Below are 56,158 nucleotides of genomic sequence, written 5' to 3' on the forward strand. Positions count from 1 at the left end.
CGACCGATGCGCGCGCCGGGGCGGCCGGCGACGGCGCTGCCTGCACGACGGGCTGCGGCGCAACGGGCTGCGGCGCAACGGCGCTGGCGGAAGCCGGCGCGGCTTTGCTGGCTACCGGTGCAGCGGCGGCTGCACGGGCGGGCGGTGCGCCATGGGCTGCCTGGCCTGTGGCTGCCGATGCACCGGGACGCTCGTCGGCGCCACCCATGCCGGGACGGAACGCCAGCATGCGCAGCAGCGTCATGCTGAAGCCGGCATAGTCGTCCGGCGCGAGGCTGAGTTCGTGGCGGCCGTGCACGGCGATCTGGTAGAAAAGCTGGATCTCTTCGGGCGTGAACGCGTTGGCGAGGCGCAGGATGTCTTCCCGCTCGGGCACGTCTTCGGGGACGGCCGCCGGCACGGTCTGCGCCAGCGCGATCCGGTGCAGCAAGGTGCCGAGATCCTGCAAGGCGGCGTTATAGGACAGGCTGCGCGCCGCCATGTCGTCGGCGACCGCCAGCATGGCTTGGCCGTCCTTGACCGCGAGGCCGTCGAGGATGCGGATCAGGTAGGACTGGTCGAGCGCGCCGAGCATGCCCTGCACCGCTTCCAGCGTGACCTTGCCGGCCGCGTAGGCGATGGCCTGGTCCGTCAGCGACAGCGCGTCGCGCATGGAACCATGGGCGCCTTGCGCCAGCAGGCGCAGGGCCGGCGGGTCGTAGGAAATGCTTTCCTGGCCGAGGATGTTCTCGAGATGGCCGACGATATGCCCCGGCGGCATCTGCTTGAGGTTGAATTGCAGGCAGCGCGACAGTACGGTGACCGGAATCTTTTGCGGGTCCGTGGTCGCGAGGATGAACTTCACGTGTTCAGGCGGTTCTTCCAGCGTCTTCAGCATGGCGTTGAAGGCGTGGTTGGTCAGCATGTGGACTTCGTCGATCATGTAGACCTTGAAGCGGGCGTTGGACGGCGCGTAGATCGCCTGTTCCAGCAACTGGGCCATCTCGTCGACGCCGCGGTTGGAAGCGGCGTCCATCTCGATGTAGTCGACGAAGCGGCCGGCATCGATCGCGGTGCAGGCTTCGCACTGGCCGCAAGGCGTGGCGGTGATGCCGGTCTCGCAGTTCAATGACTTGGCGAGGATGCGCGACAGCGTGGTCTTGCCCACGCCACGCGTCCCGGTGAACAGGTAGGCATGATGCAGGCGCTGCTGGTCGAGCGCATGCGTCAGGGCCCGCACGACGTGCTCCTGGCCCACCAGCGTATCGAAACGCTTGGGGCGGTACTTGCGGGCAAGAACTTGGTAGGACATAGAGACGCTGCCTGTTTTCCGGACGATTTTTCGTAACCGGCATTTTACCTGACCTGATGCAAGTTATCGCCTGCGGCAGGGGCAGATGTCGGGAAATCCGCATGCGCCGGAATCGGCAGGCAAGGGAATGACGGAGAACCTGGAAATGAAGTGGAAAAAACGCGTCGCGCGGTTTCCGATGGGAATGCAATGGAGAAGAAGAAGGGGCGAGCCTTGTCTACGGCACTTGCGGGAAGTGGCTGTGGCTGCTTCGTTCCCGACCTGACCAGGTTGACCACGCCGCAATGCGCAGGGGCCCGCCGACACACATTCTAGCAGCAAAGGCCGGCCGGCGTCCGGCTTTCGTCAGGGGCAGGAGCAAATGTTTCCCCTGCCCAAACCAGAGGACGCACGGCAATGCGGATCAGATTCCCAACGTTTCCCAGAGCGCGTCGACGCGCGCCTTGACCTCGTCCGGCATGACGATGGTCCTGCCCCATTCGCGACTGGTTTCGCCGGGCCACTTGTTGGTCGCGTCGATGCCCATCTTGCTGCCAAGGCCGCTGACCGGCGAAGCGAAATCCAGGTAATCGATCGGCGTGTTGTCGACCAGCGTGGTGTCGCGCGACGGATCGACGCGAGTGGTGATCGCCCAGATGACTTCCTTCCAATCGCGGATGTTCACGTCTTCGTCGACCACCACGATGAACTTGGTGTACATGAATTGCCGCAGGAAACTCCAGACGCCGAACATCACCCGCTTCGCATGGCCCGGGTAGGATTTCTTCATCTGCACGATGGCCATGCGGTAGCTGCATCCTTCGGGCGGCAGGTAGAAATCGGTGATCTCGGTGAATTGCTTCTGCAGCAGCGGCACGAACACTTCGTTGAGCGCCACGCCGAGTACGGCGGGTTCGTCGGGCGGCTTGCCGGTGTAGGTCGAGTGGTAGATCGGATCGCGCCGCATCGTGATGCGGTCGATCGTGAATACCGGGAACCAGTCCTGCTCGTTGTAATAACCGGTATGGTCGCCATACGGCCCTTCCAGCGCATGCTCGTAGCCGCTCGGGTGGGAAGCATCGGGGTAGATATGGCCTTCGAGCACGATTTCCGCCGAGGCCGGCACCCGCAATTCACTGCCGATCGCCTTGACGAGTTCGGTGCGCTTGCCGCGCAGCAGGCCGGCGAACTGGTATTCCGAGAGGGTGTCCGGCACCGGCGTCACCGCGCCGAGGATCGTCGCCGGGTCGGCGCCGAGCGCCACGGCGATCGGATAGGGCTTGCCCTTGCTGACGATGGCATGTTCGCGGAAATCGAGGGCGCCGCCGCGATGCGCCAGCCAGCGCATGATGACCTTGTTCCGGCCGAGAACCTGCTGGCGGTAGATGCCGAGGTTCTGGCGTTTCTTGTGCGGACCCTTGGTAATGACCAGGCCCCAGGTGATCAGCGGCGCCACGTCGCCCGGCCAGCAGTGCTGGATCGGCAGGCGGCCCAGGTCGACGTCATTTCCCTCCCACACCACGTCCTGGCAAGGCGCGGACCGCTTCTCGTTCGGTGCCATGTCCCACAGGGCCTTCACCATCGAACCCAGGCCCATCACGTCGCGCAATCCCTTCGGCGGCTCGGGGTCCTTCAGCGTGGCCAGCAGATGTCCTACTCTGCGCAGGTCGGACAGGTCGCTGGCGCCCATGCCGAGTGCCACGCGGCGGGGCGTACCGAACAGGTTGCCCAGAACCGGGATGTCATGGCCTTGCGGCTTCTCGAACAGCAGCGCCGGACCGCCCGCACGCAGGGTCCGGTCGCAGATTTCCGTCATCTCGAGATAGGGGGAAACGGGCACCTGGACACGCTTGAGCTCGCCTTGTTCTTGTAATTGGGATATGAAATCGCGCAGATCCGTGTATGTCATGATTTTTCACAAATCTTGAGTCCTTGATCTATTTTTAGAATGCAAGGCCAAGTGATTGATTTTGTTTGAGTTTTGCTGCAACGCCGCAGAGCGTTAATACCGGAAAGTAATAAAAGCTTTGGTTGATAGTATTGACTCGATATAAACAGCCCCCTAAAATTCGCTCATCTGATGAGTTTGCCTTTCCTGCTTTTGCAATCGGCATTACTTGAAGCTCATCATTCACGGGGATCGGGACCCCACATGACATTTTAAGGAGTGTTTTCAAAGGGCGTCTGCCCTAACCCGAAAAAAGTTGACTGTCCAACCGGCGCTCTCGCCGATCGACCCGGACAGCGACTCCGACGTTTGCAGCATGCGCCGCGCGCAGCTTGAAACGATGTACTGATTCACGGCCAGCATCGGAACCGTCAGGTTCCCGGGAGGCGTTCGCTTCTCCGCTTGCCGCGACGATTCAGGAGGATCAATGATTCAGCGTTATCTCCGGGCGTCCGTCGATGGCCCCCGGCACCATGCAGCCCAGTCGACCGCATGGGCGGTGTTCGTCCGCGACACGTTCAGCGGATTCGTCACGACCGCGCATTACACCTTGATGTTCCTCGGCATGGCCGCCATCACCGCGCTGGTGACGATGTTCGTGAAGCCGGATTTCGCCGACCAGCTGCTTGCCCTGTCGCCCTTCCATGACACCGTCGTCGAAGAAGTGGAAGACGCACCCAAGGTTGCCGCGGCAGCGCAACCCCAGCCGGCCGGCAGCGCCAAGCTGGCGCTCAACGACGAACAGGCGAAGCATCCCGGAAACGACAAGCAGCAGCAGGCCGTCACCAACTGGCTCTCCAAGCGTTACCGCGTCGCCAGCGATGCGGCCAACATGCTGGTGTCCGCAACTTACTTGACCGCCAAGGAAATCAAGCTTGACCCGCTGCTCATCCTGTCGGTCATGGCGATCGAATCGGGCTTCAATCCCTTCGCGGAAAGCCCCGTCGGCGCGCAAGGCCTGATGCAGGTGATGTCCAAGGTCCACCACGACAAGTTCGCTGAACTCGGCGGCGTGAAGGCGGCGCTCAATCCGGTGGCCAACATCAAGGTCGGGTCGCTCATCCTGAAGGACTACGTGACGCGCGGCGGTTCGGTGGAAGCCGGCCTCAAGATGTACGTCGGCGCGGGCGCGTCGGATTCCGACGCGGGTTACGGCGCCAAGGTGCTGGCCGAATACCGCAAGCTGAAGGATGTCGCCATGGGCAAGAAGGTGCCCGTGACCGCGCCGAACGTGGTGCCGGCGCCGCAGCCGAAACGCATCGAAGCCAAGCAGGCCGAACCGCAGGCGGACACGCCGATCGAGGCTGCGTCGGTCAATCCGAAATCGCAGGGCAAGGAACAGGTCGCCGCCCTTTGAGCTTGAATTTTGAGCGCAACGAGACGCCAGTACGAAATGGAGCCACACGGCTCCATTTTTTTCGTCTAGGCAGATCTGTGGAAGTTTTTTGACAAGAGCGAATGCTCCCAAACCACCGCTATCATCCCTGCCTGCGCGGGGATGACAGGGCACGATCAATGGTGTTGAAGTTAATTCACAGAACCTTCAAGTACCCGCCTAGCCGAAGAATGCCTTCAGGCGGACGACCGCTTCCTTGAGGTTGTCCAGCGACGTCGCGTACGACAGCCGGATGTAGTTGCGTGCGGTATGCGGACCGAAATCCAGTCCGGGGACCAGCACGACGCCGGCCTGGTGCAGCATGTCGATGGTGAGCCGGTCCGCGTCGTCCGACAGGCCGGAGCAGTCAGCATAGACGTAGAAGGCGCCGTCGGGCGTCACCGGCACCTTGAATCCGAGCTCCCGCAATGCCGGCACGATGAAGTCACGGCGGCGGCGGAATTCTTCCTTGCGCGCTTCGTAGATCGCCAGCGACTCCGGCGAAAAGCAGGCCACCCCGGCATGCTGGGCCACGCTGGACGCACAGATGAACAGGTTCTGCGCCAGCTTCTCCACCTGGGAAACCAGTCTCTCCGGCACGACCATCCACCCCAGCCGCCAGCCGGTCATGTTGAAGTATTTCGAAAAGCTGTTGATGACGACGATGTCTTCGCCGAGCGACAGCGCGGAGAACGGCGCGTCGTCGTAGCTCAGCCCCTGGTAGATTTCATCGACGATGGTGAAGCCGCCGCGTTCCCTTACGGCGCCGACTATGCGCGCCAGTTCATCGTGGCGGATCGAGGTTCCGGTCGGATTGGACGGCGACGCCAGCAGCACGCCCCTGGTCCGCGGCCCCCAGTGCGTCCGCACGTCGCCTTCGGACAGCTGGAAGCGCTGTTCCGGTCCGCTGGGAATCAGCTTGGCCTGCCCGTCGAACGCGACAACGAAGTGCCGGTTGCAGGGATAGGACGGATCGGGCATGAGCACCTCGGCTCCCTTGTCCACCAGGGTGGCGCAGGCCAGGAGCAAGGCGGCGGAGGCGCCGGCCGTGATGATGATGCGCGACGGCGCGACGTCGATGCCGTACACCTTGGCGTAGTGCGCGGAAATCGCCTCCCGCAGGGACGCGATGCCGACCGCGCCGGTGTATTGCAGGCGGCCGTCCGTCATTGCCCTGGCGGCTGCCTCGACGACGGGCGGCGCGGCGGTGAAGTCAGGCTCGCCGATGCCCATGTTGATGATGTGGCGTCCTTGCGCTTCCAGTCCGGCGGCAATCTTGGCCAGTTCCATGACATGGAAAGGAGCGATGTTCGCGAGCCGGGCGGCGAGCGGGAAGTCGGGAGTGGAAGGATTCATGGCGGTGGCGGTCGGCCAGCGAAAGTCCGGGGAAAAAGCGACGGGAAAAAGCTACGGGAAAAAAGCCGTGGGGAAAGGTCGCGGGGGAAATGCAACGCCGGCCGCTCGGTCCGGCGCCGCTGGCAAGCCGGATCAGTGCTTGCGGGCGTTGTCGACCTCGACCTGCCGCGCCTTGGCGGCGAATTTGTCGAGCACGCCATTCACGTACTTGTGCCCATCGATTCCGCCGAAGGACTTGGTCAGTTCGACGGCTTCGTTGATCACGACCTTGTAGGGAATCTCGATGTGATTGGCAAGCTCGTAGGCGCCGATCAGGATGGCCGCGTGTTCCACCGGCGACAACTGGTCGATGGGACGATCGATCATGGGCGTAAGCTGTTCGCGCAGGGTCGACGCCTCGCGGATCGCCCCGTGCAGCAGCACGTCGAAATGCTCGGCATCGGCCTTTTCGAAGCCATGCGCTTCGCGGATGTGGGCATCGATGGCGCCGGCATCTTCATGGTTGAGCAGCCACTGGTACAAGCCCTGCAGCGCGAATTCACGCGCCCGGTGGCGCGGCGTGCGGTTCTTGTTCGGGTTGGCGTGGGCGGTCTTCTGCGTCATTGCTCATTCTTCCTCGGTGGCTTCGGCGAGTTCTTCGAGGGCAATCGAAAGGTTCGCCATTTCAATCGCGACGCGGGCGGCGTCCGCGCCCTTCTCCGCCATGCGCGCTTCCGCCTGTTCGTCGGTGTCGGTGGTCAGCACGGCATTGGCGATGGGAATGCCGAAATCCAGCCCCACGCGGGTAATGCCGGCGCCCGATTCATTGGACACCAGTTCGAAGTGATAGGTCTCGCCGCGGATCACCGCGCCGATGGCGATCAGGGCGTCGAACTGCTGGGTCTCGGCCATTTTCTGCAAGGCAAGGGGAATTTCCAGGGCACCCGGCACGGTGACCCGCAGCACGTCTTCGTCGGCGACGCCGAGATGCTTGAGTTCGGCCAGGCAGGAGGACAGCAATCCATGGCACACATCCTCGTTGAAACGGGCTTGCACGATGCCCACACGGACACCCTGGCCGCTCAGGTTCGGTTCGTATGTTCCTACTGTCATCTTGATTCCTTCCACGCCATGCGGCGTTCCGTGAAATGTTGCCCCCGGAAAGCCGATCGGGCGCCTTCCGGGCGGGGTTGCAGTCTTTGAAAATGCCGGGCCGCTTCCGTTCGCGGAAGCTGCGCCGATGTTGCGCGGCGTCGCTTATTCGGGCTTGGCCTGGTAGCCGGTCACCTCGAGATCGAAACCTGCCATCGACGGCATCTTGCGCTGGTTCGCAAGCAGTTTCATCTTGCCGACGTTCAAGTCCTTCAGGATCTGGGCACCGATGCCGTAGGTGCGCAGGTCCATGCGGGATTCGCGCGGCTGCGGCTTGCTTTCCGGCGCGTTGAGCGCGGCGAACTGGGCGAACATCTGGTCGGCCGATTCTTCGCAATTGAGCAGCACCATGACGCCGCGTTCCGACGCCTGGATGGCCCGCATCGCGCTGGCCATGTTCCAGGAATGGGTCGTGGACTTGGTTTCGAGCAGGTCGAGGATGGACACCGGCTGGTGCACCCGCACCAGGGTTTCATGTTCGGTGGCGATGTCGCCGTGCACGAGCGCAAGGTGCGCGCCGCGGCTCGGGGTATCGCGGTAGGCGATTGCCTTGAACGTGCCGAAGGCGGTATGCATCTCGCGTTCCGCGACGCGTTCGACGATGCTTTCGTTGCGGCTGCGGTAATGGATGAGATCGGCGATGGTGCCGATTTTCAGGCCGTGTTCCTGCGCGAATTCGATGAGATCGGGAAGGCGCGCCATGGTGCCGTCATCTTTCATGATCTCGCAGATGACGGCAGCCGGCGTCAGGCCGGCGAGGTCCGCCAGGTCGCAGCCGGCCTCGGTATGGCCGGCGCGCATCAGCACGCCGCCCCGCTGGGCCTTCAGCGGAAAGATGTGGCCGGGCTGGACAATGTCGCTCGGCTGGGCATTGCGCGCCACTGCGACCTGCACGGTGCGGGCGCGGTCGGCGGCGGAAATGCCGGTGGTCACGCCCTCGGCGGCTTCGATGGAAACCGTGAAGTTCGTGCCGTAGGAGGTGCCGTTGCGCGTGGTCATCATCGGCAATTGGAGCTGGTTGCAGCGCTCCTCGGTCAAGGTTAGGCAGATCAGCCCGCGACCGTACTTGGCCATGAAGTTGATGGCTTCCGGCGTCACGAATTCGGCCGCCATGAGCAGGTCGCCTTCGTTTTCGCGATCCTCCTCGTCTACCAGAATCACCATGCGCCCGGCGCGCAGTTCCGCCACAATTTCCTGAGTTGTCGAAATAACCATGTCATTCATCCTGTCGAGCCCGCTATTTTAAAGGATTTACCCTCGCGAGGCCTTTCATCGCTGCAACTCTGGCAAAAAAACCGTCGTCCCGGGCCGTCAATTCTTGAGACTGAGCATGCGCTCGACGTAGCGCGCGATGAGGTCGATCTCGAGATTGACGCTGGTGCCGGCCGCCAGGTGCTTCAGGGTCGTGACCTCGACGGTATGCGGAATGAGGTTGATGGAAAATTCGCAGCCGCCGGCGGTGTCCGCCACCCGGTTCACCGTCAGCGATACGCCGTTGACGACGATGGAACCTTTGTAGGCCAGGTAGCGCGCCAGTTCCCGGGGCGCTTCGATCACGAGTTCCATGGATTCGCCGACCGGGGTGAAGCTGCGGACCGTGCCGATGCCATCCACGTGGCCGGACACCAGGTGGCCGCCGAGGCGTTCCGACAGGGTCAGGGCCTTCTCGAGATTGACTTCGCCGGGCGCATCCAGGCCCACGGTGCGCTTGAGGCTTTCGCGGGACACGTCCACTTCGAACCCGTTCGGCGTCTTGTTCACGACGGTCATGCAGGCGCCGTTGAGGGCGATCGAGTCCCCCAGGACGACGTCACCCATGGGAAGCGGCCCCGCGTCGATGTGCAGGCGCACGCCGGCGTCAGCCTGGTTGCCGAGTGGTTGGATGGAAGTGATTTTGCCGACGGCGGCGACGATTCCGGTGAACATGGGGCAATCCGATCAAACGAAACGAGCAAGGATACGCAAATCCGGACCGATCTGCTGGACCTGGTGGAAGGCCAGCTTGACCTTTTCATCGAGGCTGTCCAGGGCGGCGAGGTTGAACAGGCCCTGGGCATCGCCGATCAGGCTGGGCGCGAGATAAAGCAGCAGTTCGTCGACGCAGCCCTCCCGCACCAGCGAGCCGTTGAGCTTGAATCCGGCCTCGACGTGCAATTCATTGACTTGGCGCCGGCCGAGTTCGAGCATGAGGGCGGGCAGGTCGACCTTGCCATGGGCATTGGGGAGCACCAGGACATCGGCGCCGCGATCGCGCAGCGCGGCTTCCTGTTCCGGATTGGGGCGCGCGGCCACGATTAGGGTACCGCCACCTTGCAGTACCCTGGCCTGCGGGGAAATCTGCAGTTCGCTGTCGACCACGATACGCCAGGGCTGGCGCGGCGTCTCGACCGCCCTGACGTTGAGTTGCGGGTCGTCTTCCTGCACCGTGCCGATGCCGGTCAGGATGGCACAGGCGCGGGCCCGCCACCAGTGGCCGTCGTCGCGCGCGGCGGACGAGGTGATCCATTGGCTGACGCCGTTGTGCAGGGCCGTCTTGCCGTCCAGGCTGGCGGCCGCCTTGAGCCTGACCCAGGGTTTGCCGCGGCGCATGCGCGAGAGGAAGCCGATGTTGATCTCGGTGGCTTCGCTTTCCATGACGCCGCAATGCACTGCGATGCCGGCGGCCTTCAGCTTGGCCAGGCCCTGGCCCGCCACCAGCGGATTGGGATCGGCGATAGCGGCCACCACCCGGGCGACGCCGGCACGCACCAGGGCGTCCGCGCAGGGCGGCGTGCGGCCGTAGTGGCTGCAGGGCTCCAGCGTCACGTAGACGGTGGCGCCGCGCACGTCATTGCCCCGCCGCGCCGCATCGGCGAGGGCTTGCACCTCGGCATGGGCTTGGCCGGGAGGCTGGGTAAAGCCTTCGCCGAGGATGCGTCCCTCTTTGGAAATCACGCAGCCCACGCGGGGATTCGGCGACGTCGTGAACAGCCCCTGCTGCGCGAGTTCCAGGGCGCGGGCGATGCCTTGTTGGTCGGTATGAATTTCCACGTCGTGTCCGGTCGAATCAGCCATGCTGTGTTGGGATCATTTGCTATTTTACGTCAGGGCCGGGGGCTTCCGGCTTGTCTCGCCGATGCGGCGGCAATGAGGCGGCGAGTCGGGCCGTCAACAGGTCGCCGGCTCGGCAGCCGGGTCGCAGATGCGCGCCCTGCCCTGGAAATTGAGCTTGATCTTCCGGATACGGCCATCGAGCGCGAAGCTGATGCTGCCGGCCTGCGGCTGCTGGACGCTGGCATCGGTACGCGTGCGGCCATTGGCGGCGAAAGCGAGGTAGGGATGGGCGGCATCGGTGAAGGTCGATGCGATGCGAAGCCGGGTTGGCAACGGGGGACCGCGAAAGACCAGTGCATCCTCCGCGCCTGGCATGCGGTTTCCGCTGCGGTTGACGAAGATCGTCCATCCCGCGCTCCAGTCGCTGCCATCGGCCGGCACGAGGTCGACACGCTCGCCGCGCCGGACGGCCTCGGCCCGGGCCAGATGGATGGCGGCAAGAAAATCGTTCACAGTGACGGTCAGGCGCTGCGCCTGCACCATGACCATCATCGATGGCGCGCCAATGCAGAGCAACACGGCCGCGATGGCAAGGGCGATCATGAGTTCGAGCGAGGTCAGGCCGTCTTGGCAAACGGCCGGTCGGCTACCAGCAATCGTTGCCATCGGCTTCCCGCGTTCCATTGCTTTCCAGCTTGAGCGTGCCGCATGCCGGGTCGCTGAAGCGCTTGCCGACCCGCTCCGTGCCGGGCCGCGCCAGAAGCCGGACGCATTGCCGCAGGTCCTCGGACTGGCATGCTTCGGCGCTGAGTTCATAGGCACTGTCTGCCGGCGTGGCGCCGGAATACCACTTGAAGCCGCGCCCCTCCTCGTCGGTCGAATCGACGGAGAAAAGCACATAGCGCTGGCGCTGGATGAAGAATTGCTCCTGCTGCTGCAAGATGCGCAGCAAGGCCGCGCGCCCCTCGGTCCGGCGCGATTTGCGCAAGGCATCGCGGTAGGAAGCGGCCGCCAGCGCCGCGAGGATGGAAACGACGAGGAGGACGATCGCCAGCTCGACGAGGCTGAAACCGTCATGCCGACTGGCTGCCGGCTTGATCGGATTGGCTGGTTCGATTTCTTTGTCATGGAATCGGAGTGTCATTGGATGCCGGCAGCCCGGTGGCGCATTCGTTTTTTCGGTGGGCGATGTTTCAATTTTTCAGCAACGGGATCTCGCGCCATGCCAGGCGTCCTGCCGTCGTGCTCGCCCGAAACCGCATGTCGCCGGAGCCTCTTGCGGCATTGGACGCGTCGGAAGCGCCCGTATCGCTGCCGGACGAAAGGCCCGGCGCGATGATGACGAACTCCTGTGCCACCCTGCGCCGGCCAAGCGCATCGCGCGGCCCGACTTTCGGCGGGTCGGCGGCGATGGCGATGCTCGATGCCGGCACTTCGTTCAGGATGGGACCGGCCGCGGAAGGCATGCCGTCCACCGCAAGCCCGGTCAGCGCGTCCAGCACATAAACGCGGCTCGCCGCCGCCTGGACCGTGCTGAGGCGGGCCAACGACGTGACCACGACGAGCTTGCCGTCGATCAGCATTGGAGAACCCACGACCTGTTCGCCGCCGCTGGCCGTGACCGGAAGATCGATGACCCAGCCGTCCCGCCCCGGTCCTGCGGCGTCAGCCGCGGCCCCGTTCGCTGGTGCTGGCGCAAGGATCGCCAAGCCCCCCTGCCCTACGTCGGCGGTCTTGCGGCGCGCGAGCTGCTGACGTTCGAGCACAGCGCCGCCGCCCATCATCGCGTCACGCACGGCGTAGACCGATTGCCCGGCGGATTGGCTAATTGTGCCGGCCGATTCACCCCCGGTGCCAAACACGACGAGATAAGCGCCTGGGACATTCAGCACGCGCGGCGTTGCGCTGATCGCCTGGCGCACGCCCTGCGCGCTGCGGGCAACGAAGAACGGCTTGTCCGGCGTGGCGCCATGCCACGGCGGCCTACCGGCGAAATCGAACTTCCACAGATTGCCTTGCGAGTCGCCTGCATAAGCCTGGCGCACCTCGCCGGCCGCGCCGTACACCAGCGCCGGCATGCTCAGGCCCGCCGGCCCGGCGCTTGCTCCACTGTCGCGGGGGACGCAAAACTTGTAGTAGTTCTCTCCCAGCCGCCAGGGCGATCCGCCGGGTTTGTCGAGGGAGAGCAGGAACAGGCAGGCGCCGCCTGTCGATGCATTGTTGCCGCTGGCGGCCACCAGGAAAGCACGCGACTCCGACGTGCCGGCTTGCGACACCGCGAACCTGGCAAGCTGCGGCGGCGCGGACAGATTGCCCATGTCGGGATCGGTTGCGTCGGTGAATTCGAACAGCGCGCTGGAACCCGCTCCAAAGTGCTCGGGATCGCTGATGTCCAGTGCCAGCACGCCGCGCGCTCCGCCGCCGAAGCTGGCGCCAAGCACGGTGCGCCACTGGCCGCCCACGAGGATGTCGGACACCGTCAATCCGCCGTCGACATAGGCTTGCATGCGATAGGCCGGTTCCGCCAGCAGGGGAAGCCGCCCGATCAAGGCATTCGGCACGTAGGCCAGGACTTCGGTGCCGCGTTCCGCATGAAAACCATGGATCATGCCGTCGTTCGCGCCGACGTAGACCATGGGCGGACGTTGCCGGAAGCGCTGCCGGAACTGCTCATATCCGGCGTCGCCTGGGCCGTCCGGAGGCGGAGGAACGTGAACGATGTTTGAATGCTGAATGTCGCCCAGCACGCCAACCCTGCGCTGGAACGGATTGCCTTCTAGCGTGCGGTCGCCGCGCAGGTATTCGAGCCGGCGCTGCCCCAGACCGTCGACTGCTCCGCCTGGCACCGGCCGGTCGAGCAACGCCTGCTGCGCCGGGGACAGGTCTTGCCATGTGAAGGGCACGGTGGCGTGACTGCCGTCGCCACGGTCGCGCAGGGTATGGATCTGCCTGTCGGCCGGCGCAATGCGGGCTGGCACGCCGTCCGTTCCGCCAAGGAGTTCGCCCGCGTCCCACGCCATCTCGAAGCGGCCATCGGGATGCCGCCATCGCTTGCGTAGCAATCCGGCGGGCAGCCCGGCAAGAAAACCGCCTTCGAAGATGGCCGATGGCCTGGCGCTGCCTTCATCCCCCGAGCCAACCGCATCGACGACCAGCGCCGTCGTCCACACCGGGCGCAAGTCTTCCGCAAGCACGAAGCTGCCGGCCGCGAAGGCACAGGCAAGCAAGGCAAGCGCGGCCAGCATGCGGCGAAGAATGCAAGACTGGATGGGAAGTCGCGCACGGCATGCCCATGTCAATTGCTTCAGCATCATGCACCTCCTGCCCGTCGATAAATGCTTTGCAACATCACGCGAGTATGCTCGCCTGCACCGTATCCGATCGCCGTCACACGGTAGACCGTAGCGGCCTTGGCGATGTCGGCCGCGGTACCCGGCCGGTTGTCGGGCAAGTGTTCGATGATGTAGCGAGGCAGCCGCGACGGCATTCCATTTCCAGTCTGCAGCGACTGGCCGGTCATGCTGCCGAATTCGGATGACCCTGCGGCTGGTCCTTCAAGCGCGAGCGCCGCCCAGGCAGGCGGATCGTCATCGGTGCCCGCCAGTGCGCCGGTGATAGCGCCCTTTGCGAGTTCGATGGCGGCTTCGGCATCGCGCAAGGCCGCTTCGGCTGCCTGCATGGCCAACTGACGGTCCCGGTCAGCCCGTGCTGCCCTCTCGTCCTGCAATGCGAGGCGCGCGGCGGAAGCGCCGAGCAACATGACGAGTACCAGCATGAACAGGGTCACGATGAGCGTCGCGCCCTGCTGGGAGGTGGTGTGATGCCGGCTCATGCCTGTCGTCCATCCGCATGATTGCGAAGCTGCACCGTCATGCGGAACACGCGGCGCAAACGGTTCCTCGACTTCAGCGGCAGGGCTGACTCATGGATGGTGGTACCCGTATCCGTCTTGCCCAGGGTGGCAGCATAGTCCGGTCCAAAAAGCATGTAGTCGTTGTCCGTCGCATCCATCCGAACCGGCATGCCGCCGCGCATCAGCAACGCGAACTGGACCGCCACCACTTTCTTCCAGTAGGTGCTCCGGTTGCGCGCCGCCGCCTGTTCCGCAGCTGTACCGGCCGCCACCGGGAGGCCGTCATCGAGCGCGCGGATTGCGCCCGCATTCACGAATTGGTCCGGCGTTCCATCGCCGTCGAGATCCAGCCCGTACAGCACCTGGAAGGATTCCACGCCACCGACGATGGCCTGCGCCGACCAGGCCGATCTTCCCTGGTATTTGCAATAGAGTTCCGGTTCGCCGTTGGCGTCTTCGGCGACATAGAAAACGCTCCATCCGCGTTCGCTGTCCGCCGTATCCACGCTGGCGGGCCGGCCTTTGCTGAAGCCCGCGCAGTTCAATACCGTGCCGTCGCCGTCAGTGCCGCCGCCCGCCCCGAAGAAGCGGAGGGCAAGGAGATCGCTGCCATTGACGGCGCGGCTGAGCGGGGCATCAATTCCCGGCGAGGTGGCGCTGACGCTGTGGGCGTCCCATCCGATGACATCCGGGCTCATGTCGACGGTCGTCACGAAGGGCGGCCGGTCGGCCATCCATTCCGGGCGACCTGCCTGGCGTATGGCGCGGGCGATCTGGTCGAGCGCGACGCGCCCCGCCTCGTCGAGCCGGGTTGCTTCGTCACCCGTCAGGTATCCCGCCCGCGTGCCGAGCAGCATGGAGAGGGAGGCCAGCGTCACGAGCAAGCCGATCGCGGTCGCGACGAGCACCTCGACGAGCGTCAAGCCAAGCTGGGAGCCATGCGCCTGCCGCCGGACGCGGCGGCTTGCCGGATGCGACACTGGTTCACGATCCATCGGCGCTCGCCATCAGGGAAACCAGGGGAGGAAACTGGCCTGCGTTCGCCTGCGGCGCGCCGTCCCGTCTCGAGCGCGGCCAGCCTATCTTGACCATGATGGGCGCCGTTCCCTCTCCGCTGCAATCCCATTGCAGCGAGGCCGTTGCGGAATTCCATGGCGCGGCGTCGCGGCAGATCCGCAGCCGCCCGCCCGGCACCTCGCTCGCGAAACGTCGTTTCCATTCCGCGAGATCCTGTTGCGCCAGTTCCTGCGGCATGCAGTTTCGGTCATGGCAACCCTGTCCGGCCGCCGGAATGTCTTCGCTTGCCCGGAAATCTGCCCCAAGATAGGAACCGCCGCCCAGCCCGGCGGGATTGAGGCGGAGATGCTCCGCAATGTCGGTGGCGAGGTGTACCGCGGCGGTATGGGTGGCGCTTTGCCGTATGGTTCGCCCCGCAGCGAGCTGAAGTTCGACCGCGCCGAGAACGCCGAGGCCGAGCACGAACAGAGCAACCAGGATTTCCACAAGAGAGAAACCGTGCTCGCTGCCGTTCGGGCGGTATGGATGCGTCCAATCCATCGGACACACCCGCATATTTATTGTAATTATTGCAACATTCATGGCGAACGAAAGTCTGCGCCAGCGTGGCGCATGACATGCATGATTTTTTGGGAAGGGTTGAGGCTAGCTGGCTGGAGCCTTGCGTTCCGGTCCGACTTCGGCGATCACATCCTGGAATTCGGCGACGTCCTCGAAACTCTTATAGACGGACGCAAAGCGGATGTAGGCGATCTTGTCGAGCCGCTTGAGTTCGCGCATGACCAGTTCGCCAATGTGCCCGGACATGACTTCCCGCGCCCCGCTGGATAACAGCTTTTCCTCGATGTGCTGGATGGCTCCATCCACCGCCTGGGCGGAGACAGGCCGCTTGCGCAGGGCCAGCATCAGGCTGCTCCTCAGCTTGGCCGCGTCGTAGTCGGTACGGCTGCCGTTCTTCTTTACGACGACCGGCATCGAGAGCTCGATGCGCTCGTATGTGGTGAAGCGCTTGTCGCAGTGGGCGCAGCGGCGGCGCCGGCGAATGGTGTCGCCCTCTTCCGACACGCGAGTATCGATGACCTGGGTATCGTCATGGTGGCAGAAGGGACATTTCATGGGGCTGACAACCTCTTGAGCAACCGGCATCGCGCCGGCCAGAAAACCTTGATTCTGGACTATCCGGAAAAAAACACAAGCATTGTTAGGCGGAAATTAAACCGCCCTGGCAACCGGTCGAAATGCGCGAAGGCTGTCAGGATGAAAATGGGCGCCCGGAGGCGCCCATGTGATTCAAGAGGATGTGCCGTGTCAGCGTGCGTACACCGGGAAGGCTTCGGTCAGCTTCCTGACTTCCGCCTTGACGCGTTCGATGGTGGCGGCGTCATGCGGGTTGTCGAGCACGTCGGCGATGAGGTTGCCGACCTTGGCGGCCTCTGCTTCCTTGAAGCCGCGCGTGGTCATGGCCGGGCTGCCGAGGCGGATGCCGGAAGTGACGAAGGGTTTTTCCGGGTCATTCGGAATGGCGTTCTTGTTGCAGGTCATGTGCGCCGATCCGAGGATGGCTTCCGCTTCCTTGCCGGTGATCTTCTTGGCGCGCAGGTCGACCAGCATCACGTGCGACTGGGTGCCGCCGGAAACGATGCGCAGGCCGCGCTCGATCAGCGTGCGGGCGAGCACGTCGGCGTTCTTGACCACCTGCTGCTGGTAGGTCTTGAACTCGGGGGATTGCGCTTCCTTGAACGCCACTGCCTTGCCGGCGATGACGTGCATCAGCGGACCGCCCTGGATGCCGGGGAAGATCGCGGAGTTGATGGCCTTCTCATGCTCGGCCTTCATCAGGATCACGCCGCCGCGCGGACCGCGCAGGGACTTGTGGGTGGTGGAGGTGACGAAGTCGGCATGCGGCACCGGGTTGGGATAGACGCCCGCGGCGATCAGGCCGGCGTAGTGGGCCATGTCGACCATGAAGTAGGCGCCGATGTCCTTGGCGACCTTGGCGAAGCGCTCGAAGTCGATGCGCAGCGAGTAGGCGGACGCGCCGGCAATGATCATCTTCGGCTTCTTCTCATGGGCGAGGCGCTCCATGGCGTCGTAATCGATCTCTTCCTTCTCGTTCAGGCCGTAGGACACCACGTTGAACCACTTGCCGGACATGTTGAGGGCCATGCCGTGGGTCAGGTGGCCGCCTTCGGCGAGCGACATGCCCATGATGGTGTCGCCGGGCTTGAGCATGGCGAAGAACACGCCCTGGTTGGCCTGGGAGCCCGAGTTGGGCTGGACGTTGGCGGCTTCCGCGCCGAACAGTTCCTTGAGGCGGTTGATGGCCAGGGTCTCGGCGATGTCGACGTACTCGCAGCCGCCGTAGTAGCGCTTGCCGGGATAGCCTTCGGCATACTTGTTGGTAAGCTGCGAACCCTGCGCTTCCATCACGGCCGGCGAGGTGTAGTTCTCGGAGGCGATCAGCTCGATGTGGTCTTGCTGGCGGGTGTTTTCCTGCTGGATGGCGGACCAAAGCTCGGGATCGACTTTGGCGATGGTGTGGTCTTTAGCGAACATGTGAAACTCCGTCGATTGATGTGCGAAAACTGGGTCAACGCAGCCGTCACCGGACAGGTACGCGGCAGCCGCATGGCAGACCCGGCATTCGGGACATTGCCAAAAAATCGAATGAGGGGCCAAGGGAAAAGACAGGCAGCCTCAGTCGTGCATTCCATTTTGGGCTGCCCAGGCGAACGGCGTTGAGATCTCACGTTCCCCGGTGGATATCCACCTTCGCCGGGCTCCGATGCGGATGGCAGGCCGTGAATGCTCCGGCGTGCTGCCAAGTCGGGGCCGGCTTGTCGCCAGTCACGTGAGACGAAATGGTCCCACATTGTAAGTGAGCCTTCCCGTTTCAGCAAGAACGGATCCGGGCCTCGTCTCGCCTTTCGGATACAATTTTGCAATTTGCCGGAATGCCTGCCGGCCATGCGCCGCGCAGGACCCAACTCCCCAACGATACCGAAAGGATGGTCATGATCGTACTTGTCACCGGAGCCAGCTCGGGCTTCGGCGCGCAGATCGCGCGCAAATTCGTGCAACACGGACACCAGGTCATCGCCACTGCGCGCCGCAAGGACAGGCTGGACCAGCTCGCTGCCGAGCTTGGCGACAAGCTGCTGCCGGTCGCGATGGACGTCAGCGACAAGGCATCCATCCAGGCCGGCCTGCAATCCTTGCCCGCCGCCTGGAAGAACATCGACATCCTCGTCAACAATGCCGGCCTCGCGCTGGGCATCGAGCCGGCGCACAAGGCGTCGCTGGAGGAATGGGAAACGATGATCGACACGAATTGCAAGGGACTGGTCACGATCACCCGCGCCATCCTGCCCGACATGGTCGCGCGCGGCAGCGGCATGGTCATCAACCTCGGCTCGGTGGCCGGCGCCTATCCTTATCCGGGCGGCAACGTGTACGGCGCGACCAAGGCCTTCGTCGACCAGTTCACGCTCAACCTGCGCGCCGACCTTGTGGGTACGGGCGTACGCGCGACCAACATCGCCCCCGGACTGTGCGGCGGCACCGAATTCTCGAACGTACGGCTCAAGGACGATGCCGCGGCGGCCAAAGTGTATGAAGGCACCGTGCCGCTGACCGCCGAGGACATCGCCGATACAGCCTACTGGATCGCCACCCTGCCGGCGCACGTCAACATCAACTACATCGAGATGATGCCGGTCTGCCAGGGCTTCAACGCCTTCAACGTCAAGCGCAATCCCGCCTGATGCCGGACTATCCATCCTTGCCCTTCGCCTGGCCGGTGCGTGTGTATTACGAAGACACGGACACCGGCGGCGTGGTCTTTTATGCCAATTACCTGAAGTTTTTCGAGAGGGCGCGCACCGAATGGCTGCGCGCGGCCGGCATCGGCCAGCAGGAATTGACGGAAACACATCAGGCGATGTTCGTGGTCAAGAGCACCGCCGTGGATTATCATGCCCCCGCGAAACTAGATGATGAACTGAAACTCACCGTCGTGGTCGAAAGACTCGGACGCGCCTCGGTACAATTCTCACAAGAAGCATGGCGCGTCGGGCGGGAGGCGCCCGTTCTGCTTGCCAGCGGCTCGATCAAGGTCGGCTGCGTGGACACGCGATCCTTTCGTCCGACCCCCATTCCCGCCGTGGTGCTGGAGCGCATCCGGGCAACGGGAGCCGTTTCCTGAACGGCGAACACGCGCAAATGTAAAAAATTGCGGTGATTCAACATGAGCCAACCCTTTCGCAATTATCATACGACCGATTTTCGATGACCGTTACCCAAGACCTCTCCTTTCTGACCCTGATCACGAACGCCTCGCTGCTGGTGCAGCTGGTGATGGGACTGCTCGCCTTCGTTTCGCTGACGAGCTGGAGCTATATTTTCCTCAAGCTGTTCGCGATCCGGAATGCCCGCTCCCAGACCGAGGACTTCGAGCGCGCCTTCTGGTCGGGCGGCAGCCTGGCCACGCTGTATGAAGAAGCGGCCGCGAACCGCCGCCGCAACGGCGGCAACAGCGGCGCCCTGGAGCGCATCTTCGAATCGGGCATGAGCGAATTCCACAAGGTCAAGGCGAGCCTCGGGGCGAAGGGTCCGGTCGATCCGGGCAGCATGATCGACGGCGCGCGCCGCGCCATGCGCGCGGCCTATCAGCGCGAGATGGATGCGCTGGAATCCCATCTTGCCTTCCTGGCTTCCGTCGGTTCGGTCTCGCCCTACGTCGGCCTGTTCGGCACGGTCTGGGGCATCATGAACGCCTTCCGCGGGCTGGCCAACGTGCAGCAGGCCACGCTGTCCGCGGTCGCTCCCGGCATCGCGGAAGCGCTGGTCGCCACCGCCATCGGCCTGTTCGCGGCGATTCCCGCGGTGGTTGCTTTCAACCGCTTCTCGCACGACATCGACCGCCTCGCGATCCGCTTCGAGACCTTCATCGAAGAATTCACCAACATCTTGCAACGGCAGGTTCGCTGATGGCCCAAAGCAGCATGCGCGGCGGCCGCGGCCGCAAGTTCAAGGCGGAAATCAACGTCGTTCCCTACATCGACGTGATGCTGGTGCTGCTCGTGATCTTCATGGTCGCGGCGCCGCTGACCAACCCCGGCGTGATCAACCTGCCCACCGCCGCCAAGTCGGCGCTGCCGCCGACCGAATACATCCAGATCTCGCTTCGCCCCGACACCAGCGCAACCATCGGCGTGAACGGCCAGAAGAGCGGCGGCGGCAAGGAAGAAAAAGTGCCCGGCAAGGCGCAGCTGCTGCAGAAACTGCGCAGCCTGCATGAAGCCAATCCCGACATGCCGGTCATGATTTCCGGCGACAAGGACATCAAGTACGACGAAGTGATCCAGATCATTTCCGAGGCCAAGAAGCTTGGCATCAGCCGGGTAGGACTGGCGACGAAGCAATGAGCGCAATGAAGCAGTCCGCCTACCAGCCAGCGCAACAGCCCTACGCCGTGCCTCCCGAGTCGGGGCGCTGGCGCGCGATCGTGCTGGCCCTGCTCATGCACCTGTTCCTGGTGCTGTTCCTGTGGGTCGGCATCCGCTGGCAGAACGACACGCCGCAAACCATCGAAGCCGAGGTCTGGAGTCCGCAGGTGCGCGAGGCCGCGCCCACGCCGCCCCCGCCCGTGCCGGAGGAGCAGGTCAAGGCGCCCGAGCCGAAGCCCGAACCCGAACCGCGGCCGGTGGTGAAGGCGCCGCCGCCCAAGGCGGCCGAGGATGAACCCGAGGAAAAGCCGGACATCGCCCTGGAGCAGGAAAAGAAGCGCCGCGCCCTGGATAAAAAGCGCCAGGAAGAAGAGATCGCCAGGATCAAGCAGAAGCGCCAGGAAGAAGCCGAGAAGCTGGCCAAGGCGAAGGAACGCGAAGAACTCCTGAAGAAGGAAAAGCTCGAGAAGGAAAAGGCGGAGAAGGAACGCCTCGCCAAGCTCGAGAAGGAAAAGGAGAAAGCGGAAAAGGCGGAAAAGGACAAGGCCGAGAAGGAAAAACTCGCGAAGCTCGAGAAGGAAAAGAAAGAGAAGGCGGAAAAGGCCGAAGCCAAGCGCCGCCAGGACGAAGCCAACGAGAAGCTTCTCGCCAAGTCGCGCGAGGAAGAAATGCGGCGCCTCTCCGGCGCGGTCGGCCCCGGCGGCAGCGGCGACGCGCCCAAGGCCCAGGGTCCGCGCGGCGACGCCACCTACGTCAACACCTTGCGCACCAAGATCCGCGGCAACACCAGCTTCATTCCGCCAGCCGACATCGAGGGCAACCCGACGGTGGAATATCGCGTCGACCTGCTGCCCGACGGTTCGGTCAAGAGCATCAAGAAGCTGCGGTCGAGCGGCGTAAGCGGCTTCGACGAGGCGGTCGAACGCGCCATCCGCAAGTCCGAGCCCTTCCCGGCGGACAAGTCAACGGGTAAAGTACCGTCGGATTTCACATTCAAGCACACTCCGAAAGATCTCTAGACCATGAACATCACTCGCGTCCTCCTGCCGGTCGTGTTTTCCGTCCTGGGCTTTGCCTCGGCATCGGCCAGCGCCCAGCTCAAGTTCGAGATCAACGGCGTCGGCGCGCGCCAGATCCCGATCGCCATCGCCGCCTTCGCCGACGAAGGCACCGCGACCCAACCGATCACCGGCATCATCAAGGCCGACCTGGAGCGCAGCGGCTACTTCAAGATCATCGACGCCGGCGGCGCGATGTCCGAAAACGCCCAGGTCAACTATGGCGACTGGAAGGCACGCGGCGCGGACGCGCTGGTGGTCGGCAGCGTGCAGCGCCTGGCCGACGGCCGCTACGACGTTCGCTACCGCCTGCTCGACACCGTGAAGTCTGCGCCGCTCTCGGGCTTCAGCAAAGCCGCCGGCGCCGACCGCCTGCGGGTGGTGGCACACAAGATCGCCGACGACATCTATGAGAAGCTGATCGGCGTGCGCGGCGCGTTCGCCACCCGCGTGGCCTACGTCACCAAGTCCGGCAACGAGTACCGCCTCGAAGTCGCCGATTCGGACGGCGAAGGCACCCAGGTGGCGCTGCGTTCAAACGAGCCCATCATCTCGCCCGCCTGGTCGCCGGACGGCACCAAGGTCGCCTACGTCTCCTTCGAAAACAAGAAGCCGGTGGTGTACGTGCAGGACCTGGTACATCGCCAGCGCACGGTGGTGGCGAACTACAAGGGCAACAATTCCGCGCCGTCCTGGTCTCCCGACGGCTCGCGGCTCGCGGTGGCCCTGTCGCGCGAGGGCCTGACGCAGATCTTCATGGTCAACGCCGACGGCACCGGCCTGCGCCGCCTCGCCTCCAGCAATGGCATCGACACCGAGCCGCAATTCGCGCCCGACGGCCAGAGCATCTACTTCACCAGCGACCGCAGCGGCGGTCCGCAGATCTACCGCATGAGCCTCAACGGCGGCGAGCCACAGCGCGTGACCTTCCGCGGCAGCTACAATATCAGCCCGCGGGTATCGCCGGATGGCAAGACAATCGCGTATATTTCACGCCGCGACGGCAAATTCCAGCTGTACGCGCTCGACCTGACCAACGACCAGGAGATTCGCCTGTCGGACACCGTCAAGGATGAATCGCCCAGCTTCTCGCCGAACGGCAGGTACATCATGTATGCCACCGAGTCCGGCCGGCGCGGCACGCTGGCCGTGGTCTCGGTCGATGGCAGCGTGAAGCACAGATTGACCGTCCAGGCCGGCGACGTTCGCGAGCCGACCTGGGGTCCGTTCATGAAATGAGTTTTTCACACCAACACTTGCGCATTATCAGGAGAATAAAATGCAGCTGAAATCCCTCGCCCTCATCCTTTCCGGCTCCCTGGTGCTCGCCGCCTGCGGCTCTTCCGTCAAGCTCGACGACAAGGCCGCCGTCGAAGAGCGCACCCCGACCGCGACCACCGCGCCGTCCGCCGACACGCGCAGCGTGAACACGGTCACGACCGGTTCCGTCGATCCGCTGACCCAGGGCGTGCTCGCCAAGCGCAGCGTCTACTTCGACTACGACAGCTACATCGTCAAGGACGAGTTCAAGCCGGTGGTGGAAGCCCACGGCAAGTTCCTGACCACGAACAAGGCACGCAAGGTCGTCATCCAGGGCAACACCGACGAGCGCGGCGGCCGCGAATACAACCTGGCCCTGGGCCAGAAGCGCGCCGAAGCCGTGCGCAAGTCGCTCTCCCTGCTCGGCGTGCCCGAGTCGCAGATGGAAGCCGTATCCTTCGGCAAGGAAAAGCCGAAGGCAACCGGCAGCGACGAAGCGTCCTGGGCGGAAAACCGCCGTGCCGACATCGTCTACCAGTAATTGCTGACCATCGCATGCATCGCGGGCGGCAAGATGGCGAACATTGCTGCCATGCCGCCCCGGTCTTGCCCGTGCTTGCCGCCGCCGTGAACGCATTTCGCGCAGGCGGGAAGCGCCGGCCCCTACCCTTGCTGGCTTGTGCCCGAGGCAGAACATGAAGAACACCATCCGCTCAACCGCCGGTGCCGCCGTCCTGGCCGCGCTGTCCCTGCTGTCCGTCCTGCCGCAGCAATCGCATGCCGCGCTGTTCGAAGACGAGGAGGCCCGCAAGGCGATACTCGAGATCCGCGGCCGACTGGCCAACATGCAGAACGAGATCAACGCCAAGGCGGACAAGACCAACAGCCTCGACCTCAACAGCCAGAACGAACAGCTGCGCCAGGAAATCGCCAGGTTGCGCGGACAGATCGAGGTGCTCACCAACGAGCTGGCCAACACGCAGCGCCGCCAGAAGGACTTCTACACCGACCTCGATGCGCGCATGCGCAAGCTCGAGCCGCAGAAGGCCACGGTGGATGGCAAGGAAGTGCTCCTCGGCCCGACCGAGCAGCAGGAATACGATGCCGCCCTCGCCTTCTTCAAGGCCGGCGACTATCGCAACGCGGGCGCGTCGTTCTTCGACTTTACCCGCCGCTATCCGCAATCCGGACTCGCCCCTTCCGCGCAGTACTGGCTGGGAAATACCTACTACGCCCAGCGCGACTACAAGAACGCCATCACGGCCCAGCAGGTCGTGGTAAAGAATTATCCCGACAGCCCCAAGGCTGCCGATGCCCTGCTCAACATCGCGAGCTGCCAGATGGAATTGAAGGACAAGGCGGCGGCGAAGCGCACGCTCGAAACACTGATCGCGCAGTACCCCGATTCGCAATCCGCGCAGACCGCAAAGGAGCGTCTCGCGGCCTTGAAGTAACGCAAAGCGCGGCCCGGAATTGCATGCCGTGCTGCAATTCCACGTTTGACACATTCACCAAGACTCCATATAATCTCGGTCTTTCGGGTCGTTAGCTCAGTTGGTAGAGCAGCGGACTTTTAATCCGTTGGTCGCTGGTTCGAGCCCAGCACGGCCTACCAGAACAGAAGCGGTTGTTCCATCAGGAACAACCGCTTTTTTCTTTGCGCGATGTCTTTCCATCGTCTTCGCGCTGCCACGGCCCCATCATGCCTGACGCATAATGCATGCATTCCTGTCATGCACCGAGGCCTCTCATGTGCGCCAACTACATCCCCTCCCGACGCGAACAGCTGGAGCAGCACTTCGGCGTCGCTGCGCCCGATTCCGACTACAAGGCAGAGACTTATCCCGGCTACATGGCGCCCTTCATCCGCACGCCCGGCAACGATGCCCTCTATGGCGACCGCGCCGCCGCGCTGGGCATGTTCGGCATGGTGCCGCATTGGGCGAAAGACCTGAAGCTCGCGCGCCAGACCTACAATGCGCGCACCGAGACCGTCGCCAGCAAGCCCAGCTTCCGCAGCGCCTTCAAGCATGGGCAGTTCTGCATCATCCCCGCGGCGGCGATCTTCGAGCCCAACTATGAAAGCGGCAAGGCGGAGCGCTGGGAAATCGCGATGACCGGCGGCGCGCCGATGGGTATCGCGGGCATCTGGGAACACCGTCAGGAAGGCCCCAACGGCCTGCCGCTGCTGTCCTTTTCCATGCTGACGGTGAATGCCGACGGCCACCCGCTGATGCAGCGCTTCCACAAGCCCGAGGACGAGAAGCGCATGGTGATCGTGCTCGCACCTGACCAGTACGACGATTGGCTGAACTGCCCCGTCGACGAGGCCGAGTCCTTCTTCCAGCGTTACCCTGCCGAGGGACTGGAAGCGCAGCCCGCTCCCCGTACGCAGCCGAAGGCGAAGGACTTGTTCGAGGATGACCCGGCGGCCTGAGGCCGGCAGGCCCGTGCGCTTCCTGCGCGCTATTCTCCGACGCGCATGATCTTCAGCGAATTCGTGCCGCCGATCTGCCCCATCGACTCGCCGCAGGTCAGCACGATCAGGTCTCCCTTGTGCACCTTGCCCTTGGCAACGAGCAGCTCCTGGGCGGAGCGGATCAGCGCATCGCGGTCGGCGGCGGCCGGCAGGTCGAAGGACGTCACGTTGCGGTAAAGCGCGACCTTGCGGCGCGTGCTCATCCGCGGCGTGAGGGCGAAGATCGGAATGTCGATGTCCTGCCGGCTCATCCACAAGGCGGTCGAGCCGGATTCGGTCAGCGCCACGATCGCCTTGACCCGCAAGTGATAGGCGGTGAACAGCGCGCCATACGCGATCGACTGGTCGATGCGGTTGAACACCACGTTCACGAAATCGGTATCGAGCTTGCAGACATTGGCGCGCTCCGCCTCCAGGGCGATCGCGGCCATGGCCTCGACGGTCTCGACCGGATACTTGCCGGCGGCGGTCTCGGCGGAGGTCATCACCGCATCGGTGCCGTCGAGCACCGCGTTGGCCACGTCGGACACTTCCGCGCGGGTCGGCACCGCGTTGACGATCATGGATTCCATCATCTGCGTGGCGGTGATGGCGAGCTTGTTGGACGCGCGCGCCATCTTGATCATGCGCTTTTGCAGCGCCGGCACGGCGGCGTTGCCGACTTCCACCGCGAGGTCGCCGCGCGCCACCATGATGCCGTCCGACGCATCGAGGATTTCCTGCAGCGCGGGAATGGCTTCGGCGCGCTCGATCTTGGCGATCATCATCGGGCGGTGGCCGGCGCTTTCGCCGGCGATGTTGGCCAGCTGCCGGGCCATGATCATGTCAGTGGCGTTCTTGGGGAAGGACACGGCGATGTAGTCGGCCTGCAGACTCATCGCGGTCTTGATGTCTTCCATGTCCTTGGCGGTCAGCGCTGGCGCGGACAGGCCGCCGCCCTGCCGGTTGATGCCCTTGTTGTTGGACAGCTCGCCGCCGATGCGCACCGTGGTGTGGATTTCCGATCCGGCCACCCGGTTGACGGTCAGCACGATCAGGCCATCGTTGAGCAGGAGCACGTCGCCGGTTTTGAGGTCGTTCGGCAATTCCTTGTAGTCGAGGCCCACGCGCTCCTGGTTACCCAGTTCGCAGGCCGCATCGAGGATGAACTTCTGTCCCTTGTCGAGCATGATCTTGCCGCTCTCGAACTTGCCCACGCGTATCTTCGGTCCCTGCAGGTCGGCCATGATGGCGATCTCGGCGCCGCAGGCGACGGCGGCATCGCGGACCATGGCGGCGCGGTCGATGTGGTCCTGAGCCTTGCCATGGGAAAAGTTGAGACGGACCACGTTGACGCCGGCGCGGAACATGCGCTTGAGCGTGTCGATGTCGTTGGAGGCCGGGCCGATGGTGGCCACAATCTTGGTGGAACGGATCATGTGTTCGCCTTTCTTGTCATTGTCCGGGTATCGTCGCGGATGCGTTGGAGCGGTCCCTTCCACACATGGTTCACGGGAGGGGGCGGGGATCTTGCCGCGCCGGCGGGCCGGCGGATGCGTGTTCAGGACGTGCGCGGCTGCCGGGGGCATCCATCCGGTCAGACGAAATGCACGTAGGCAGCGAGCGCCGCGCAGCACACGGCGAGATGGAGGATGTGCAGCAGCAGCTTCTGGCGCTGGGAAAGCTTGATGCGCTTCTCGAGCGACCGCATGAAGCTCGGCTCGGCTTCGACCGATACCGCAGCTGGGGAGGCAGGCGACGCTTCCGGCTCGTCGTCTCCGACCACGGCGACGAGGGCACGGCGCTGCTCGGGCGCGCGCGCTGGAGGGGGCGGCGTCTCGGCCAGGGGCTGGGATGGTGCATGGACCTGGGCTGGCGCCTGCATCTGCGCCTGCGCCTGCGCCGCCTGCCGGCGCTCCGCGTCGACCGGCGCCTGAGGACGGTTTTCCGCCGCCGGCCGGGGAGTCTCTGCGATCTCCCGCACCCGGCCCGTCGTCAGCATCACGTGGAGTTCGTTCACGTTGGGCTTGCGGCGGAAGGTTTTTTCCCAGGCCTTGATCAGGTTGACGTGGCCTTCGCCCAGCAACGCATCGCACAGGTGGTTGCCCAGCTCGCGGCCGCATTCGACCGCCTTCTGCAACTGCGCTTCATGCACGTCGTTGGCGATGCCGGCCAGGGTGCGCGCCTGTATCGGGTCGGCGCACTTGCGCAATTCGCCGGCGAGGTCGAGATATTCCACCGGCTGATCAATCTGAACCGCCGGATCAAGGATCAGGCGCGGCTCGATGCGCTTAAGTTCCAGCAGGGCCTGCACGCCGTGGTCGAGCGTGCTTTCGTCCGGCCTTGCGCCCGGCTTGCGCCCATGCGGGAAGAGTCGTGAATCGTGGTAGCCGCGCAGGTAGGAGCGCCAGGGTTCGAGATCGGCCTTCGAGAGCAAGAAAGGCTTGCTCCAGCCCTCGCCTTCCAGCGCGTGGTCGATGGGAATCAGCGCCGACCGCAGCTCGGGAATGCTGCGCACGCGGTCGATGGTGTCGTTGACGTCGGCGATCGGCTTTTCCGTGACGGAGATGGGCTTGACGGCGGGCGCTGGCGGCTCGTCGTGGTGGTCGGCGGTTTCCGGCGGCGCTTCCGGCTCGGCGCCGCGCAGGCGCGCCTTCTTTAGCTCGAGGGCCTTGCGCGCCTCCTGCTGCAGGCGTTTCTGCCGTTCGGTTTCCCGCTCGAGGTAATCGAAATCCACGGCCGGATACTGCATGTCAGGCTCCTGGCCGCCTGGCGCATGGGGTGCGGACAAACGCCGACGGCCTCGGGCCTCGCGGCCCGAAGCGCACCGTGTCCGGATGTCGTCGCTTCGCGATCATCGGCGTTTGTCCGCACGCATCAGAGGATGGCCTCCGGCGCCTGCGATGCCATCAGGATGGACGCGTGGACCGGCGCCGCGTTCGCGCCCGCCTTCTCATTGAGCAGCGTCGACAGGATCGCGGTGTCGTTGAAGCGGAAGCGCGACAGCATCATGTTGCATGCCGCCATCTTCAGCACCTGGCCATTGCTCATGCTGGCGATCAGGTCGGCGATCTCGCCGCTGATGCCAAGCCGGAAGATGGCTTCCGCGCGGTCCTGGCGGATCATCTGCTGCGCGATCATCAAATAGCTCAGGTTGACATCGCGGATTTCGGACAGAAAGTCATTATGCTGCATGTCAGTATCTTTCTATTAGTGAGCGAAAACTTCTTGTAGTACTTCCAGCGTCCTGGCCATGGTGTCATCGCTGACGACCCCCAGTTTCCTGACCAGGCGGGACTTCTCCATCGTGCAGATCTGGTCAAGAAGAATCAGTCCATCCTTCTGCATGAAATTCACCGGAATGCGGAACGGCGCCGGCATGTCCCGCGTGCTCAGGGGAGCGACGATCAGGGTGCTCAGGTACTCGTCCATCTCCTCCGGGGAGACGACGACGCAGGGCCACCGCTTCTGCGTCACGCTGCCGACCGGTTTATCGAAATCGATCAGCCATATCTCGGCGCGCATCACCATGAAAAATCGGCGTCCGAGTCTTTGGGCAGCAAGGGCCAGGCGATGACCTGGTCCTGCGTCTTGGCTGCAATCTGCCTCGCCGCGTCCGCCCAGCCTTCACGCGACTTCTTCTTCGGCTTGCGGATCACGATGGCGTCCTTCTCCACCTGGATGTCCACTTCGCCGAGATCGAGGCCGGTTTCCAGCAAAAACGGCTTGGGTATCAGGACACCCTGAGAATTACCCATTTTGCGGATTGCAGACTTCATAGAAATTCCTTTAACAGAATGTTCTTACATCGTACCTCAAAATTTCCGGCTGGAAAACTAAAATGCGGACATTGTTGGTACGAAGCACCGCTTCGATGCCGCTTTGTTTTTACATTGTCTGAACAGTGATACCAACAACGTAATTACAGAGCGAAGCCGATGGTGGAAGAGCGAGGATCGAGAGGAGAAAATGGCTGCGCGGAGACGGCGCCGTTCAGTAGGTGAGGGTGTTGGAACTGGTGTAGGAGGGGCAGCCGTCCTTGCCCCATTTGCCGCTGCAGAGCTGCCACTTGCATTGCTCGCGCATGAGGAAATTGCCGGCGTTCTCGCAGGCGGCAAGCTGGGCCTGGACAAGCTGGGTACGCGCCTGCCTGGGCTTGCCGTGCTGGACCGCGCTCGCAGTGCGCGCGGGGGGCTGGCGCAGCTTCGCCTTCGCCTCCCCGGGCAGGCGCTGCGCCTCGTTCTTGCGGCGCAATTCTTCCGTGGCCTGCCTGCGGATCCGCTCGAGCTCGCGGTTGGCTTGCTGGCGCTTCGCGCGCGCGGCCGCGGCGACCATGGCCGACGACGCGGCGTTCGGGCTGGAAGCTTTGTCGGCCGGCGCGGCGGGCTGCGGTTTTTGGGCGCTGGCCGAGGTGGACGTGCCGACCGTGCCCGCGGCGGGTGCCGCCCCCTGCGCTGCGGACGAAGCGGCGTTTGAATCGGCAGCCGGGGATGCCGGCGCGGAAGCCGCCGAACCGGCGAGCGAGTCGGCCGAACGCATGCCGGCCGAAGCGACGGCGTTCGTATCGCCGGAAGCCTGAGCCTCGGGCGTGCCCGCGGCGGCGCTGCCCGCCGACCCGCTGCCGCTGCTGTCCCTTAGGGAATCGCCGGGGACGGCCGCGAGTCCGCCATAAGGCAGTTCACCTGGCGTCACGGCAGGCGGCTGGGGCTTGGGCGCAACCGCGACGCGCGAACCATCGAATGGAAGTTCGGAAGGGCTGATGCCTCCGGCGGCCATGTCGGGTCGGGTAGGACGGGCGGAATCGGCGGGCCCGGCAGGCGACGGCCGACGTGCAGACGCGTGCCGGGTTGCCGTGTCGACGATCGCCGCGAGCGTGGCTGGCTGGCCATGGCTGAGCCACCACACGCCGCCGAGACCGGCACAGGCGCCGACCAGGAACACCGATACCATCGCCGTCAGCCATCGTCCGCGCCTGCGCGGCGGAGGCTGGTCGTACATTGCCGCCAGCTTGCGCAATTCCTCGTAGCTGGGCTTGCGCATCGGCTTCCTGGGGGTGACCGAGGGCGGCACGGCATGGTCCGGCCCCGGGGCGGACGTGAATGGGTCGGCGCCATGCTGGAATGGAGAGTCGGCCCCCTGCCGCGCCTCGTGGTCCGGGCCGGCACGCCGGGCGTGCGGCACGTCCTGCGGCGAGGGTGAAGCATGACGGGAAGAACTGGGTCGGATCAAATGGCTGGTCCTCGAAATCGATTGCAGCCGGACGGGCAGGAATTGCCATTGGCCGCGGGGATCGCCATCGAGCCTGCGGTAGCCGCGGCAGGCAAGCACCGTGGCCGAGGGCGCCGCTTTCGGCGCAGCCCGGCCCGGCACGTGTCGCGCGACTTGTCTTGCTTCGGCGCGGCCGCATGAAGGACATGTCATGGCCGCCGACTTTTCGTTACCGCAATACTGGCACCGCATACCAACCTGCCTGGTCAATCCGGCATGTGTATCGGAATGACCATCGCGGGAAAAACTTAGTTCAATCGAACAACTCACAAATGAAAAAAAGGGTGATCGACCACAAGTGCCGCCACCCTTTGTTCGTGAAATCCGGCCTCGCGTACCGCCCGGCTTTCCGAACGGCACGATGCCTCAGATATGCTCAGATGTTGGTTTCGAAGACGATTCTCCAGGTCGTTCCTTCCCGTGCCCAGTACTGCCGCTTGCGCAGCGAACTCCGGCTCTTGCCGACGAAGGAATCCTGGGTGAAGGTGCTGACCAGCATGTCGTCGCGCCCCGGATAGAGGAAATGTGTGACGTCGCGCAGGACCACCGACAAGTCCCTCACGCCGTGGAGCGATTGCTGCTGCTTGGCAACCCAGCCATCGCGGTTTTCATTGTGGTCGGAACGGAATTGCCTGGAGTAATGATTCAGGATGCGGCCGCCGTCCATGGTTTCGAGATCGCGCCGCCAGTTGTCCAGCAGGCGCGCCGCCATGCTGCGGTCGTTTTCCCACTTCGTCTTGTTGACGAACTCTACGTTTTCGCTAATGACCACCGGCGTCTTGCCGATCTCGACTGAGGTGGAGATGCGGTAGAGATCGGGGTTCGTCAGGACGACGCAACCATCCGAGGACAGAGGCGGCCGGCTGTAGCTGTCGGACGGAGTGCCATGCAGCCAGATGCCGGAACCGCTGCGGCCGTTGACCTTGTCCCACTCGTTCGGATAATTGATCGGCAGGGCGCCGGATCCATAGAAATCCGGGAGGCGCTCCCCCGACAGTCGGCCGGTGATGTAGTAGACGCCGATCGGCGTCTTCTGGTCGCCTTCCTTGAACTTGTTGACGCCGAGCTTGCCCTGGCTGATGTAGTAGTCCGCCGCGAACTTCAGCTCGCCGTTGCGGTTCTCGTAGACGTAGAGCCGCGAGCGCTTCGCATCGACCACCAGCGCATGCTTCTGGTCGGGGCGCAGTTGCAGGATGGAGCGCGGCACCAGGTTGGGATCGGGCCGCTCGCGCAGCGACTTCAGCCTGACCATCGCTTCTTCGCGCAGATTCTTCAGTCGCTCATCCTGCCCGCTGACCGCGCCGAAGGTCGCAACCGGGAAGGTATGCATCAGCAGCAGGTCGCCGCGGATGAGGTGGCCGAGCCGGAAATTCGGATACAGCTCCACCAGCCGGTCCGCCTTGGACAAGGCCAGGCGCAGGTGATTGGCGCCAAGCTCCTTGTAGACGTCGATCAGCATCGCTTCCGGGTCGGGCTTGCTGAGCGCGGCCGCGGCGGACGCCACCGCCGGGCTGACCGCGACGGCGGGACGCGCCAATGCCAGTCCCGCGAGCAGGACGGCGGCTCCAATTCTAACGACATGCATGGCACGCATTGCCCTGCCCTTCGATCTCGCCATCACCATCAACCGCCCGTGCTCTCCTGCTTGATCTGCCACTTGCCGCCGTGCTTGACCATGACGAGGGTCTTGCGGGTATTGGCGCTGAGGCGATCGGAGCTGTAGACCTGGCGGAACTTCACCGTGGCGGTATTGCCGTTGACCGCCACCTGCGGCGCTTCGACGCGGACATTGATGCGTCCCTTGCCGCTGATGCGCGAGCGTCGATCGTCTTCCCAGGCCTTGCGGGCCTGGCCGCCCGGCGTCTGGAAGTCGTTGCCATAGTGGCCCAGGTAGGCCTTCACATCCTGCGCGCTCCATGCCTTGGCCCAGCCATGGACGGCGGCCAGCACTTCGTCGTCCTCGTCATCGTCGCGCGACGCCTTGGGTTCGGGCTTGGCCGGCTTGGCGGCCACTGCCGGCGCCGGCGCGGGAGCAGGCGCCACGGCAGGAGCCGGAGACGGTGCCGGGGCGGCAGCCGGACGGGCCGGCGCGGGCGAGGTGGTGGGAAGCGGCACCGCGTCCGCTTTGGCGATGGTCACGGGCGCCGACGGGGCCGCCGGAGCCGAACCAGTCGCGGGCTTGCCGGCCGCGGCCACGGCGGTATTGCCCACCAGGGTCTTCACCAAAGTGAGCTTGGACTTGGCGGCGGCGTTGCCGGAATCGAGCTGCAGCGCCTTGTCGTAGGCCTGGCTGGCAAGCTTGGCATGGACGTCGCCGAGGTTTTCGTAGGCGGTGGCGTAGCTCGGGTTGGTGCGGATGGCGGACTCGAGCGCGGCGCGCGCCTTGTCATACTGACCCGCCGCGGCATGCAGCACGGCGAGGTTGTTGTAGGGTTCGGGGAGGTTCGGATAGTCTTCGGTCAGCTTGGTGAAGACCGCGATCGCTTCGTTGGACTTGTTCTGCTCGGCCAGGATCACGCCCTTCATGAAGCGCATCTGCGCATCGCGCGGGTTCTTCGCCAGGGACGCCTCGACGCGGTTCAGGGCCTCCGCATGCTGCCCGGCGCGCACCAGCTTGGACACATCCGCATAATCATCCGCATGCGCGGAGAACGACATCACGACCGCAAGAAGACTGGTGAGTGCGAGATGCTTGCCGGCCAGCCGGACCGGCATCATCGGCCGCGGTAAAAATTTCATGGTTTTCATTCTGCTATGTCGAGTGGATGCCCGATGGGGCGATGCGCCTGGCGTGTCCTTCGTCCGCTGTGTCCGGCGCGTCATCTGGAGCAGCGACGTCCCGGATTCGAAACCAGTGCATTCTAACCTCGCTGGCTGGATAACGCCATTTGAGGAATGAGCAATGGACATCCGCGCAACGTGGGAGTGGGGGTGTGGAGGGATTGTGTGGTCAAGCGTGCCACTCTGCGTCAAGCGGGAGACGCTTTGTCATTCGCGCTTACCGCTGTCATCCCCGCGCAGGCGGGGATCCCATTTCGCTGGCCCAGCGCGCCACAACCATTTCTATCCGCTCAGCGCGGCAACCCGCCAGCGGCAGGCACTCCGCCAACTTCCTCTGCCTTCACTCCACCCCGCCCATCCGCGTCATCAAGCCGATAACTCAAGCGCAAGGAAGCATTCACCGTTCCGGCCGAAGCGCCGCCAACGGCCACCTCCTGCGCCGCCGGTGCGTCCTGCTGCCGAAGGTACCATCCGCCCGCCAGCAGGGCGCCGGCGGTGAAGGCCAGCCCGGCCATGGCTGCGGCCATCGGCCGGCGGATGAAGCGCGGCTGGCTGACTTCTTCCGGCGCGCGGGCGAGCAAGGCTTGCGCCTCTTCGCGCCAGGCCGCGAGTACCGCACCGTCGCGGGCAAGCGTCTTCATCAGGGCGCTCGCCGCGGCATTGGCCTCGGCCTGCTCCTTGCCGGCGCGGGCGATGCCTTCGCCCACCTGCCGCGCGCGGGCGTCGTTTCTTTCCTTTGCCTGGCGTGCCAGGTCGATTGCCCGCTGTTCGGTGCGAAGCCGCTGTTCCTCGCTGTGGCGGGCACGCGCCTGCTCTTCGATACGCTGCAAGGTCAGGCGCGCCAGATCGCGCGCGGAGAGGGCGCGCTCCCGCGCCTCGCGTTCGGCAATCAGCGCGTGTTCGGCTTGCTGGCGCAACAGGTCGAGGGCTTCCGTTTCGGCCCGGGCGCGGGACTGTTCCGCGTCGAGCAGGGCCTGGGCCTGGAGCATGCGGGATTCGGCGGCGCTGGCGGCTTCCTGGCGGGCGGCGGCGAGGGCGTTTGCCGACGCCAGCATGGCGCCGGCGGCGTCGGCCTGGCGCGCCTCGGCATCCTGCAATGCCCGCGCCGCCAGTTCGCGCTGGCGGGACACCGCGGCCTGCTCCTCGAGCAGGCGGGCGCGCGCTTCCTCGCTGTCGCTGGCGGCGCGCTCAGCGTCCAGCTTTTCCTGGATGGCGGTGAACGCGCGCTGCTGCGCGGCGAGGCGGATACGTTCGAGGCGGGTCTTTTCCTGGAGGGACGCGAAGGTTTGCTGTTCGGTCGCGAGGCGCAGCTGTTCCGCCTCCGCCAGCAAGGCGGCCTCCTCGGCGCGTTCGCGGGTGGCGGTGGCCAGGCGGCGCTGGCGTTCGGCCTGCTCGAGGGCGTGGCCGAGCAGCTTTTCCTCGGCGGCGCGCTTTTCTTCGCTGGCGAGGCGTGCCGTTTCCTCGGCCGCCATGCGCTGCTCGGCTGCCGCCGCGCGCGCCTCGTCTTCCTGCAGGCGCGCCCTGGCCTCTTCCTTCGCCCTGGCTTCGGCATCGCGCTGGCGTTGCAGCGCCTGCGCCGCCTGCTGTTCGAGTTCGAGGCGTTCGCGTTCCGCCTTCGCCAGTTCGATGGCGTCGCGGGTCTTGCGCAGCGCCAGCGCGGCGGCCTGGCGCTCGCATTCGACGCGTTCCGCGGCCTGCTTCAGCTGTTCCCGTTCCGCCGCGAGACGGACCTGGACGGCCTTGCGCGCATCGAGTTCGGCCTGTTCGCGCGCGCGCAGCACCTGCGCCTGTTCCTGCTCGGCGCCGGCGCGTTCCAGGGCGGCGACGTGGGCGGCGCGCTCGGCGGCGAATTTTTCCTCGATGGCATCGAGCGCCTGCTGTTCGGCATCGGCACGCTCCTGTTCCATGCGGGTCAGTTCGATGATTTCCCGGGCGCGGGCTTCCGCCAGGTCGGCCACCATGCGCGCCAGCTCGGCATGCTGCACCGCGTGTGCGAGCTGCTGCTTTTCCGCCTCGCCCTTGGCGGCGATCGCCTGCAGCGCGGCCTGTTCGGCCTGTTCACGCTCCGTGGCCGCCTGCGCCAGTTCGGACTCGATGCGCGCACGGTTGTCCGCGTAGGCATGGGCGGCCTGTTCCGCCTGCCGCTTCTTCCGGATCGCATCGAGCGCCTGCTGCTCGGCAAGCTGGCGCTCTTCCGTGGTGCGGGCCAGGGCCAGGGCTTCGGCCGCCCTGCTTTCTTCCAGGCGCGCCGCTTCCTGTGCGAGCGCGGCCTGCCGCTCCGCCTGGATCAGGCGTTCGCGTTCGGTGGCGCACCGGGTTTCGGCGGCGAGACGCAGCCGGGCTTCCTCTTCATGGCGCTTGCGCTGCAGTTCGGCTTCCTCGACCTCGGCCTGGATCCGGGCTTCCGCTTCCTGGCGGGCTTGTTCTTCCGCCTTGCGGCGCGCTTCGATGGCGTCGACTGTCTGTTGCTCGACCTGGGCGCGGCCGCGGACGAGACTGGCCAGGCGGCTGGCCTCGCGGGCCTTTTCCAGGGCCATTGCGGCGGCTTCGCGCTGCAGCCGGGCCGCGGCCTCGTTTTCCTCGGCGGCGATGCGGATCGCCCTGGCTTCTGCGTCGCTGGCAATGCGCAGCGCGCGGTCGGATGCTTCCTTGGCGCGTGCCGCCTCGATGCGTTCGGCTTCGGCCCGGGCGCGTTCCCCGGCCTCCGTCGCGGCGGCCTGTTCGGCGGCCAGGGCGGCTTGCGCGGCTTCCAGCGCCTGGCTTGCCCGCAGGGCATGCTCGCGTTCCGCCTCGACCTTGTCGCGCAGGGCGGCGAGCGCTGCTTCCTCATCCCTGGCGCGCTGGTCGGCCAGGCGCGCCAGCTCCACTGCCTCGCGCGCCTTGGCCAGCGCGGCCTGGGCGGCGCGGCGCTGCCCCTCGGCCCGTTCCAGCGCCTTGGACAAGGCAATCCTTGCCGCCTTGGCTTCGGTCTCGGCGGCGATCCGGGCCTGTTCGTCGGCGGCTTGCAGATCCTGCAGCACCGCGCCGCGCTCGATGTCGGCGTCGGTCCGCGCGCGCGCGGCGGCGATGGCCGCTTCTTCCAGGCGCAGCTTTTCCTGCAGCGCCTCGACCGCCTGCTGCTCGGCGTGGAAACGTTCCTTTTCCAGGTGGGCCAGTTCCATGGCGTCGCGCGCCTTGGCGGTGGCGGCCTCGGCAGCCTGCTTCCGCGATTCCTTGTGTTCCAGGGCGCGGGCGTATGCCTGCTCCTCGGCGGCCGCCTGTTCGCTTGCCAGCCTTGCGGACGCGCGCTCGATTTCGACCCGCTTCTCCGCGATCTGGCGGGACCGCTGTTCTTCCTCGGCGCGGGCCTGCAGCGCCAGCGCGACCTGCTGTTCGACTTCCAGCCGCTGGCGGGTTTCGACGATCGCGCGGTTTTCGGCCTCGACGCGGGCCCTGGCTTCGATTTCCGCCTGCTGTTCGGCCTCGACCCGTTCCAGGGCAAGGTTCTGCAATTCGCGCTCGATGGCGATCCGTGCTTCGGTGGCTTGCCGGATGCGGTCTTCCGCTTCGCGGCGCGCGGAGGCGGCGGTCAGGGCGAGGGCTTCGGCCTGTTCGCGGCGGGCGGCGGCGTCGCGCAGTTCGGTTTCGGCATGGAGGCGCAGCCGCAGGGTGTCAGCGGCCTTCTGTTCGAGTTCGGCGCGCGCGGCGGCGATCGCTTCGTTCTGCTGTTCGACCAGGGCGCGGCTGCGCGCTTCCTCGCGGGCCCGGATTTCGGCGGGCGCGCGGCGCAGCGAGGCTTCCAGCGCCAGCGCCTCGGCCTGCTCGCGTTCCCGCGCCAGGGAAAGGGCTTCCTCGCGGGCCCGGGCCAGGCTTTCCGCCGTCATGCGGGCGTCGCGCTCGACGCGTTCTTCCTCGCGCGCGATTTCCAGCATGCGGGCTTCGGCGCGGGCCCGGTCTTCCGCTTCCTGCCGGGCCGACTGGGATGTGGCAATGCGCTGGGAGGCTTGCCAGCGGACGAGTTCGGTCTGGCGCGCCAGCTGCTCGGCGGCGTTGGCGGCCTCGTTCACCAGCTTGTTTTCGACGGCGATCTGTTCGATGGCGCGCTGGCGGGCTTCCGCTTCCACCTTGGCGCGTTCCTCGGCCAGGCGCTTTGCTTCCGCTTCTGCGTTGGCGCGGGCTTCGAGTTCGAGCAATTCGCGCCGGGCGGCGGCGGCGCGGGCCTCGTTGGCTTCGCGGGCGCGCCGCTCGGCATCGAGGCGGGCGCGGCCGGCGGCGATGGCATCTTCTTCGGCCCTGGCTTTTTGATAGGCTTCGGCGGCGGCAGCGGCATCGATCCGCGCGCGGTCCTCGGCCAGCATGTGGGCGCGGGACTCGGCCAGCGCCCGGTTTTCGGCGGCGACGGTCGCCTTGGCTTCGGACTCCACCCGGGCAATCGCTTCGCGGATCGCCTTGAGGTCCATCGGGCCGCGCGTGCCGGCGAGCTCGTCGTCCGGCGCCGCGTCGTCGATGAGTTCCTTGCCGGGTGATTGTCGTGTTTCCATCGCGGGCTCCTGCTCTGTCTGGTGCGCTCCTGCCATGCTTTCCGGGGGCATTGGCGAGCGGTGGAAGCGTCGTATTGCTGGTGTCCGGTCCCGACCGCGGACGGAGGGCCGGATGCAAGATCAGCAAGATTGAGGCTCGGCCGGACGTTACCACATATTATCCCGCACGGAAAACCGTTCCAGGCGCCAAACAGAATGGCATTTGCCGGTCAGTTTGGCCGGGGAGCGTGACCGGAACCGCCCGGCGGCCTGCCGCCCGTGGCAATCCGCCTTATACTTGCCTAGCCGCCGACCGCAAGCTTCCCCGACATCGCCATGGATCCCCGAAAGCCAACAGAAACCGACAGTCATGCCATCGATGCGCATGGCCTGGAGGAAGCGGCCGCGGACTTCGGCGCGGTCTATGCCGAACTGGCGGCCTTGTATTGCCAGGACAACCTTCCCCGCCTGGCGCGCATGCGTGGCGCCTGCGCCCGTGGCGACCTCGCGGAACTCGCCGGCGCGAGCCATGCCCTGGCGGGCAGCAGCGCCTCGATCGGCGCGCGCGGCCTGGCGGCGTCCTGCAAGTCGCTGGAAAGGCTGGCACGCGAGCCCGCAGCGCCGGACCCGGCCGATGTGGGCCGGCGCATCGACGCCATCTCGGCGGCGCTGGAAGGCGTCATCGCCCTCCTCGGCCAATACGCTGCCAAAGATTCCCGGCCATGAACCAAAACGACAAGACTTCCCCACCGCGCGCCCTGGTCGTGGACGACGGCATGGTCGAGCGCCTCGCGGGCAAGGCCTTGCTGGAGAAGCTTGGATTCCGCGCCGAGACCGCGTCGAGCGGAGAAGACGCCCTGCGCATGATGGCGCACGGGTCGGTGGACTTGCTGCTATGCGACGTTTCCATGCCCGGGATGAGCGGCATGGACGTGCTGGCGGCGACCCGGGCCCTTCTGCCGCGCCCCGCGGTCATCCTGGTCAGCAGCTTCAACGACCCATCGGCAATGGACGCCGCGCTGCAGGCGGGAGCCGCCGCCTGCCTTGCCAAGCCCTTGCGCTTCGATGGCCTGCGGGCCGCCGTGGCGGAGGCGGTGCGGGTGCGCCAGGGCTTGCCGGACTGACGCCGGCCGGGCCTGCTTCAGGCCGAACCTTCGCTATCCCTGCACTTGAGGAAACGATGTCTTCACGACCATCAGGCCGGCGCGCAACCCGGGCCGTACGTCCGGATTGGGAAACACCACATACTCCGTCTGCTTGCCGACGCGGTAGGCGGTCCCGCCGTCCTCGGCGATCAGCGACCCGGGCTCGAGTGGGGTGAAGTTGACGGTGTCCTTGCCGAACGCCATGCGGAAGGCGTCGCTGTGCTTGGTCAATTCCTGGCTGACCCGGAACACCTCGGGCATGCGCCCGCCCACCGGCTTGCCGCGCCTGAGCAATGCATCGATCGCGGCACGGGTGTCCGCGAAGCGCCCGGGGTCATTGCCAGCGAGCGCGCTGACCTGCCCGAGCTCGAGGGTGGCGCTGGTGGCAGCGAAACGCGCGGCCGTCCAAGCGCTGAAGGTGCCGGCGGCACTGCCGCTGAGTATGGCGGCACCGATGCCGGCGGCGCCGAGAAAACCCAGCAACCCTGGCTTCTCCGTTTCGGCGATCACGTCGGGCACGACGGCAAAGGTGGGATAGCGCGACGGACGGATCGCGGTATGCAGGTCGAGATGCCAGCGCAGGCCATCCCCATTCACGCCGTCGCCGCCGAAGAAAGCCGACACGGCCTGCATGATCGCATCGGCGCGCGCCGCTTCGCGCATGCCGTCGAGCCCTTCCCGCTGTGTCCGGAACAGGCGGTTGAGATCGACTTCGAGGAAGCGCTTGCCCTGCGCGATCGCCGCCGGGTTGCCGACCACCAGCATCAGGTCGCATGCCAGCGCCGCCGGCATCCGGCTGATGGCATCCAGCAGGCACGCGAGCATGGTGATCGGGGCGGTCTCGTCGCCATGCACGCCGACGGACAGCAGCAGGCGCGGCCGCCGTCCGTCGCTGGCCGGAGCCGATACCGCAAGAATCCCCTCGGCGGGCAGCCCGACCGCCCACCCGGCGTCGGCAAACCGTCGCGCGATCAGCGTGAAGTCGGCGTTGGCTAGTGCCTGCGCCGCCGCATCATGACTCATTTCGGGCTCCCTGCTGGTGGCGGCACGGTCTGCCTCATCCCGCATCGCCGGCCGAAGCCGCTTCGGACAAGGCCCAGGCATCGAGTACCGCGCGCTCGAGGTTGAGGTCGGCCGCGCGTCCGGCGCGGACGCCCAGCTTGGCCATCAGCGCCTCCACCACGACAGCCGGGTTGTCACCGGGCTGGGTGCCGACCGGCACCTGCTGCAGCACCCGCGCCAGCAGGCGCTGCTGGGCCCGCCGCAAGGCCTGCAGCGCATGGTCGCGCAGCGGCTCCTGCGCAACGCTGGCCTGGGCGCGGGTCAGCACCCGCTCCAGTCCGTCGATGCCGGCCTGGCGGCGCAAGGCCATGCCGAGGCGCAGGAAGGCAGGCAGGCTCATGCCATCCGGGCGGGGCACGGACAGTCCGGCGAACAGGAAATCCGCGATGCCTTCGATGGCCTCCACCGCCTGGGATGCGTGAACGAAGGACGGCGGCAGGCCGGCACCGGCGTCGCCGGGCGCACCTTCAGCGTGCGGGGCCGCGAGCTCGCGCAGGATCTCGGGCTCGCTGAACAGCCGGGACAGGTCGCCGAGCACGGCAGGATCGCGAAGCTGCTTTTCGGGAACGGACAGGACGCCTTCGATCAGCGCCTTCTGCAAGGCGCGCGTGCGCTGGTCGATGTCGAGCGATGTCTCGCGCGGCACTTTCAGCGCGGAGGCATCGAGGGCGGCGAACACCGGCGCGAGGTTCAGGGCGCTCCATGCCTGGGCCCAGGCGCAGGCCGCATCGGTTTCCCCGGCGCCGCGGGCCGCGGCCAGCTCGAAGATCATGAGCGGGCCGCAGCGGTTGACCGCTTCGTTGGCGAGCACCGTCGCCAGGATGGCATTGGCGAGGGGATGCGCCAGCACGTCGCGGCTGGCGACCATGGCCGGCGGGAAATAGGGAACCAGCATGCTGCGCGCCCAGGGCTGGACGGTCAGCGGCAGTTCGGCGAGCAGGCGCTTGTAGCGGTTCTTGACGTGGGCGACGACCACGGCGAGTTCCGGCGTGGCCAGTCCCCGCCCTGCTTCGCGGCGGCTGGCAAGTTCGGCAGCGCCGGGCAGCTGCTCGAGCTTGCGTGACAGGACGCCTTCGCCCTCGAGCGCCGCCACGAGACGGGCATAGCCGTCCACGATGGCCGGGTCGGCCTGCGCCTGCGCCTCGCGCACCAGCAGGTGGGTCTGCAGGGCGTTGTCGCGCAGGACCAGGCGCTCAATGTCCTGGGTGATGTCGTTGAGCAGCCGATTGCGTTCTTCCGGTGACAAGGTGCCGGCATTGACCTCGGCATCGAGCCAGATCTTGACGTTGACTTCGTGGTCGGAGCAGTCCACGCCGGCGGAGTTGTCGATGGCGTCGGTGAAGATGTGCCCGCCCTGCAGCGCGAACTCGATCCGGCCGGCCTGGGTGACGCCGAGGTTGCCGCCTTCGGCGACCACCTTGCAGCGCAGTTCGCGGCCATCGACGCGGATGTTGTCGTTGGCGCGGTCCTTCACCTGTTCGTGCGTCTCGCTGGACGCCTTGATGTAGGTGCCGATGCCGCCGTTGTAGAACAGGTCTACCGGCGCCAGCAGGATGGCATGCAGGAGTTCCTCCGGCGCCAGGGTGGCGGCCTCGATACCGAGCGCCGCGCGCGCCTCGGCGGAGAGCTCGATGCTGCGGGCAGTGCGCGGCCAGACGCCGCCGCCGGGCGAGATCAGGCTCTTGTCGTAGTCGTCCCAGGACGAGCGCGGCAGGGCGAACATGCGCTGGCGTTCGAGGAAGGAGCGCTCGACATCGGGATCCGGGTCGATGAAGATATGCCGGTGGTCGAAGGCGGCGACGAGCTTGAGCCGGCGCGACAGCAGCATGCCGTTGCCGAAGACGTCGCCGGACATGTCGCCGACGCCGACGGCGGTGACCGGCGTGGTGTCAAGGTCATGTCCGATTTCGTAAAAATGCCGCTTGACCGCTTCCCACGCGCCCTTGGCGGTGATGCCGAGCTTCTTGTGGTCGTAGCCGTTGGAGCCGCCCGAGGCGAAGGCATCGCCCAGCCAGAAGCCGCGCCGGACGGCGATGCTATTGGCGATATCGGAAAAGGTGGCCGTGCCCTTGTCGGCGGCGACCACGAGGTAGGGGTCGGGATCGTCATAGCAGACCGTCGCCGGCGGGCGCACGATGTCGCCGCGCAGCCGGTTGTCGGTGACGTCGAGCAGGCCGGCGATGAAGAGGCGGTAGACCGACTCGCCTTCGACCGCGATCACTTCGCGGGTGGCATCCTTGGGCATCATCTTGCAAACGAAACCGCCCTTCGCGCCGGCGGGAACGATCACGGCATTCTTGACCATCTGCGCCTTGACCAGGCCGAGCACCTCGGTGCGGTAGTCTTCCATGCGGTCTGACCAGCGCAGGCCGCCGCGGGCCACCGGGCCGCCGCGCAGGTGCACGCCTTCGAAGCGGCGGGAGAATACGAAGATTTCGCGGTAGGGCCGGGGTTGCGGCAGGAGCGCAAGCTGGCTGCTGTCGAACTTGAAGATGATGGTGTCGCCGCTCTGGGCGCCCTGCGTCCCCTTCCCTTCCTGGAAGTAGGACGTGCGCAGCGTGGCGAGCATCAGGTCGGCGATGCTGCGCAGGATGTTTTCGGTATCGGCGTGGTTGACCTCGGTGACGCGCTGCTTGAACGACGCCAGGGTGGCCGTGCCGAAGGCCCGCTGTTCCTCGGACAGGGAAGGATCGAAGCGGGCAAGGAAGGCCTCGACGAGTGTGCGCACGAGCGCCGGCTGGGTCTTGAGCCGCTCCGCCATGTAGCGCAGACTGAAGCGGCAGCCCGCCTGGCGCCAGTAGCTGGCATATGCCCGTACCAGCTGAATTTCCTTGATGCGCAGGCCGGCCTCGATCGCGAGGGCGTTCATGCGGCCATCCTCGGCTTCGTCGTTGAACAGCGACTCGAACAGTTCCTGGGCGGATTGCGCGACCGGCGGCCGGGCGAGCTTGACGGCGCTTTCCTTGTCCACCGACAGGCAGGAAACGAAGAAGCGCCCGCCGTCCGGCGCGGGAATGGAATGGGTGCGTTCGCGCAGGATGCCGACGCCGGCGTTCTGCAGCGCGGGCAGGATGGCGGACAAGGGTGGCACGGCATCGATGGAGTGCAGGCGGATGCTGACCGCTTCGCCGGCGCCGATCTCGATGCGCACCCGGACCCGGCTGCGTTGCGCATTGCCGAACAGCATGGACAAGTCGCGGTAGGCGACCTGCGGCGACACCGCATTGATGTACTCGGTCGGCAGCGCGGGCCGCAAGCGCCGCAGCGCCTGGCGCAGCTCGCCGTCTTCGGTGCCGTCCACCAGGCCGTCGAACGCGTGGTGCCAGCCTTCGAGAACGTCGAGCAGCGGCACGATCACCTGCCGGTCGAGGTCGAGGGTCATGCCGGCGCCGCTGGCGATCAGGTAGACGCGGGCCAGGGGACCGTCGGCGAGCAGGGTCTGCACGCGGACGTCGCTGGCGCCGGAAATGTCGCGCAGGGTGCGCGCCAGCTTGTCGGTGGAGTGCGCGCCATAGCGCTCGCGGGGCATGTAGGCGAGCACGTTGAGATGCCTGCCGTAGACGTCGCGCCGCGCAAACAGGCGCACGCGGGGCTGCTTGTAGAGGGCGACGACCGAGGCGCAGACATGGGCGAGCCAGGCCGGATCGGCTTCCAGGACTTCGCTGCGGGGCAGGGTTTCGAGTATCTCGATGAATTTTTCGGCACGGAAGCCTTCGGAACGCACGCCGGCGATGGTGAGCATCTGGCGGGTGCGCACGCGCACGAACGGCATCTGCTGCAGGCCGCTGGCGCTGGCGGTGCGGGAAAACAGGCCGACGAAGCAGTGCTCGCCGAGGATGGTTCCGTCGGCCTCGCTGTCGCGCACGCCGATGAAGTCGAGCTGCTGGTCGCGGTGCAGGGTGGACAACGTGTCGGCCTTCACCACCGAGAGGGTTTCCTTGCGCGCGGCGAGGGTGTCGAAGTCGCCGGGAATACCGGCCAGGCAGGTGCCGTAGACGGGATGGGAGCGGTCGGCCAGCACGCCGAGGGCGCTGCCTGGCGTGCGCACCAATTCGCGCTGTCCCGCCTGGACCTGGTAGCGGGCATAGCCGAAGAGCTCGAAGCCGCCATGGCGCGCCCATTCGAGGAAGTCGGCGACCTCCTGCCCGCCGGCTTCGCGCGCGGCGGCGGCGGTGCCCACGTCGGACAGTTTCTGCTTCAGCGCCGCGGCGTCGCGGTGCACAACCGCGGCATCGCTGGCCGTCAGGCGCATGGCGCTGACCAGGGCATTGAGTTCGTTGTCCGCCAGCTTTTCGCTCAGCAGGCAGAGCACATAGGATTCATGGGAGGCGCCGGCGGATGCCTGGCCGTTGCCGTTGCTGTCGATGCTGCCCGCCTTTCCGGCCCGGAGGAGGCTGCCGTCCGGCGCGCGCTCGACCGCGAGCACGGCGTTGAGCACCGCATGCGACCGGATGCCGGACTTCCGCATGGCGATGATCATGGAGTCGACCAGGAAGGGCATGTCGGGATTCAGGATCAGGAGTGCCGTCGCCATGCCGCCGCGCCCGTCGGCGGCATTCACCGCCTCGATGCGGCAGCCCTCTTCCGGCCGCCACACGGCCATGCGGGAAAACGCGTTCCACAGGGGGGATGCCAGGGCGTCGACGCTCAATCCGGCAAGATCTTCCTCTTCCACCGATTGCAGCCAGGCGCGGATCAGGGCCTCGACCCGGGTACGGTCGGCACCGTCGGGCATGGCCGCGAGCACCTGTTGGAGTGCTGCGGCGCGCAAATCCTGCGAAGTCAAAGTCATTTCGGTCTCCATTGGGATACTGGTGGTGTGCGCCGGCCCGCAGCGCGCGTCTTGCATGGACGCGACATGGTTTTTCAACGGCCGGCAATGCCATGGGCATCCCTGGTGGGGATTGCCCCGGCCGGCGCGGTTGGCGCCGGCGCGCTGCCCGGCAGGCTGGCAGCGAACTCCATCTTAGGCCGGATGGCACCGATTTTTATTTTCTTAACGCAGAAAGTCCTGAAGCTTATTAAAGAAGATTTCTGCGATTGCGCAAGGAAACGATGGAATGCCGCTGGCAGGCTTGCGCCGCATTATCGTGCAGCCAGGGAATATATTGATGAGGTGTTAATGAGCCCTAATGCTTCCCCGGGGCACAGGATGTCCGTAAGCGGAATCAGCACTGGAAGTCGTACAGCGACGGCAGGCCGAGGATGCCGGTCAATTCATCCAGCGCGGCGCAGGTTTCGACCGCGAGCTGCGGGTCGGCAAGGTCGGCCGGCGCGAGCCGGTCGCGATAATGCTTCTGCACCCAGGGCACCAGCCTGGCGTGCAAGGCCTCGGTCATGATCACGCCCTGGTGCATGGCGGCGGCTTCCTGCTCCGTCAAGGCGACGCGCAGGCGCAGGCAGGCGGGACCGCCGCCGTTGCGCATGCTTTGGCGCAGGTCGAAGGTGAGCAGTTCGTCGATCGGTCCGCCGCTCGCAACCAGCCGGTCGAGATAGCGGTCGACCGCCGCGTTCTCGCGGCATTCCCGGGGTACGAGCAAAGCCATCCCGCCTTCCGGCCTGGACAGCAGCTGGCTGTTGAAGAGATAGCTGCCGACCGCATCGGCCACCGTCACGTCCGACGCATCGACCCGCACCGCGACCAGGTCCGCGCCGGTATCGGCCAGGACGCGCCGCAAGCCGTCGAGGCTGGCCGCTTCGTCGGCGAATGCCTGCTGGTGATAGAACAGCACGTTGCCGTTGCCGACGGCGATCACGTCGTTGTGGAAGACGCCCTGGTCGATGGTGTCAGGATCCTGCTGGATGAAGACGGCGCGGCGCGGGTCGAGCCCGTGCAGCCGCGCGACTGCCTCGCTGGCTTCGCGCGTCTGGCGCGCCGGGAAGCGCCTCGGCGATGGCGCGTCGGGCTGGAATTCGACCCTGCCGTAGACGAACATTTCCACGCCCGGAGCGCCGTGATCGGCGCACAGGCGGGTGTGGTTGGCCGCGCCTTCGTCGCCGAACGCGGGAGTCGGCGGCAAGGCGTCATGCACCGCGAAGTGTCGCTCGTCATGGAAGATCGCCCGCAGCGCGCGCGCCGTCTGGACATGCTCGTACGAGCGGTGCAGCTTGTTGTTGAGGTTGGCGGGCGTGAAATGGGCACGGCCGTCCGCGGTGTCCGGAGATGGGCTGACCGTCGCGGCGTTCGCGGTCCACATCGGCGACGCCGAGTAGGCCGCCGCGAGAATCACGGGAGAGGTTTTAGCGGCGCTGGAGATAACCTGCGCATCGCTGCCGGTGAAGCCGAGGCTGCGCAGCAACGCGAAGTTCGGCCGCGCGTGGGGCGGCAGCAATGCCTGGCCGAATCCGCGCGCCGCCAGCGCGCGCATCTTTGCCAGGCCCTGCAGCGCCGCTTCGCGCGGATTGGACTCGCTCTTGACGTTGCTGAACGAGGCGACGTTGCCGAAGGAAAGTCCCGCGTAGTTGTGCGACGGGCCGACGAGGCCATCGAAGTTGTATTCGCGTGCGGTCATGCGGGTCCTTTGCGATGCGGTTCGGGAATTCAGAAGAGCAGGCCCGGCGACAACTGCGCCGGCAGTTCGAGCGCCGGATTCTCGATCGAGGCGACCGGATAGGCGCAGTAGTCGGCGGCGTAATACGCGCTGGGCCGGTGGTTGCCGGACTTGCCCACGCCGCCGAAGGGCGCGGTGCTGGCGGCGCCGGTGGTCGGCCGGTTCCAGTTGACGATGCCGGCGCGCGCCAGGGCGGAGAAGCGTTGCCACAATGCCGCGTCGTCGCTCAGCAGGCCCGCCGCCAGGCCGTATTCGGTGGCATTGGCGAGGCGCACCGCCTCGTCGAAGCTGCCGGCGCGGATCACTTGCAGCAAGGGGCCGAACCACTCTTCGTCGGGCACGCCCGCCGCCCCGGTGACGTCGATGATGCCCGGCGACAGGAAGCCGGTCCCGGGCTGGAGATGACGCATTTCCAGCAGCGCCCTGCCTCCCCCGGCGAGCAGCGCGCGCTGGGCATCGAGCAGCTTGCCGGCGACAGCGGCAGAGACCACCGGCCCCATGAAGGGTTGCGGATCGTCGTCATGCCGCCCGACCGCGATGCGCGAAGCGACCTCGACCAGCCTGCGCAGCAGTGCCTCGCCGCGCGGCCCGTCTTCCACGATCAGCCGGCGCGCGCAGGTGCAGCGCTGGCCCGCGCTGACGAAGGCGGAAAAGATCACGTGGTGCACGGCGGCATCGATGTTCGCCGCGTCCCATGCGACCAGCGCATTGTTGCCGCCCATTTCCAGGGCCAGCATCTTGCCGGGGTGGCCGGCGAACTGTCGATGCAGGATCGCGCCGGTCTGGTAGCTGCCGGTGAACAGGATGCCGTCGAGCCCGGCGTGCTGCGACAGGCTGATGCCGGTGCGCCGCCCGCCATTGACGAGGTTGAGCACGCCCGCCGGCAGGCCCGCCCTTTCCCAGAGTTCCACGGTACGCACGGCCGTCTGCGGCGCGAACTCGCTTGGCTTGAACACCAGCGTGTTGCCGGCGATGAGCGCGGGAACGATATGCCCGTTGGGCAGGTGGCCGGGAAAGTTGTAGGGACCGAACACGCCGAACACGCCATGCGGGCGATGGCGCAGCACCGCCTCGCCGTCGGCGACCCTGGCGCGGGATTCGCCGGTCCGCGCGGCATGGGCCTGCACGGAAATGTCGATCTTGTTGGCCATGGTCGCGACTTCGGTGCGCGCTTCCCAGTCCGGCTTGCCGACCTCGCCGGAAATCGTGCGAGCGAGGACATCGGCGTTTTCCTTGAGCAGGTCGCGGAAGCGCTGGCAGATGGCGATGCGCTCGGCCAGCGGCGCCAGCGCCCATGCCGCGAACGCGCCCCTGGCCGCCCGGCATGCCGCGTCGACTTCCGGCTCGTTTGCTTCAACACCGGACCAGGCGACCTCACCCGTGGCGGGATCGATGACATTGAAGGGCTCGCCATCGCCGGCGAACCAGCGGCCCTGGATGTAGTGGCTATGCATGGGCTGGCTTCCTTGGAGTAAGAGACAAGGCGCGCACGACGTCGCCGGCGGCGCAGCGGAGCAGGTCCGCCTGCTCGCGGTTCAATGCCGCGCTTCCGTCCGGCTGCGTGCCGGCGGCGATCACGCGGAAATCGCGCATTGCCGTGGTGGCGATCATGATCGGATCGATGGCTGGCGGCTGATTCGATTGAGCTTCCGTAAATTCGACCCGCACCAGTTCGCTTTCGCGCAGGGCGCGCAGTTCGCTGATGCGCGCCTGCAGCACCGGTCCGGCGTCGAAGATGTCCACGTAGCCTTCGTAATGCAATCCTTCCTGCTCCAGCAGGCGCCGCGCCGGCACGGTGTCGGCATGCACCACGCCGATGACTTCCTGCGCTTCCTTCGGCAGGTAGGCGACGTAGAGCGGATGCCTCGGCATGAGTTCCGCGATGAAGGACTTCTTGCCCAGCGCGGTCAGGTCGTCGGCGCGGTCGAAATCCATCTTGAAGAAGTGATGCCCGAGGCTGTCCCAGAACGGCGACTTGCCGTCCGGCCCCTGGAAGCCGCGCATCTCCGCAATCAGCTTCTCGGAAAACAGCTGCGGGAACTGCGCGATGAACATCAGGCGGCTCTTGGACAGCAGCTTGCCATTGGTGCCGCTGCGGTAGTCGGGATGCAGGAACAGCGAGCAGAGTTCGGCGCAGCCGGTGAGGTCGTTGGACAGGTAGAGCGTGTCCATGCGGGAGAACACCTTGAGCTCGTTGCTGGAATGCACCAGCGTGCCGATGCGGTAGTTGTAGAACGGATCATCGAGCCCGACCGCCGCCTTGATGGCGCAGACGCCCGCCAGCCTGCCGCGCGCGGCGTCTTCCATCACGAACACGTAGTCGCGCTGCGGCGGCGGGATCTGCTCCGCGAACGAGGCGCAGGCGATTTCCAGTCGCTGGCCGAGGGCCTTGCGGTCCGGCTTGAGCGTGGTCATGCCGGAGCCAACCCGCGAGGCGAGCGCGAGCAGGCCGTCGAGATCCTGCTCCTGGATGGCGCGTACGACGAGCATGGCTGGCTTCCCCCTTTCCTCGGACTACAGTTTGACGCACAGCACGTCGTCGCCGTCGCCCACGGCGAGCAGCCGCCGCACGTCCGGCGGCAGCACCACGCCATCCGAGAGCTCGGACGGCGCGCAATCGGCGATCGTAGCGCGGAAGCAGCCTTCCCCGGCCGCCGCGACGAGGTAGCTGCCCTCCATCTCGTCGTTGCCCTCGTCCTGCTGCACGCTGTTCACGGTGCGCGTCATGCCGGCGTGGAAGGAGCGCAGCGCATGCTTGTGAGCGCGCAGGATGGGTCCGCCGTCGAAGATGTCGATGTATTCGTCGGGTTCGAAGCCTTCGTCGGACAGGATGCGGAAGGGCAGCTTGCCCTCGGCATGCACCTGCCCCATCGCCGCCTGCGCCTCTCCGGGCAGCAGCGGGACGTAGACCGGGTAATGCGGCATGAGCTCGACGATCAGCGTGCGGTTGCGCGCGCCCTCGATGAGGCGCTCGGCCGCCAGGAAATCCATCTGGAAAAACTTCCGCCCGAGCGCTTCCCAGAAGGGCGAGCGGCCCGCGGCATCCGTCATGCCCGACATCGAGGCGAAGAACTTGTCGCCGAAGCGGTGCGGCGCGATGGCGGCGAACAGCAGCCGGGCCCGCGACAGCAAGGCGGCTTCCACGCCCGCACCCTCGCGGCTGCGCAGGTAGAAGCCCGACAGCTGCGAATGGCTGGTGAGGTCGGAGCAGAGCGTGAGCGCATGCACGTTGTGGCTGATGTTGAGGTCACGCGAGACCTGGTGCAGCACGTCGTTGCGGAAGGCGAAGAAGGTGCCGCTGGCGCCGGCGGTGGCGGCAATCGCGGCGGTGCCTGCGATGCGCCGGCGCGATGGGTCGCTTGGATCGGCGGCTTCCATGAGGAAGAAATACATTTCCTCGCCGGGAACGTCGGGATGCGCGGCAAACGACGCCACCGAGCGCTCCACCGCCCGCTCGATGGCCGCCCTGCTGCGCGGCAGGGTGTGCACGCCGGGCGTGGCGGCCAGGGCGAGCTCTTCCAGGCCGGCGATGTCGCTTTCCTCGACGGGCCGCACGACGAACATGCTCGCTCCCCCTTTCCTCGTTGCCGCCGGTCTAGCGCGCGGCCTGGAAGGCGTCGACCGCCAGCCGCAGGCGGCGCACGCCTTCGTCGATCTGTTCGTCGGAGATGACCAGTGCCGGCAGCAGGCGGATCACGTCCGGGCCGGCGATCAGCAGCATCAGGCCGAGCGCCTCGGCATGCTTCGTGATGTCCTTGGCCTTGCCCTTGAAGGCATCGGTGAGAACAATGCCCAGCATCAGGCCGCTGCCGCGCACGTGCGAGAAGATCGCCGGATAATCCGCGACGACGGCATTCAGGCCCGCGACCAGCCGCGCGGCGGCGGCACTCACCCGCGCCAGGAAGGCCGGCGTGTTGATGGTCTGCACGACCGACAGGGCCACCGCGCAGGCCAGCGGATTGCCGCCATAGGTGGTGCCGTGCGCGCCGACGCTGAATGCCTTTGCGATCTCGTCGGTGGTCAGCATCGCTCCGATCGGATAGCCGTTGCCGAGCGCCTTGGCCACGGTCAGGATGTCGGGCGTGACGCCGTATCCCATGTAGGCGAACAGCTTGCCGGTGCGGCCCATCCCGCATTGCACTTCATCGAAGATCAGCAGCGCGCCGGTCTGGTCGCAGAGCTCGCGCAGGGCTTGCAGGTATTCGGGAGTCGCCGGCATCACGCCGCCCTCCCCCTGCACCGGCTCGACCACCACCGCGCACACGTCGTCGGTGATGGCGGCGCGGGCGGCAGCGATGTCATTGAAGGCGATGTGATCGATTTCCGGTGGCAGCGGCTCGAAGCCCTCGGTGTACTTGGACTGTCCGCCCACCGAGACCGTGAACAGCGTGCGGCCGTGGAAGGAATTGAAGCAGGAGACGATGCGCGACTTGTGCGGGCCATGCTTGCCGTGCGCATGCTTGCGGGCCAGCTTGAATGCGGCTTCGTTGGCTTCGGCGCCGGAATTGCAGAAGAAGGCGCGGTCCGCGAAAGTGGCCCCAGTGAGGGCGAGGGCCAGCTTCAGCACCGGTTCGTTGGTGTAGGTATTGCCGACATGCCACAGGGTCGCGGCCTGCTTCTGCAAGGCTTCCAGCACGATGGGACTGCAGTGCCCCAGGCCGGTGACGGCGATGCCGCCGGTCAGGTCAAGGTATTGCTTGCCCTGCTGGTCCCACAGGTCGAGGCCGGAAGCCCGCACCGGCACCATCTCGCTCGGCGCGTAGGTGGGAACCATCACTTCGTCGAAGGTCTTGCGGGTGACCTGGGGTGCCGCGGTGCTGCTGTCCTGCTGTAGTCGCTCGATTGCGTTCATGCCGTGCTCCATGATTCGGGAATGTTCAGATTATAGGGAAGTCGGACGCCGAACTCTTTTGAAAGTGCGATGACGGCTTCGCGAAAATCAAATGCTGGCCGTTCGGCAACAACTTTCGTCAGCCTTCTCCCGGCAGGAACGCGCTGCCCGGGTTCAGGCATCGAAGCTGATCCCCTGCGCCAGCGGCAGGGCCCGGCTGTAGTTGATGGTGTTCGTCGCCCGGCGCATGTAGGCCTTCCAGGCATCCGAGCCCGATTCGCGGCCGCCCCCGGTTTCCTTCTCGCCGCCGAAGGCGCCGCCGATCTCCGCGCCGCTCGGGCCGATGTTGACGTTGGCGATGCCGCAGTCGCTGCCGCTGGAGGCGAGGAAGGCCTCGGCCTCGCGCAGGTCGTTGGTGAAGATGCTGGACGACAAGCCTTGCGGCACCGCGTTGTTCCAGGCGATCGCCTCGGACAGCTCGCGGTAGCGCACGATGTAGAGGATGGGCGCGAAGGTTTCCTGGTGCATGATCCCGCTCTGGGCAGGCATTTCCGCCAGCGCCGGCCGGACGTAGAAGCCGTCGCCGCATCCCGGGACGCTGACGCGCTCGCCGCCCGTGACCTCCCCGCCCTGCCCGCGGGCGGCCGACAATGCCGCCTGCATGCCGGCGAAGGCGGCGGCGTCGACCAGCGGGCCGACCAGCGTGCCCGCCTCGAGCGGATTGCCGACCGGGAGGGAAGCGAAAGCCTTCTTCAGGCGCGGCACGAGCTGTTCGTGCACGCTCTCGTGCACGAACAGCCGGCGCAGGGTGGTACAGCGCTGGCCGGCGGTGCCCGCGGCGGAAAACACGATCGCGCGCGTCGCGAGTTCGAGGTCGGCGCTGGGCGCGACGATCATCGCGTTGTTGCCGCCCAGCTCGAGGATGCTGCGCGCGAGGCGGGACGCGCAGCGCTGCGCCACGGCCTTGCCCATGCGGGTGCTGCCCGTGGCGCTGACCAGCGGCACGCGCGGATCGTCGACCAGCGCCTGTCCCGCCTCGCGTCCGCCGATGACCAGCTCCGACAGGCCGTCAGGCGCATCGTTGCCGAAGCGGCGCATGGCGCGCTCGAACAGGGCCTGGGTCGCGATCGCGGTGAGCGGTGTTTTTTCGGAGGGCTTCCAGACAACGCTGTTGCCGCAGACGAAGGCAAGCGCGGCATTCCAGGACCATACCGCCACCGGGAAATTGAAGGCGGAGATCACGCCGACCACGCCCAGCGGATGCCAGGTCTCCATCATCCTGTGGCCGGGCCGCTCGGAGGCGATGGTGAGGCCGTAGAGCTGCCGCGACAGGCCGACCGCGAAGTCGCAGATGTCGATCATCTCCTGCACTTCGCCGAGTCCTTCCTGCAGGATCTTGCCGGCCTCCATCGTGACCAGGCGGCCGAGTTCCTCCTTGTGCGCGCGCAGTTCGTCGCCGAAAAGCCGCACCAGCTCGCCGCGGCGCGGCGCGGGCACCATGCGCCATGCCTCGAAGGCGGCCTGGGCGCGGGCGATCTTTTGCTCCGTGGCCGCGGCGGAATCGGCGCGCAGCCGCGCCATGACGGCGCCGTCGATGGGAGACACCGCCTGCAGGTCGCCGCCTTCATGGCGGGCGAGGTCCACGCCCAGCGCATCGAGCAAGCTTGCCAGGTTCATTCCGGTTTGCATCGTCTTCCTCCTTGCTGATTCTTGCTCATGCCGCGTAGTAGCGGCCGAACCGGTTGTCCAGGAAATCCTCCAGGCGGGCCTGTTCCTGACGGATCAAGCCGGCCTGCGGCAACTTGCCCTGCATCACCAGGTCTACCATCGTGCAGATGCCGGCGGCAGTGGTGAGCTGTATGGCGGAGAGCAGTTCGCCGTTGACCTTCTGGCTGTAGATCTTCCTGGCATAGGTTTCCTGTTCGAGCCGCCCTTCCCGGATGCCGCAGACGCTGGCAAAGACCAGCACCACGTCCTGCTTCGTGATGGGGATCGACGATTCCAGGACTTCCTTCAGGATCGGACGCCGGTCCGGCAAGCCGAGCCGCAGGTCGCGCACCAGCACCTTGATGATATCCCGGTGCCCCGGGTAGCGCACCGTCTTGTAGTTGAGGTTTTGCACCTTGCCCTCGAAGCTGTCGCAAAGGGTGCCCAGGCCGCCCGAGGTGTTGAAGGCTTCGTAGTCGATGCCGTCGAGGGAGAAGCGCTCCACCTCCTCAAGCGGCGAGACCTCGCGCAGCTGGCCGTCGACGATCGCCTCGCAGGCATTGCAGTACTCGTTGATCAGGCCGTCGGTGCTCCAGGTCAGGTTGTATTTCAGGGCATTGCTCGGGAAGGTGGGCAAGGCGCCCACGCGCATGGTGACGTCGCGCAGGCTGTCGAAACGCGAGGCGAGGTCGCTGGCGACGATGGAAATGAAGCCCGGCGCGAGGCCGCACTGGGGAACGAAGGCCGTCCTGGCGCCGTCGGCGAGCTGCTTGACGACGCGGGTGCTTTCCACGTCCTCGGTCAGGTCGAAATAATGCGCGCCGGCCTTCTTCGCGGCGGTGGCGATCACCGGCGTCAGGAAATAGGGACAGGCGGACAGGGCGAGGTCATGGCCATCGATGAGGCGCGTCACCGACACCGGGTCGGCAATGTCCGCCTCGATGGCGGTGACGTCCGGAAACTCCATGCGGCGGATGTGTGCCAGGCGTTGCGGATCGCAGTCCGCCACGGTGATCCGGTAATCGCCCGAGTGGGAGAGAAGGTTCAGGATGGCGTCGCCGATCTTGCCGGCGCCGAGGAGGATCAGTCTGCTTGTCATTGTGGCCTCTCTGTGGATGTCCTGGCGATGTGGTTGCATCGACACCAACCACTTTACGGGTGAGCGATGTCAGAAAATAGCGACCAAGGCGTTGTCACATCGTCGGCTTTCGAGACAAAATGACGACACGTTCATACAAATCGATCACATGAAGCCGGAACTGGACGACATCGACAACAAGATACTGGCCCTGCTGATGGACGACGCGAGGACGCCCACCTCGACCATCGCCAAGCGGGTGGACATCGCCCGCACCACCGCGATCGCCCGCATCAGCAACCTGGAAAAGCGCGGCGTGATCGCCGGCTATGCGGTGAAGCTGAACCAGGACATGGTGCAGCCCGCCGTGCGCGCCTATGTCGGCATCAACGTCGATCCGCGCAAGGCGAATGCCATGGTCAATGCCCTGCAACGCCTGCAGCAGGTCGAGACCCTGTGCGCGGTCAGCGGCTCGGTCGATTACATGCTGACCCTGCGCTGCGCCTCGACCGGCGAGCTCGACCGCCTGCTGGACCAGATCGGCGCGATCGACGGCGTGCGCCAGACGTCGACATCCATCATCCTCACCAAGCGCATCGACCGCGCACCGGCGTGACCGGCGCGCCGGCGGCGCGCTGCCAACCAACGAGACATTCCCAAGGGAGAAACATGAGTTCCATCAGCGAGTCCAAGAAAAACCACCTGTGGCGCAAGATCGTGTGGCAGACCGATCCAGAAGAGCATCCGCTGGGTCCGTGGCACGTGGCCGAAGTCTATTGCTGCGAAGAGTCGAACGGCTACGCGGTGTGGTACGTGCGCAAGCTGTCGCGCGACGACGCCATGGGCATTCCCGGCACCGACAATGCAGATTACCTGCTTAATTACTACGGCAGGAACGGACGCGACGAAGCCATCGAACGGGCGGTGCTGGTCGCCAACGCCGACGCCGATCCGGCCAGGACCATCGAAGCCCTGGACCGGCTGGCGCAATCCGCCCAGCGTACCTGATTGCGTACCTGAGCTACCAGAGCGGCGGCTCGTCCATCAGCGCCACTTGCTCTCGCAGCGCGAGGATGTGGTCCTGCCAGTAGCGCTGGGTATTGAACCAGGGGAAGGCGGCGGGGAAGGCGGGATCTTCCCAGCGGCTGGCGAGCCAGGCGGCGTAGTGAATCAGCCGCAGGGTGCGCAGGGCTTCGATGAGGTGCAGTTCGCGTTCGTCGAAGGCCATGAAATCCTCGTAGCCGGCCAGCAGGTCGGCTAGCTGCCGCGTCATGTCGCGGCGGTCGCCCGAGAGCAGCATCCACAGGTCCTGCACCGCCGGCCCGGTGCGGCTGTCGTCGAAATCCACGAAATGCGGGCCGGCGTCGGTCCACAGCACGTTGCTGGCATGGCAATCGCCGTGCAGCCGCAAGCGGGCCACGTCGCCGGCACGATCGAAGCAATGGCGCGCGCCTTGCAGCGCCTGGTCCACTACGCTGTCGTAGGCGGCGCGCAGGTCGGGCGGCACGAAACCGTTCTCCGCCAGGAAGCGGCGCGGCGCGTCGCCGAAGCTGGCGATGTCGATGGCCGGCCGGTGAATGAAAGGATGGCTGGCGCCCACCGCATGGATGCGTCCGATGAAGCGGCCGAGCCATTCCAGGGTCTTGCCATCGTCGATTTCGGGCGCGCGTCCGCCGCGGCGGGGAAACACGGTGAAGCGGAAGGCGCCGAAGCGATGCAGGGTCGCGCCGTCGGCGGCGGCCAGCGGCGGCACGACGGGAATTTCCTGCGCCGCGAGTTCCGCGAGGAAGGCATGTTCCTCGCCGATCTGTTCGTCGGTCCAGCGTCCGGGGCGATAGAACTTTGTAATAACCGGAGGGCCGTCCTCCATGCCCACCTGGTAGACCCGGTTCTCGTAGCTGTTCAGGGCCAGCAGGCGGCCATCGCCATGCATGCCTATCGTTGCCAGGGCGTCCAGCACGGTATCGGGATCCAGTCCCGTGAATTTCCAGTTCGTCGTCATGCGCCCATTGTACGGCCTGGCGACTGAC

Annotated in this window: 50 protein-coding genes, 1 tRNA gene, 1 other RNA gene and 1 riboswitch; of the genes, 15 read left to right on the forward strand and 37 right to left on the reverse strand. The window is 65.9% G+C overall.

Going from position 1 to position 56,158, the window contains the following annotated elements:
* The 4 genes from dnaX to G3574_RS04045 all read right to left on the reverse strand — a co-directional run.
* Positions 1 to 1,291 (reverse strand): DNA polymerase III subunit gamma/tau (gene dnaX / locus G3574_RS04030; RefSeq protein ID WP_163960744.1); only part of this gene is annotated, 1,291 nt, incomplete at its 3' end.
* Between the two features lie 202 nt (positions 1,292 to 1,493).
* Positions 1,494 to 1,592, reverse strand: an RNA gene (gene ffs / locus G3574_RS04035) — signal recognition particle sRNA small type.
* Positions 1,593 to 1,694: 102 nt separating this feature from the next.
* Complete coding sequence (ubiD, locus tag G3574_RS04040) at positions 1,695 to 3,179, reverse strand: 4-hydroxy-3-polyprenylbenzoate decarboxylase (protein ID WP_163960745.1); 1,485 nt, start codon at positions 3,177 to 3,179, stop codon at positions 1,695 to 1,697.
* Positions 3,180 to 3,213: 34 nt separating this feature from the next.
* Positions 3,214 to 3,405, reverse strand: a complete 192-nt coding sequence (locus G3574_RS04045) for a hypothetical protein (protein WP_163960746.1) — start codon at positions 3,403 to 3,405, stop codon at positions 3,214 to 3,216.
* Positions 3,406 to 3,645: 240 nt separating this feature from the next.
* Here G3574_RS04045 and G3574_RS04050 point away from each other — a divergent pair, with 240 nt between their 5' ends.
* Positions 3,646 to 4,575, forward strand: coding sequence for a transglycosylase SLT domain-containing protein (locus tag G3574_RS04050; RefSeq protein ID WP_163960747.1), 930 nt, complete (start codon positions 3,646 to 3,648; stop codon positions 4,573 to 4,575).
* Between the two features lie 198 nt (positions 4,576 to 4,773).
* Here G3574_RS04050 and G3574_RS04055 read toward each other — a convergent pair whose 3' ends face one another.
* The 14 genes from G3574_RS04055 to glyA form a co-directional block, all read right to left on the reverse strand.
* Positions 4,774 to 5,949, reverse strand: coding sequence for a pyridoxal phosphate-dependent aminotransferase (locus G3574_RS04055; protein WP_163960748.1), 1,176 nt, complete (start codon positions 5,947 to 5,949; stop codon positions 4,774 to 4,776).
* 132 nt (positions 5,950 to 6,081) lie between these two features.
* Entirely contained in the window at positions 6,082 to 6,552 is a 471-nt protein-coding gene (gene nusB / locus G3574_RS04060; RefSeq protein ID WP_163960749.1) for a transcription antitermination factor NusB, read from the reverse strand.
* A gap of 3 nt (positions 6,553 to 6,555) precedes the next feature.
* Complete coding sequence (ribH, locus tag G3574_RS04065; protein WP_163960750.1) at positions 6,556 to 7,041, reverse strand: 6,7-dimethyl-8-ribityllumazine synthase; 486 nt, start codon at positions 7,039 to 7,041, stop codon at positions 6,556 to 6,558.
* 144 nt (positions 7,042 to 7,185) lie between these two features.
* Complete coding sequence (ribBA, locus tag G3574_RS04070; RefSeq protein WP_163960751.1) at positions 7,186 to 8,295, reverse strand: bifunctional 3,4-dihydroxy-2-butanone-4-phosphate synthase/GTP cyclohydrolase II; 1,110 nt, start codon at positions 8,293 to 8,295, stop codon at positions 7,186 to 7,188.
* Positions 8,296 to 8,391: 96 nt separating this feature from the next.
* Positions 8,392 to 9,006 carry a riboflavin synthase gene (locus tag G3574_RS04075; RefSeq protein WP_163960752.1) on the reverse strand — a complete coding sequence of 205 codons (615 nt, stop codon included), beginning with the start codon at positions 9,004 to 9,006 and terminating at the stop codon, positions 8,392 to 8,394.
* Between the two features lie 12 nt (positions 9,007 to 9,018).
* Complete coding sequence (gene ribD / locus G3574_RS04080; RefSeq protein ID WP_205609658.1) at positions 9,019 to 10,134, reverse strand: bifunctional diaminohydroxyphosphoribosylaminopyrimidine deaminase/5-amino-6-(5-phosphoribosylamino)uracil reductase RibD; 1,116 nt, start codon at positions 10,132 to 10,134, stop codon at positions 9,019 to 9,021.
* A gap of 93 nt (positions 10,135 to 10,227) precedes the next feature.
* Positions 10,228 to 10,797, reverse strand: a complete 570-nt coding sequence (locus tag G3574_RS04085; RefSeq protein ID WP_235952996.1) for a GspH/FimT family pseudopilin — start codon at positions 10,795 to 10,797, stop codon at positions 10,228 to 10,230.
* On the reverse strand, positions 10,760 to 11,257 hold the full coding sequence (locus tag G3574_RS04090; RefSeq protein ID WP_163960753.1) for a type IV pilin protein: 498 nt from the start codon (positions 11,255 to 11,257) through the stop codon (positions 10,760 to 10,762). Before G3574_RS04090 ends, G3574_RS04085 begins: the two co-directional genes overlap by 38 nt.
* A gap of 49 nt (positions 11,258 to 11,306) precedes the next feature.
* On the reverse strand, positions 11,307 to 13,427 hold the full coding sequence (locus G3574_RS04095; RefSeq protein ID WP_163960754.1) for a pilus assembly protein: 2,121 nt from the start codon (positions 13,425 to 13,427) through the stop codon (positions 11,307 to 11,309).
* On the reverse strand, positions 13,424 to 13,945 hold the full coding sequence (locus tag G3574_RS04100; RefSeq protein WP_163960755.1) for a pilus assembly PilX family protein: 522 nt from the start codon (positions 13,943 to 13,945) through the stop codon (positions 13,424 to 13,426). The genes G3574_RS04095 and G3574_RS04100 overlap by 4 nt, the downstream gene beginning before the upstream one ends.
* The gene (locus G3574_RS04105; protein ID WP_235952998.1) at positions 13,942 to 14,961 is read right to left on the reverse strand and encodes a PilW family protein; all 1,020 of its coding nucleotides are present in this window, start codon (positions 14,959 to 14,961) and stop codon (positions 13,942 to 13,944) included. The genes G3574_RS04100 and G3574_RS04105 overlap by 4 nt, the downstream gene beginning before the upstream one ends.
* Positions 14,951 to 15,523: a type IV pilus modification protein PilV gene (gene pilV / locus G3574_RS04110; protein ID WP_163960756.1), complete on the reverse strand. Its 573-nt coding sequence runs from the start codon at positions 15,521 to 15,523 to the stop codon at positions 14,951 to 14,953. The genes G3574_RS04105 and pilV overlap by 11 nt, the downstream gene beginning before the upstream one ends.
* A gap of 105 nt (positions 15,524 to 15,628) precedes the next feature.
* A complete protein-coding gene (gene nrdR, locus G3574_RS04115) occupies positions 15,629 to 16,099 on the reverse strand; it encodes a transcriptional regulator NrdR (RefSeq protein ID WP_163960757.1) in 471 nt (156 codons plus the stop codon).
* 192 nt (positions 16,100 to 16,291) lie between these two features.
* Positions 16,292 to 17,539, reverse strand: coding sequence for a serine hydroxymethyltransferase (glyA, locus tag G3574_RS04120; protein ID WP_163960758.1), 1,248 nt, complete (start codon positions 17,537 to 17,539; stop codon positions 16,292 to 16,294).
* Between the two features lie 159 nt (positions 17,540 to 17,698).
* Positions 17,699 to 17,844, reverse strand: a riboswitch (ZMP/ZTP riboswitch).
* A 153-nt stretch (positions 17,845 to 17,997) separates the two neighbouring features.
* Between glyA and G3574_RS04125 the strand changes: the two genes are divergently transcribed.
* The 10 genes from G3574_RS04125 (at position 17,998) to G3574_RS04170 (ending at position 25,185) form a co-directional block, all read left to right on the forward strand.
* Complete coding sequence (locus G3574_RS04125) at positions 17,998 to 18,747, forward strand: SDR family NAD(P)-dependent oxidoreductase (RefSeq protein WP_163960759.1); 750 nt, start codon at positions 17,998 to 18,000, stop codon at positions 18,745 to 18,747.
* Positions 18,747 to 19,187 (forward strand): tol-pal system-associated acyl-CoA thioesterase, encoded by a 441-nt coding sequence (gene ybgC, locus G3574_RS04130; RefSeq protein ID WP_163960760.1) that lies wholly within the window; start codon positions 18,747 to 18,749, stop codon positions 19,185 to 19,187. The genes G3574_RS04125 and ybgC overlap by 1 nt, the downstream gene beginning before the upstream one ends.
* An 83-nt stretch (positions 19,188 to 19,270) precedes the next feature.
* Positions 19,271 to 19,972 carry a protein TolQ gene (gene tolQ, locus G3574_RS04135; RefSeq protein ID WP_163960761.1) on the forward strand — a complete coding sequence of 234 codons (702 nt, stop codon included), beginning with the start codon at positions 19,271 to 19,273 and terminating at the stop codon, positions 19,970 to 19,972.
* Positions 19,972 to 20,409 (forward strand): ExbD/TolR family protein, encoded by a 438-nt coding sequence (locus G3574_RS04140; protein ID WP_163960762.1) that lies wholly within the window; start codon positions 19,972 to 19,974, stop codon positions 20,407 to 20,409. Before tolQ ends, G3574_RS04140 begins: the two co-directional genes overlap by 1 nt.
* The gene (tolA, locus tag G3574_RS04145; protein WP_328804720.1) at positions 20,406 to 21,449 is read left to right on the forward strand and encodes a cell envelope integrity protein TolA; all 1,044 of its coding nucleotides are present in this window, start codon (positions 20,406 to 20,408) and stop codon (positions 21,447 to 21,449) included. Before G3574_RS04140 ends, tolA begins: the two co-directional genes overlap by 4 nt.
* Positions 21,450 to 21,452: 3 nt before the next feature.
* Positions 21,453 to 22,727 (forward strand): Tol-Pal system beta propeller repeat protein TolB, encoded by a 1,275-nt coding sequence (gene tolB / locus G3574_RS04150; RefSeq protein WP_163960763.1) that lies wholly within the window; start codon positions 21,453 to 21,455, stop codon positions 22,725 to 22,727.
* Positions 22,728 to 22,767: 40 nt separating this feature from the next.
* Complete coding sequence (gene pal, locus G3574_RS04155) at positions 22,768 to 23,289, forward strand: peptidoglycan-associated lipoprotein Pal (protein ID WP_163960764.1); 522 nt, start codon at positions 22,768 to 22,770, stop codon at positions 23,287 to 23,289.
* A gap of 154 nt (positions 23,290 to 23,443) precedes the next feature.
* Positions 23,444 to 24,202 (forward strand): tol-pal system protein YbgF, encoded by a 759-nt coding sequence (gene ybgF, locus G3574_RS04160; protein ID WP_163960765.1) that lies wholly within the window; start codon positions 23,444 to 23,446, stop codon positions 24,200 to 24,202.
* 85 nt (positions 24,203 to 24,287) lie between these two features.
* A tRNA-Lys gene (locus tag G3574_RS04165) sits at positions 24,288 to 24,363 on the forward strand.
* Between the two features lie 135 nt (positions 24,364 to 24,498).
* The gene (locus tag G3574_RS04170) at positions 24,499 to 25,185 is read left to right on the forward strand and encodes an SOS response-associated peptidase (RefSeq protein WP_163960766.1); all 687 of its coding nucleotides are present in this window, start codon (positions 24,499 to 24,501) and stop codon (positions 25,183 to 25,185) included.
* A gap of 29 nt (positions 25,186 to 25,214) precedes the next feature.
* Here G3574_RS04170 and pyk read toward each other — a convergent pair whose 3' ends face one another.
* The 9 genes from pyk to G3574_RS04215 form a co-directional block, all read right to left on the reverse strand.
* Complete coding sequence (gene pyk, locus G3574_RS04175; protein WP_163960767.1) at positions 25,215 to 26,645, reverse strand: pyruvate kinase; 1,431 nt, start codon at positions 26,643 to 26,645, stop codon at positions 25,215 to 25,217.
* 158 nt (positions 26,646 to 26,803) lie between these two features.
* Positions 26,804 to 27,958, reverse strand: coding sequence for a hypothetical protein (locus tag G3574_RS04180; protein WP_163960768.1), 1,155 nt, complete (start codon positions 27,956 to 27,958; stop codon positions 26,804 to 26,806).
* A 125-nt stretch (positions 27,959 to 28,083) separates the two neighbouring features.
* Positions 28,084 to 28,401 (reverse strand): flagellar transcriptional regulator FlhD, encoded by a 318-nt coding sequence (gene flhD, locus G3574_RS04185; protein WP_163960769.1) that lies wholly within the window; start codon positions 28,399 to 28,401, stop codon positions 28,084 to 28,086.
* A gap of 15 nt (positions 28,402 to 28,416) precedes the next feature.
* Positions 28,417 to 28,737, reverse strand: a complete 321-nt coding sequence (locus G3574_RS04190) for a type II toxin-antitoxin system PemK/MazF family toxin (RefSeq protein WP_163960770.1) — start codon at positions 28,735 to 28,737, stop codon at positions 28,417 to 28,419.
* Complete coding sequence (locus G3574_RS04195) at positions 28,731 to 28,985, reverse strand: AbrB/MazE/SpoVT family DNA-binding domain-containing protein (protein ID WP_163960771.1); 255 nt, start codon at positions 28,983 to 28,985, stop codon at positions 28,731 to 28,733. The genes G3574_RS04190 and G3574_RS04195 overlap by 7 nt, the downstream gene beginning before the upstream one ends.
* Positions 28,986 to 29,199: 214 nt before the next feature.
* Positions 29,200 to 30,627, reverse strand: a complete 1,428-nt coding sequence (locus G3574_RS04200) for a hypothetical protein (RefSeq protein WP_163960772.1) — start codon at positions 30,625 to 30,627, stop codon at positions 29,200 to 29,202.
* A gap of 223 nt (positions 30,628 to 30,850) precedes the next feature.
* The gene (locus G3574_RS04205) at positions 30,851 to 32,059 is read right to left on the reverse strand and encodes a L,D-transpeptidase family protein (protein WP_205609659.1); all 1,209 of its coding nucleotides are present in this window, start codon (positions 32,057 to 32,059) and stop codon (positions 30,851 to 30,853) included.
* A gap of 38 nt (positions 32,060 to 32,097) precedes the next feature.
* Positions 32,098 to 33,213 carry a nuclear transport factor 2 family protein gene (locus G3574_RS04210; protein WP_205609660.1) on the reverse strand — a complete coding sequence of 372 codons (1,116 nt, stop codon included), beginning with the start codon at positions 33,211 to 33,213 and terminating at the stop codon, positions 32,098 to 32,100.
* A gap of 332 nt (positions 33,214 to 33,545) precedes the next feature.
* Positions 33,546 to 37,775, reverse strand: a complete 4,230-nt coding sequence (locus G3574_RS04215; RefSeq protein ID WP_163960773.1) for a hypothetical protein — start codon at positions 37,773 to 37,775, stop codon at positions 33,546 to 33,548.
* A 315-nt stretch (positions 37,776 to 38,090) separates the two neighbouring features.
* On the opposite strand from G3574_RS04215, the gene G3574_RS04220 reads away from it, so the two are divergent.
* Positions 38,091 to 38,480: an Hpt domain-containing protein gene (locus G3574_RS04220; RefSeq protein ID WP_163960774.1), complete on the forward strand. Its 390-nt coding sequence runs from the start codon at positions 38,091 to 38,093 to the stop codon at positions 38,478 to 38,480.
* Entirely contained in the window at positions 38,477 to 38,878 is a 402-nt protein-coding gene (locus G3574_RS04225) for a response regulator (protein WP_163960775.1), read from the forward strand. Before G3574_RS04220 ends, G3574_RS04225 begins: the two co-directional genes overlap by 4 nt.
* Before the next feature lie 33 nt (positions 38,879 to 38,911).
* On the opposite strand, the gene G3574_RS04230 is transcribed toward G3574_RS04225, so the two are convergent.
* The 9 genes from G3574_RS04230 to G3574_RS04270 form a co-directional block, all read right to left on the reverse strand.
* Positions 38,912 to 39,922, reverse strand: a complete 1,011-nt coding sequence (locus tag G3574_RS04230) for a succinylglutamate desuccinylase (protein ID WP_163960776.1) — start codon at positions 39,920 to 39,922, stop codon at positions 38,912 to 38,914.
* A 34-nt stretch (positions 39,923 to 39,956) separates the two neighbouring features.
* Positions 39,957 to 44,753: an NAD-glutamate dehydrogenase domain-containing protein gene (locus tag G3574_RS04235; protein ID WP_163960777.1), complete on the reverse strand. Its 4,797-nt coding sequence runs from the start codon at positions 44,751 to 44,753 to the stop codon at positions 39,957 to 39,959.
* Positions 44,754 to 45,129: 376 nt separating this feature from the next.
* On the reverse strand, positions 45,130 to 46,473 hold the full coding sequence (gene astB, locus G3574_RS04240; RefSeq protein ID WP_163960778.1) for an N-succinylarginine dihydrolase: 1,344 nt from the start codon (positions 46,471 to 46,473) through the stop codon (positions 45,130 to 45,132).
* Between the two features lie 29 nt (positions 46,474 to 46,502).
* Complete coding sequence (astD, locus tag G3574_RS04245) at positions 46,503 to 47,966, reverse strand: succinylglutamate-semialdehyde dehydrogenase (RefSeq protein ID WP_163960779.1); 1,464 nt, start codon at positions 47,964 to 47,966, stop codon at positions 46,503 to 46,505.
* Positions 47,959 to 49,002: an arginine N-succinyltransferase gene (gene astA / locus G3574_RS04250; RefSeq protein WP_163960780.1), complete on the reverse strand. Its 1,044-nt coding sequence runs from the start codon at positions 49,000 to 49,002 to the stop codon at positions 47,959 to 47,961. The genes astD and astA overlap by 8 nt, the downstream gene beginning before the upstream one ends.
* Positions 49,003 to 49,026: 24 nt before the next feature.
* A complete protein-coding gene (locus G3574_RS04255) occupies positions 49,027 to 50,076 on the reverse strand; it encodes an arginine N-succinyltransferase (protein WP_163960781.1) in 1,050 nt (349 codons plus the stop codon).
* 31 nt (positions 50,077 to 50,107) lie between these two features.
* Positions 50,108 to 51,364, reverse strand: coding sequence for an acetylornithine/succinylornithine family transaminase (gene astC, locus G3574_RS04260; RefSeq protein ID WP_163960782.1), 1,257 nt, complete (start codon positions 51,362 to 51,364; stop codon positions 50,108 to 50,110).
* A 153-nt stretch (positions 51,365 to 51,517) separates the two neighbouring features.
* Positions 51,518 to 53,020 (reverse strand): L-piperidine-6-carboxylate dehydrogenase, encoded by a 1,503-nt coding sequence (gene amaB / locus G3574_RS04265; RefSeq protein WP_205609669.1) that lies wholly within the window; start codon positions 53,018 to 53,020, stop codon positions 51,518 to 51,520.
* A gap of 37 nt (positions 53,021 to 53,057) precedes the next feature.
* Positions 53,058 to 54,149 (reverse strand): saccharopine dehydrogenase family protein, encoded by a 1,092-nt coding sequence (locus G3574_RS04270; protein ID WP_163960784.1) that lies wholly within the window; start codon positions 54,147 to 54,149, stop codon positions 53,058 to 53,060.
* A gap of 148 nt (positions 54,150 to 54,297) precedes the next feature.
* Between G3574_RS04270 and G3574_RS04275 the strand changes: the two genes are divergently transcribed.
* On the forward strand, positions 54,298 to 54,744 hold the full coding sequence (locus tag G3574_RS04275) for an Lrp/AsnC family transcriptional regulator (protein ID WP_163960785.1): 447 nt from the start codon (positions 54,298 to 54,300) through the stop codon (positions 54,742 to 54,744).
* Positions 54,745 to 54,797: 53 nt separating this feature from the next.
* The gene (locus G3574_RS04280) at positions 54,798 to 55,136 is read left to right on the forward strand and encodes a hypothetical protein (RefSeq protein ID WP_163960786.1); all 339 of its coding nucleotides are present in this window, start codon (positions 54,798 to 54,800) and stop codon (positions 55,134 to 55,136) included.
* A gap of 13 nt (positions 55,137 to 55,149) precedes the next feature.
* Here G3574_RS04280 and G3574_RS04285 read toward each other — a convergent pair whose 3' ends face one another.
* Positions 55,150 to 56,130, reverse strand: a complete 981-nt coding sequence (locus G3574_RS04285) for a serine/threonine protein kinase (protein ID WP_163960787.1) — start codon at positions 56,128 to 56,130, stop codon at positions 55,150 to 55,152.
* Positions 56,131 to 56,158: the final 28 nt, after the last annotated feature.

Origin of the sequence: Noviherbaspirillum galbum, assembly GCF_010974945.1 — a bacterium.
GTDB lineage: Bacteria > Pseudomonadota > Gammaproteobacteria > Burkholderiales > Burkholderiaceae_D > Noviherbaspirillum > Noviherbaspirillum galbum.

Bases quoted from the DNA above. Each gene is read 5' to 3' on its own strand.
- ubiD (WP_163960745.1), bottom strand. From the start codon at position 3,179: ATGACATACACGGATCTGCGCGATTTCATATCCCAATTACAAGAACAA.
- G3574_RS04050 (WP_163960747.1), top strand. From the start codon at position 3,646: ATGATTCAGCGTTATCTCCGGGCGTCCGTCGATGGCCCCCGGCACCAT.
- G3574_RS04055 (WP_163960748.1), bottom strand. From the start codon at position 5,949: ATGAATCCTTCCACTCCCGACTTCCCGCTCGCCGCCCGGCTCGCGAAC.
- nusB (WP_163960749.1), bottom strand. From the start codon at position 6,552: ATGACGCAGAAGACCGCCCACGCCAACCCGAACAAGAACCGCACGCCG.
- ribH (WP_163960750.1), bottom strand. From the start codon at position 7,041: ATGACAGTAGGAACATACGAACCGAACCTGAGCGGCCAGGGTGTCCGT.
- ribBA (WP_163960751.1), bottom strand. From the start codon at position 8,295: ATGGTTATTTCGACAACTCAGGAAATTGTGGCGGAACTGCGCGCCGGG.
- G3574_RS04075 (WP_163960752.1), bottom strand. From the start codon at position 9,006: ATGTTCACCGGAATCGTCGCCGCCGTCGGCAAAATCACTTCCATCCAA.
- ribD (WP_205609658.1), bottom strand. From the start codon at position 10,134: ATGGCTGATTCGACCGGACACGACGTGGAAATTCATACCGACCAACAA.
- G3574_RS04085 (WP_235952996.1), bottom strand. From the start codon at position 10,797: ATGGAACGCGGGAAGCCGATGGCAACGATTGCTGGTAGCCGACCGGCC.
- G3574_RS04090 (WP_163960753.1), bottom strand. From the start codon at position 11,257: ATGACACTCCGATTCCATGACAAAGAAATCGAACCAGCCAATCCGATC.
- G3574_RS04095 (WP_163960754.1), bottom strand. From the start codon at position 13,427: ATGATGCTGAAGCAATTGACATGGGCATGCCGTGCGCGACTTCCCATC.
- G3574_RS04100 (WP_163960755.1), bottom strand. From the start codon at position 13,945: ATGAGCCGGCATCACACCACCTCCCAGCAGGGCGCGACGCTCATCGTG.
- G3574_RS04105 (WP_235952998.1), bottom strand. From the start codon at position 14,961: ATGGATCGTGAACCAGTGTCGCATCCGGCAAGCCGCCGCGTCCGGCGG.
- pilV (WP_163960756.1), bottom strand. From the start codon at position 15,523: ATGGATTGGACGCATCCATACCGCCCGAACGGCAGCGAGCACGGTTTC.
- nrdR (WP_163960757.1), bottom strand. From the start codon at position 16,099: ATGAAATGTCCCTTCTGCCACCATGACGATACCCAGGTCATCGATACT.
- glyA (WP_163960758.1), bottom strand. From the start codon at position 17,539: ATGTTCGCTAAAGACCACACCATCGCCAAAGTCGATCCCGAGCTTTGG.
- G3574_RS04125 (WP_163960759.1), top strand. From the start codon at position 17,998: ATGATCGTACTTGTCACCGGAGCCAGCTCGGGCTTCGGCGCGCAGATC.
- ybgC (WP_163960760.1), top strand. From the start codon at position 18,747: ATGCCGGACTATCCATCCTTGCCCTTCGCCTGGCCGGTGCGTGTGTAT.
- tolQ (WP_163960761.1), top strand. From the start codon at position 19,271: ATGACCGTTACCCAAGACCTCTCCTTTCTGACCCTGATCACGAACGCC.
- G3574_RS04140 (WP_163960762.1), top strand. From the start codon at position 19,972: ATGGCCCAAAGCAGCATGCGCGGCGGCCGCGGCCGCAAGTTCAAGGCG.
- tolA (WP_328804720.1), top strand. From the start codon at position 20,406: ATGAGCGCAATGAAGCAGTCCGCCTACCAGCCAGCGCAACAGCCCTAC.
- tolB (WP_163960763.1), top strand. From the start codon at position 21,453: ATGAACATCACTCGCGTCCTCCTGCCGGTCGTGTTTTCCGTCCTGGGC.
- pal (WP_163960764.1), top strand. From the start codon at position 22,768: ATGCAGCTGAAATCCCTCGCCCTCATCCTTTCCGGCTCCCTGGTGCTC.
- ybgF (WP_163960765.1), top strand. From the start codon at position 23,444: ATGAAGAACACCATCCGCTCAACCGCCGGTGCCGCCGTCCTGGCCGCG.
- G3574_RS04170 (WP_163960766.1), top strand. From the start codon at position 24,499: ATGTGCGCCAACTACATCCCCTCCCGACGCGAACAGCTGGAGCAGCAC.
- pyk (WP_163960767.1), bottom strand. From the start codon at position 26,645: ATGATCCGTTCCACCAAGATTGTGGCCACCATCGGCCCGGCCTCCAAC.
- G3574_RS04180 (WP_163960768.1), bottom strand. From the start codon at position 27,958: ATGCAGTATCCGGCCGTGGATTTCGATTACCTCGAGCGGGAAACCGAA.
- flhD (WP_163960769.1), bottom strand. From the start codon at position 28,401: ATGCAGCATAATGACTTTCTGTCCGAAATCCGCGATGTCAACCTGAGC.
- G3574_RS04190 (WP_163960770.1), bottom strand. From the start codon at position 28,737: ATGGTGATGCGCGCCGAGATATGGCTGATCGATTTCGATAAACCGGTC.
- G3574_RS04195 (WP_163960771.1), bottom strand. From the start codon at position 28,985: ATGAAGTCTGCAATCCGCAAAATGGGTAATTCTCAGGGTGTCCTGATA.
- G3574_RS04200 (WP_163960772.1), bottom strand. From the start codon at position 30,627: ATGACATGTCCTTCATGCGGCCGCGCCGAAGCAAGACAAGTCGCGCGA.
- G3574_RS04205 (WP_205609659.1), bottom strand. From the start codon at position 32,059: ATGCATGTCGTTAGAATTGGAGCCGCCGTCCTGCTCGCGGGACTGGCA.
- G3574_RS04210 (WP_205609660.1), bottom strand. From the start codon at position 33,213: ATGAAATTTTTACCGCGGCCGATGATGCCGGTCCGGCTGGCCGGCAAG.
- G3574_RS04215 (WP_163960773.1), bottom strand. From the start codon at position 37,775: ATGGAAACACGACAATCACCCGGCAAGGAACTCATCGACGACGCGGCG.
- G3574_RS04220 (WP_163960774.1), top strand. From the start codon at position 38,091: ATGGATCCCCGAAAGCCAACAGAAACCGACAGTCATGCCATCGATGCG.
- G3574_RS04225 (WP_163960775.1), top strand. From the start codon at position 38,477: ATGAACCAAAACGACAAGACTTCCCCACCGCGCGCCCTGGTCGTGGAC.
- G3574_RS04230 (WP_163960776.1), bottom strand. From the start codon at position 39,922: ATGAGTCATGATGCGGCGGCGCAGGCACTAGCCAACGCCGACTTCACG.
- G3574_RS04235 (WP_163960777.1), bottom strand. From the start codon at position 44,753: ATGACTTTGACTTCGCAGGATTTGCGCGCCGCAGCACTCCAACAGGTG.
- astB (WP_163960778.1), bottom strand. From the start codon at position 46,473: ATGACCGCACGCGAATACAACTTCGATGGCCTCGTCGGCCCGTCGCAC.
- astD (WP_163960779.1), bottom strand. From the start codon at position 47,966: ATGCATAGCCACTACATCCAGGGCCGCTGGTTCGCCGGCGATGGCGAG.
- astA (WP_163960780.1), bottom strand. From the start codon at position 49,002: ATGCTCGTCGTACGCGCCATCCAGGAGCAGGATCTCGACGGCCTGCTC.
- G3574_RS04255 (WP_163960781.1), bottom strand. From the start codon at position 50,076: ATGTTCGTCGTGCGGCCCGTCGAGGAAAGCGACATCGCCGGCCTGGAA.
- astC (WP_163960782.1), bottom strand. From the start codon at position 51,364: ATGAACGCAATCGAGCGACTACAGCAGGACAGCAGCACCGCGGCACCC.
- amaB (WP_205609669.1), bottom strand. From the start codon at position 53,020: ATGAACCTGGCAAGCTTGCTCGATGCGCTGGGCGTGGACCTCGCCCGC.
- G3574_RS04270 (WP_163960784.1), bottom strand. From the start codon at position 54,149: ATGACAAGCAGACTGATCCTCCTCGGCGCCGGCAAGATCGGCGACGCC.
- G3574_RS04275 (WP_163960785.1), top strand. From the start codon at position 54,298: ATGAAGCCGGAACTGGACGACATCGACAACAAGATACTGGCCCTGCTG.
- G3574_RS04280 (WP_163960786.1), top strand. From the start codon at position 54,798: ATGAGTTCCATCAGCGAGTCCAAGAAAAACCACCTGTGGCGCAAGATC.
- G3574_RS04285 (WP_163960787.1), bottom strand. From the start codon at position 56,130: ATGACGACGAACTGGAAATTCACGGGACTGGATCCCGATACCGTGCTG.